Origin of the sequence: Pedobacter ginsenosidimutans, assembly GCF_001442625.1 — a bacterium.
Lineage (GTDB): Bacteria > Bacteroidota > Bacteroidia > Sphingobacteriales > Sphingobacteriaceae > Pedobacter > Pedobacter ginsenosidimutans.
The window spans coordinates 57,672-115,342 of sequence record NZ_LMZQ01000005.1; the positions used below are offsets into that span (position 1 = coordinate 57,672).

Sequence of the window (57,671 nt, forward strand, 5' to 3'; positions counted from 1 at the left end):
AAACGGATTCCCCCAACATAAACTGTTACGCAATAAGTCTGACTCCATTGCAAGGCACAAGCAAAAGCAGCCTGATCAATCCATTTCATCATCATCCCACCATGTACCTTACCTCCATAATTAACATCAGAGGGTTCGCTTAAAAATTGAAGTTCGATATGGTTTTTGGTTCTGGGCATGATAATGGTACGTTTAAATTGCTTGGTTTTAATGTCTTTGCTAAGATATTATAAAATAAGCTATTTTCCTGCAGTCAGCTGTTATGATCTGTCAAGGTGACTCGATAATACAATAATAATGGCATCTGATCAAGTGTCAGTTGGTAACAACTGACACCACCAACAAGAACTCTCTTAGCGGCCGTCATCCTGAGTTCATCTCAGAATCTGACCAGCATGATAGATATTGAAATAAATTTTTAATCCGTGTTTATCTGTGTACATCCGTGGCAAAAAAACAATAAAAAAGTCGTAGCGAGACGCTACGACTAGAAGAGAAGAGTGTCAGTTGTTACCAACTGACACCACTAGTCTAATTATTTCGCCATAATACTAATCGCGTACCCCCCACCAGGTGCACAATATTGAACTAATTTAGTTTTGTTAGTTACCTCCATTTTACGGATAGTATAGGCTTTAGGATTGGTTTCGTAATGGGCATCTTTTGCATCGGCATAAATGGTTGCAGTATATTTTTTACCAGGATCCAAAAAGCTAAAGTCGATTTTAGATGTTCGGGCCACCTCATCATTCGTACGGCCCACAAACCAGTTGTTCTTACCTTTAGCTTTACGCGCAAAAGTGATATAATCGCCTGGTTCTGCTTCTAAAACTTTGGTATCGTCCCAATCTACCGCCACATCTTTAATAAACTGAAAAGCATCCATATATTTATTATACGTTTCAGGCAAATCGGCGGCCATTTGCAAAGGACTGTACATGGTAACATAAAGTGCCAGCTGGCGGGCCAATGTACTGTGCACAAAAGAGGTATTTTCGGGGTTATAAACACTTACTTTAGTTTCGAAAATACCAGGGGTATAATCCATCGGACCACCAATTAAACGCGTAAAAGGTAAAATGGTGGTATGATCGGCATTATTGCCGCCAAAAGCTTCGTATTCTGTTCCTCTTGCCGATTCGTTTCCAATTAAATTCGGATACGTACGCGCCAAACCCGTGGGACGGACAGCTTCATGTGCATTCACCATAATTTTATATTCCGCTGCTTTTTGAATGGCATACAGGTAATGGTTATTTAACCATTGGCCATAGTGATGTTCTCCCCTCGGGATTATGTTGCCTACATAACCACTTTTAACGGCATCGTAACCATTGGCTTTCATAAATTTATAAGCGGTATCTAAATGGCGCTCATAATTACGTACAGATGAAGAAGTTTCATGGTGCATAATCATTTTAATACCTTTACTTGCGGCGTAACGGTGTAATTCTTTTACATCGAAATCGGGATAGGGCGTTACAAAATCAAATACATAATCTTTTGTTTTACCAAACCAATCCTCCCAGCCTTCGTTCCAGCCTTCAACCAAAACAGCATCTAATCCGTTTTTAGCAGCAAAATCGATATATTCTTTTACATGTGCGGTATTTGCAGCATGCTTCCCATTAGGTTTTGTTTTGGCATAATCGGTTACACCTAGTTGCACACTGGTTAAATCGTTGTAGGCCCAGGTACTTTTGCCTGTAATCATTTCCCACCAAACACCTACATACTTGGTTGGTTTTATCCACGATACATCTTTAAATTTTGTTGGTTCGTTTAAGTTATAGGTTAGCTTTGAGGTCAAAATATCACCTGCTTTATCGCTTACAATAATGGTTCTCCAGGGCGATAAACATGGTGCCTGCATATAACCTTTATCGCCAACGGCATCGGGGGTTAACCACGACTCTAACACCATGCTTTTATCGTCGAGATTTAACGACATTAGCGAATAGTTGATCAGTGCCGCTTCATGGATATTGATGTACAAACCATCTTTACTCTTCATCATCAACGGTGTTTGTAAGCCCGTTGGCGAAAAAGTAGTTTGTGAAGCATTTGGCGTTATAGCAGCCTTCATTTTACCTCTTACTTCTGATAAGTTGGAGGTTACCGTACTGTATTCCTGTGTATCATAATCACCAGGAAGCCAAAAAGCTTTATGATCGCCAACTAAAGCAAACTGGGTTTTCTCTTCTTTAATTACGAAATAGTCTAAGTTTTTTTGCTCCGGAAATTCGTATCTAAAGCCTAAACCATCGTTAAACAAGCGTAAACGCACAATTATATAGCGGTTAGTTTCCTTTTGCGCTAAAGTTACCGCCAGTTCGTTGTAATGATTTACAATTTCTTTTACTTCGCCCCAAACCGGTTTCCAGGTTTCGTTAAAAGTGCTCGTTTTGGTATCAGTAATAGTGAAACCATCCAGTAACGATTTACCATCTTTAAGTTCAAGCCCCAGCTTGCTGGTTTTAATAACGTCTTTTCCTTTGTACTTTAAGTTATAGGTAGGTACTCCCCCTTCAGCCAAAGCAAAGCTGGCCACCAGATTGCCATCCGGCGACTTCAAATCCTTTTCGGGAACGTTCCCGAAGACATTCCCAAAAAAGAGCAAAGTGCATATTAAAGTAAGGATTTTAGAGCGGTTAAGGTATTGGTTAGGTTTTTTATTCATGTTATCACTTATTTTTTGTTATTACTATTTATATACATTAGAACTTGCGGTTTCCAGTCCACACATGGCGATGAGCAATGTCGGTTCACTCAAATAGATCCTGAAACAAGTTCAGGATGACGATACGATATAAAAATCGGGATGGGATGACGTACCGCGAGTTACTCTAAAAGCAAGGTATCATCGTCATCGTCAGTCAAACTCAACTGCACACTATCGCTACCTGCAATGCCTTCTATCGAACCACGGATGTGTGTAGCATTTAACAATACTTTCTCTAACTGCTTTTCACGTGCTTTCCATAAGCGCTCCATCGCATCACGCTCTCGTTGTATAGATAGTTTCATACTCATAAAACCTTCTCTAATGGCTTTCCATTGTTCTGAAAACTCTGCTCCCATTAAGTAATCGTAAAGCATGTGCATTTTTTCGCCGCGGTTTTCCTGCGATTTTACTGCACCGGCCAAGCGCAAAATACCTTCACGCAACACGTATGCTACAGCGTTTACTTCTTCGAAAGAGCAGATCCAAACCCCATCGCGCTGCCCGAAACAATCCATGCCTTTTGGGTAACATTGACTCACGATTACCGCTACATCAATACCCATGCTCCGCATATCTTTCTTCAGTTTTTCGATCCAATCGCCCCCAAAATCTTTGGTACGCTTGCTTTCGTAGATAATTTTACCGCATTCCTGTCCAAATTGATTACGCACCACTTGTACACAATCTGCACCACGCACTCCTTTACCAACTTCTTCAATTAAATCGAAAGGATAATTGGTACGGAGTAGTTCTTCCAAGATCAATTCCTGAACTTCGCCCTGCAATTGCATACTGCCCTGCTCAGCTTTACGTTTCATTTCTTCGGCCAATTTTTTCTGGTCGTCGAGCTGTTTTTCCAATTCCTTTAAACGCAATTGGTGTTCTGTATCTTTAATACTATTTTTTTCTGCCTCTTGTTTACGGATCTGTTCTACCAACTCGTTACGCTGCTCTTGCATTTTACGTTGAAATGCAAGCTCCATTTCTTCTTCCTTTACTTTAAGGCTTTCCTCGCGACGTAAAAATTCAAGTTCCTTTTCACGGGCCAGCTTTAGTTTTTCGGCATTATCTTTCGCATTACCTTCCAGCATTTGCAGTTTGGTTTCAAAATCAGCCGAAATGCTTTTACGCAGGTTTTCCTCCAGACTATCCTTAAGTTTGGTTTTCTCTTCAGCAAGTTTAGCATCAAAAGCTTTCAATTGCTGCTGTTTTTCAGATTCGAAAATTTGCAGTTTACGTTGATATTCTTCATCTTTCTGCCTTGCATAAGCAGCCGCTTTCTCACGTAACTCTTTCTTATAATCTTCGGCCATGGCTTCTTCCATCGGAAAAACATGGGCACAGTTGGGGCATTTTATTTCGGTAGGCATTGATTATTATTTTAACCACCAAGGCGCAAAGCACACCAAGGTTTTTTTATTGGTAAAGATATTAAAGCTTTTTATCAATGTATAAATGAGTTTTACACCGTTACCATTAAAGCACTTTCGATCTGATTTCGTGACCGGAGGCCAAAATTTTACTTACCGGGCATTTTGCGGCAATTTCTTCCAATCTGATTTTTTGTTCTTCGGTAAGTATTCCGGTACATACAATTTCTTCAAAAAATATGGTTTCCCCATTTTCGGTATCAATATTTACTTCTACCTCAATTTTATCAATTGGCCATTCCTTTCTATCGGCATACATCCTTAAGGTTATGGCTACACACGATGCCAGAGATGCCATTAACAATCCTTTTGGGGCAAAACCTTTATGTGTACCACCCAATTCTAAAGGCTCGTCTACTATAATATCATGAGAACCATTTGTTACAGAACATGCATAATGCTCTTTATTTATTGTCGCTTTTACCATATAATTAGTTTTAGTATCCCAAATATTGTGCTTTAACTTTAAACTTAAGTAAAAGTCCGGTCTTTTTTTGAAAATGAATTGAGAAGTCGGAAACTTTAACAAAAAGCTATTGATTGCTTTCCAAATCAAAAAACATCAAACATTATATCAAGCGAATTGTTCATTTATAAAACCACATGATCATGAAATACAGAAAGTTAATTGGAAAATATTTAAAGCACGAATCGGATAACAGTGCAAAAATAGCACTTGCTTTAGTGGCTGGTTTAGCTGCGGGTGCAGTAATTAGTATTTTATTTGCTCCTGATAGCGGCGCAGGTACCCGTGGAAAAATTGTTGGCGGGGCTAAAAATCTACGTTACGGCTTTCAGGACAAATACAATCTTTTAAAAGAGAAGGTTTTTGGCGTAGAAGCCATCGAAGAAGATATTATCGAACATGAAGTGCCACATTTTAAACATAAGGTTGTTAAGAAACGTAAATCGGATGTGCAGGAAATTTTAGAAAATGCACATGAGAACGGTCAAGTGCAAGAAGGCCAAGGATAAAAAACTTAAATATATAAAAGAAAAGTCGTCATGTCGATCCGATAGCTATCGGATGAAGCGTAGTGGAATGGAGAGATCTGTGATAGATTTAGGCTTCGCTGTTCTCTACGTTGCACCCGATAGCTATCGGGTCCGCTCGAAATGACGGCATTGCTAAGGTAATTTCTTAGTTTTACAGGATAGTATCTACATATGATTTTTATCCTCTCGAAGATTTTGCTTTTCCTCATTAAACCTATTGTGTGGATTTTTGTGCTTTTGATTTTTGCAATTGCATCTAAAAATCCTAAAAAAAGGAAAAGGTATTTAATCTGTATTTTGATTATTTTCTTCTTTTTCTCTAATGGCTTTATTGTTGGAAAAATAATAAACAGTTATGAAGCTGACTATCCAAGGGCAGCTAAATTCGATGTTGGAATTGTACTTGGAGGCTTCTCAGGTTTAAACAAACGTAATAATGAAATTGCTTTTAATTGGGCTGGAGATAGATTGTTCCAGGCAATCGCACTTTATAAAAAAGGACAGATTAAGCAGATATTACTTAGTGGTGGAAGCGCAAATTTAATAAACCAAAAAATAAAAGAAGCTGATTTAGCCATTCAGTACTTAAAACTGATCGGGATTCCTGATTCTGCAATCCTTATTGAAAACCAAAGCAGAAATACCATCGAAAATGCCAGGTATAGCCTGGCGCTCATCGCGAAAAGCAACCCTAAAGCTAAAATTTTGGTGATTACCAGTGCATGGCACATCCCAAGGACAAAACTGATTTTTGATAAACAGGCAAAACAGAAAATTGAATATTACCCAACGAATTTTTCCGGAGATACTGAATTTGAATTAAGTGATTTCATCATTCCAAATGCCAGCGCATTAGGCGCATGGGAAATGTTATTTAAAGAATGGATTGGTCTAACTGTAGACCGTTTGAGGGCTTAAGCTGTGCAAATCGGTTGGTCGTTTGTACCATTAATTGCTGAAAATTGATAATAATGAAACCCGGCTAAGTTCTAGGTATCCATATAATTGCACAATATAAACAGTAATCAAAAACACAAATACAGATCGACTATTTGATTTATAAAGCTGTATAATCATCAGTAAACGTAAAAGATCTATAAAAGTATTTTAAAAATTACTTTTTAAGAATGTTTTTATTTACACAATTGTATATCTTTATACAATATTTATCTAGATATAAAAACATGCTCACAGAAAAACAAACACAAAAACTCTACTGGTTAAAGTACGAAATCAGTTCCATCCAGGCATTGATCCTTAACTCTCCAAGCATTGATCGTTTCTCATTTTGTTATTTTTTCCCAGAAACTGACCAGCCAACTAAACCTTTACAATTGATTGCTTATGGATACATGGCACCAAGCAACCAGTACAGCAGTTATTTCGACAGGTTGGAAATTTACAACAACAGCGCTTTAGATTTAAGCGGCCCGATTATTCTAAGCAATAATATCATTTCACTTGCCGATATCTTATTGTTGATTAACAATCCTGATGCTAACGGCGATAAACCTGACTATTTGGTATTCGTTCCGGATGTTAACCGTGGACACGTTTTTTATAATGTTAAACGGTTTAAAAGAATTGACACAGGAGATGTTGAATTAATTTACGACGATGAGACGCCAATTGTTACCAATCCATCTCCGCCAGCTACAATAAATTGATTAATTAACACGCTTATCCCAAATGCTTAAAATATTCCAATTTATTATCGATTGGTCTGAAGTCTGGGCGTTATTAATCCCTATATCTGTACTGCTAATAAAAAAACAACCGGCTAGCCTTAAGCTGGTTGTTTTTTATGTATGGGCAGGGCTGATTATTAACCTGGGAATAGATCTGATCTGGAAATTCAGGGACATGCTGCCTGCAGCATACAATTCTAATAATTTCCTCTACAACCTACACTCGGTTATCCGTTTTTATCTGTTCTGTGCATTTTTTATCCAGTTAAATCAAGCTTTTTTAGTCACCATAAAGAAAATTATCCCCATCTGCTTCACAGCTTTCATTATCATCAATTTTACTTTTTATGAAAACTTTTTTGATTATTGGAAATTAAGCAGCCGTTTGCTCTCAACCGAAGCTATTTTTCTTTTGTTCTATACGCTTCAATATTACCTATTCAAAATAAACGATAGCACAGCTACCAAAATTACGAACAGTGATTTTTGGATAACCACCGGACTTGGCATTTTTGTTACCCTAAATTTTTTCATTTTTCTATTATACAACGAACTTACATTGCGCTTTCAAAATTTTGCCATTAGCTTATGGAGTGTGCACAATATCTCTTACATCATTTTTAACCTATTTATAGCGAAAGGATTTTATGAATCAGGTAAATAATGAGATTATGCAGATATTAATGGTCGGCGTTGCTGCTATGCTTATGTTATTTATCAGTTTACTGCTCATTTTTATATTCATGCAGCGCAAAAAACTTCAATACAAACTTAACCTACAAACCTTACAGAATATACAAAAAAATCAGTTGATCGAAGCAGCAGTAAGAAGCGAGGAAATTGAGCGGCACCGTATTGCTGAAGAATTACACGATGAGGTTGGTGCAATTTTAGGATCAGCCAGCTTGTATTTCTATGGAACTGATATCAACAGCTGCGACAAAATAAGTAAAGAAATGTATCAAAAAGGTAAAAATTTGCTTGACGACGGAATCCATAAAATCCGTGGTATTTCGCACAACCTGCACTCCACCATTTTACAAGAATTAGGTTTAAAAGAGGCCATTTCACACTTCTGCAGTAAAATCAGCCATAGCAATGTTGCCGAAATCAGCTTAAGTTTAACAGACGATTACAGCATAAAGGTAAACCAGAACGACATCAGCATTTACAGGATCATTCAGGAGCTTATCCATAATATAACCAAACATGCAAAAGCCAGGCTTATCCATATTCAATCTGTGAGTGTTAATAGTAATTTGGTATTTACCATTTCGCATAACGGGAATGGGCTTACACAAAATCAATTTGAAGAACTGCGCTTTATAAAAGATGGATTAGGACTAAAAAATATTCAAAATAGAATAATCCTGTTAAAAGCAGACCTTGTTTTTTCACAGTATGGAGGTCGGTATTTTATTAAAATTACCATTCCCGTTAGTTAAACATTTTATGATGTAATATAAATTATATTAAAATGTAATAATAAAAATCTAGTATTATAAGTTTAAAAATCAAAATAAAATAAATAATAATACAAATAAGATAGTATTAATAGACAATTAATATATATTAATATAAAATATTAAGTAATTTTAGATACTCAATTTAAAATAATGCTCAAAATAAGGATAGCCATAGCAGATGATTATAGCATTTTTAGAGACGGTTTAAGGGTAGGCTTTAACCGTGATAAAAATCTGGAAGTAATATTTGAGGCATCAAACGGGGAAGAACTGATGTGCAAACTCGAAGATGTACAGCCAGACGTTATTTTAATGGACCTGAAAATGCCTGTAATGGACGGAATGGAAGCCATGAAATTAATCCGCAAAAAATATGCTGGTAATATTAAAATTCTTGTTCTAACCATGTATGATGAGGTTAAATTTATTATTCATTTAATGGAAAACGGGGCCAACGGTTATCTATTAAAAAATACAGATCCTAAAGAAATCAGGAAGGCTATTTATTCTGTACATGAAAGTGGCTACTACTTTAACGATATTGTAACCAAAGCATTATTAAAAAAATTAACAATTAAAGGTTCTACCAGGCCCTCACTCGATCAGAATATAGAATTCTCAGAACGCGAACTGGATGTTTTAAAAATGATCTGCGATGAGAAAACCGCGACTGAAATTGGCACAGAACTTTTTTTGAGTCCACGGTCAGTTGAAGGTATCAGAATGCGCATTATCGAAAAAACAGGTGTTCGTAATACTGCGGGCCTGGTAATGTTTGCCATTAAAAACGGTGTAATATAGCCGTATCAAATCCTCTTTCTTGAGTTAAATACAAGGCTAAAACATTCCTTTGCCTTTCTATCAGCATCTATCTTGTTTTAAGCATAAACTCATAGGGTCATTTTTATCCTACTAACTACGTAGAAATACTCAATATTCTAAATGAGTATTACCACTCTGGTAAAAAAATTATGGTGTACCGAACTTTATGTTGTGCAACGAAGCTTCAAAACAAGGCACACTAAACAATTTTTATTTACCTCAAAAAGAAAACAAAATGGCAAAGTCAAGTTTATCAAAATCGGAATTAGCAATTCTTGATGCATTAATCGCTGATTTAAAAGGCGACAATGAAATTGTTGAAGCGAATTCAGCAGAACCACTTTTTATTGCTGCAATAGCACGTACAGCGATTAAAGCTGTTAAGGTAACCGTTCAAGCCACTCCGGTAGTTACCCAGGTAGTTGAGGCTATCGGTGCTGCTAATGCTTTAAATGAAGCTGAAATTGGCGCGCTTTCTAAAGAAGCCAAAGATGGTTTATCTTTAGATAAGCTGATCGAACTTCGTAAAAAATTCAATTAACAATTTGAAAAGGAGGGTAAGTATACCTACCCTCCTTTTCTTCAACCAATTCGAAATTATGATGCTGAAATTAAACCCTATAGTTATTTACGAACTCGTAGTAACTATTTTTCTGGCCTTTTGGTTTTTAGCAACCATATTGTGTCAGTTTAAGGAAACAAAAATATCCTCATTTATCAGATATAAAATTGATTATTTTAACCTGATCCCGCTATGGACATTCTTTGCTCCCCACCCCGGTAAAAGGGATTATCATCTACTGTATCGGGATAAAATAACCGACATCGATTATAGCGATTGGCAGGAAATGGAAATTACCGAAGAACGTACAATATGGTCATGGCTTTGGAATCCCGAAAAACGTGATAAAAAAATATTATCAGACGTAGTACAAAGCCTGGTATCAAGCATCCCTTCCTACCGTGAAAAAGCAGGGAGCCTCAATTTACTGATGTTTTCTATGCCTTACATCATAGTATTACATGCGGTTAGCCAATACAAGAAACAATCACAAAATTGCTATCGGCAGTTTATGCTTGCAGAATCATCAGGTTATCAAAAAGAAACTGCTCCATCATTAATTCTATTATCCGTTTTTCATCAAATATAAAAAGTCATGATTCTATTAAATGATATATCACAAACTGTACTCATTATATTGAGTATAGGTTTATTAATTTCTACGCTGGAGTATCTCAAGAAAGTACAGATATTTTCTCCTAATGGTTTGTTATCCTGGAATGTAATGCAGCTAAAATGGTCCAAACAGAACGAAAAATCTTTTTTTAAACCTATTTTTAAACTGTTTAGCGCACCAGGCCTGGCTGCCCTTTTTATCATCAGGTGCCTGCTTATTATTGGATTATTGTTCTTTCCATTACAGAGTACAACAGGATGGGTACTGATCAGTTTGTTGGGAGTTAGCTTACTGACGGCATCACTGGTTACTTATTACGGAAGTGATGGTTCAGACCAGATGAGCATGCTTATTATCATCACATTGATTCTATGCAATCTTCCTGCTTTTACAACTGGTAAATTGAGAGATATCGGCATATGGTTTATCGGATTACAGGCCTGTCTTTCTTATACTGTTGCAGGTATTGCCAAACTTGTATCTGCTGAGTGGCGTTCAGGAACAGCAATAAAAGATGTATTCTCGACCAAAACATATGGTTCTAAAAAAGCAAGTCTTTTATTGCAAAAATATCCTTCTGCAAACCGTTTTCTGTGCTGGAACGTTATTGTTATGGAAACTATATTTCCATTATGCCTTATTCTGCCCTGGCAGTATGCCATAGTATTTCTGATATGGGGATTTATATTCCATTTCTTTACAGCGCTTATTATGGGTTTGAATTCGTTTTTCTGGGCTTTTATGGCTACTTATCCAGCAATTTATTTTATTAACCACCAAATGCCATGGCACCTATTTTAGACACAACAAAAGACGTCATTCTATTTGATGGTGTTTGTAATTTTTGCAATGGTTTTATCAATTATATAATCACTCATGATCAAGCAAACAGGTTTTGCTTTGCTCCGCTTGACAGTAAAATTGCATTGCAACTGGGTAAAGTCCATCAGGTTAATTTTATAAAACTAAATAGCATTATTGTGGTACGCAACAACGAGTTTCTTACCCAGTTTAATGCAGTAGCTTATATCCTGAAAAATTTAAATGCTTGGTGGGCTCCGTTAATTAACGTAGGTTATTTGATACCTGGTTTTATAAGAAACTGCCTGTATAAAGCATTCGCCAATAACCGTTATGCATTATTTGGGCAAACAGACAGTTGCATGCTACCTACAGAACATATTCGAAGTAAATTTTTGATATAGTACTTTGATTGGCGGCTTAATTTTGGTAAATGCAGAATATGGCAGCAATGTTCTGCACACCAAATTATTTATCAGGCCTTATTTATATTATCCTTCAATCGCCTTCCAAAGCATATCTTTTAGCTCTAAAATATTTTTTTCAGCTACCGACGAAATAAATATAGATGGAATATTTGGCAGATCCTGTTTCATTTCTTCTATCAGTTCTTCATCTAACATATCTGATTTGGTAATGGCTAAAACATGCGGTTTCTGCATTAATTCAGGATTGTAAGATTCCAGTTCGCTTTTAAGGATTTCGTATTCTTCTTTAATTGAACGGCTTGTATCGGCCGGTACCATGAATAACAATACAGAATTACGCTCAATATGGCGTAAGAAACGATAGCCTAAACCCTTACCTTTCGATGCACCTTCGATAATTCCTGGAATATCGGCCATTACAAAAGATTTTCCACCTCTGTAACTTACAATACCCAGATTAGGAACAATGGTAGTAAAAGGATAATCGGCAATTTCTGGCTTAGCAGCCGAAACTACTGAAAGTAAAGTAGATTTTCCTGCATTTGGGAAACCAACCAGGCCAACATCGGCCAAAACTTTTAATTCTAAAATGTTCCAAACCTCTTGTCCCTGCTCACCCGGTTGTGCAAAACGTGGTGTTTGCTGAACCGAATTTTTAAAGTGTGCATTCCCTAAACCACCACGGCCACCGGCGGTTAAGATCTTAGTTTCGCCATCTTTGGTAATTTCGAAAAGAATTTCTCCAGTTTCAGCGTCTTTAGCAATGGTACCAAGCGGAACCTCCAGGATTTCATCCTTGCCTTGTTTACCGAATTTATGGGAACTACCGCCTGCTCCACCATCTTCAGCAATAATGTGCTTACGGTATTTAAGGTGCAATAATGTCCAGATATGGATACTGCCTTTAACGATAATGTGGCCACCACGACCGCCATCACCACCATCGGGGCCACCCATTGATGTTAAAATATCACGATGCAAATGTGCCGAACCTGCCCCGCCTTTACCAGAACGGCAACAAATCTTTACATAATCTACGAAATTCGAACCCTGTGACATATTTTAATATTGAAATGTTAATACCGGAACGTCGAAACAACAATTCCTTTAAAATTAAAGAGTTATAACGTTTTAACATTATAACTCTTTTTATGTTTTTGAATATCGGATCAGGAATTAATTAAAACCGTCTCTTTTATATCCGCTACCTGAACTTTATACCTTATACTGATCAATTACAGCGCAAAGATCATTGTATACTGTTTCTATTTCACCTATTCCGTTTACTTTATTCAACTTTCCTTGCTCTTCATAATAGGGCAATACGTGGATGGTTTTATCAAAGTATTCTGAAATCCGTTTCTTTAATTTTTCAGCGTCGTCATCAGGGCGGCCGCTGGTTTTGTGACGTTCGGCAATACGTTTTGTTAACTCCTCCTGGTCAACATCTAAAGCAATAACACCAGCAATTTTACTGCCTTTACGCTCTAAAAATAAATCAAGCTCAATTGCTTGCGGAACGGTACGCGGAAATCCATCAAACACAAATCCTTTAGCATCAGGATTTTTATCTACCTCTTCTTCAAGCATGGCAATTGTAATGGCATCAGGAACCAATTCTCCATCAGCTAACAATTGACTTACTTTTTTTCCTAATTCGGTTTCTCCTTTAACGTGTGCTCTAAAAAGATCGCCTGTTGAAACGTGTACCAACTGATATTTTGTAATCAGCTTTTCAGATTGGGTGCCTTTACCCGCCCCTGGAGGGCCAAAGAGAACTAAATTAAGCATTCAAGTTGTTTAGGTTGTCTTCAAAAATTAAAAAGCCTTATTCCTATGGCTCTGTTAAAAGTAATATTCAAATCACTGATTAATAGGATTAGACATTGCTTACTTTCAAGGCTGCAAATATATAATTATTAATTTAGATGCCATTTAAAATTGATGATTTATTTAAAAATGGGCTATTTTAATGACATTTATCTTCTTCTAAGAAGAATCTTGTGCCATTTTTATATTTAACAGAATTTTCTTCAAATACTAATGGGTCTGACCAAACAATCCTTTTATATTTTTATTAAATTTCACAAAAAACTTAAGTATTTGTAACATTACCGAACTGATATCTTCCAATATACCAAGATTGTAAAAAACGAAATGCCACGATATTGCCCTCAGCAGAAAATCATCTATCGCCTAGAATAGAAGAGTCAATTTTATTGATCTCAAATTTAAAAGTCTGCAATATCAAGAGCCCTCTTGCTAAATTTCAGATAAGTAACAATAACTTTCGATCCAATTTTGTAACGGCTATAATCCTCTTGCTTAACCTCAATCCTTATTTTTTCATTTTTAAATGGGCCCGAAAAAGTCAGGTATTCTGCATGCTCTGTTTTGTCCCGGCCAATAACTACACTCATTAATCTGTTTTTTCCGTTTAGTTTATCTTTCTTCCAATTGTATTTGTTATATCTATCTGCTAACCAGGCAATGCAGTAGCAAAAACTAAACATTAATAATCCTATGGCAGTAAAAGCGATATAGTCATAATACTTCAGATTGTCTAAAGTTTCCTTTTCTACAGCTAAAGCAGCAATTATCCCAATAAAGAACATACCAGCAACAAGCGTAATTACAGCGATTCTCATGAATGGTTTTTGCGCTGTCTCCATTTGCGCTATTTCTTCTTCAGTCAAAGGAATATTTTCCTGTAACCGTATTTGCATATAGTCTATTTAATGATGACAACCTTAATAAAAACCCTCCAATTTCAACAGTTGCAGACTACTCTATCAACTCTCCGTGTATGGCTAAATTAAAAATTTTAATCAATTAATTTCTCTTTCGTTACTGCAATAATTTCCGAAATTGTGGTTTGATATTTATCCAATTAGTTATTTATGAATACCTATCACTTCCATTTTAATAACGGCCAAAAATCCTCAACTATTCTGTTTTGGTTTTTTACCACCTTGCTAACTATTGTATTAACAATTACCGTTTTACTGGTACATCCCGATCCGCTTTTCCCCACCTGGTTACTGCTGATTTCCTTACCATTAATGTTTATGGCCATTTACAAGTTGTTTAAAGTGGCCTCCGAAAGGCGGTCAGGAGAAATTGTTTCACTAAATAAAGAAGGCTTTACCAGTTCCTGTTTCGGTTCTGTTTTGTTTTCAGAAATACACTCCATTCAGGTTCCCGTAAGGCAAATAGGGCTACTGGGGGGACTACAGCGCGACTATTATAAAAATACGGACGTAGATACTCCTTACCTGGAATTTTCGATCACCACTCAGGATGGAAAAATGTTAAATTGGATATTGAATGAGTGGGGTGGGATTTATAATTCAGAAGAAGAGTTTTCAATTTTCTTTAACTTTCTTACAGCGCTAACCAATCAGCTGTATCAACTTTATCACACTAATGAGCCATATAACAGCTATCTAAAAATTCTTGGAGAGAAAGGTTCCTGGGAAAAGCGAGGTTAAGCTAAAAAAGGTCTTTCAAACTGAACTTCTCAGTATGGTTTCTTCGCATTAAAATATGGTCTTTACTTAACCATCGCTCAATACAGGCTAGGTTCGGGCTGGCATATGAAATTAATTTCTCTTGAAATTTAATCATGAGCCAAGGTTTAATACAAATATTTAAACACGATAATTAAAAAAGCAATACGTACATAAAAAATCGTCCATACAGGTTTAAGAGAAACCTACGTCCTTATAATATTTTTAAAAACATACCAAATAAATCAACTAAATAATTGAGTCTAATCCTGTCCTTTTAAATCAATCGGATCATGCTCTTATTTTAGTGTGTAGGTTTTACAGGTACAATATTTCCCTGTTCATCAAAATACATCGGGTCTATACAAACCTCACGGTTATAGCCAGCCGCATCGCCCATTTTTATTCCATCGGGATAACTAAATCTATGGTAAATAACATACCATTCATCTTTTCCCGGGATCTGCAATACAGAATTATGGCCTGTACCATAAATCCCTTTGGATGGATCTTTTTGAAGAATCAGGTTATTTTCTGAAATCTTAATAGGACCTGTAGGAGAACTTGAGGTACCATACCGTACCCGATAATTTTCACTTCTCGTATCCTCTTCAGACCATAGGAAATAATAAATTCCCTTACGGTAAAATACATAGGTACCTTCTCTAAAAGTTTTATCCGTTTGGAGAACTTTTGTTGTATTGGCTTTTAGAGATACCATGTCTTTATTAAGTTCAGCTACCGCAAGGTATCCATTTCCCCAGTACAAATAGCTTGTACCTGTTTTAGGATCGGTAAATACGGCAGGATCAATTTCCTGTCCACCTTTTACCCCTTCTGGTTTAGAATTGATCAGCGGTTTTCCAGAATCCACAAATGGACCTGTTGGAAGGTTTGATACAGCGACACCGATTTTTTGTGCTGCTGTAAAATAATAGTAATACCTGTAATCACCTTTTACCTTTTTCTCTGCAATAGTGGGTGCCCAGGCATTGCGGTTGGCCCAGGTAACATCTTTTTTCAGATCAAGAATAACGCCTTCATCTTTCCAGTTAACCAGGTCTGTAGAAGAAAAGGTTTTAAAATAATAGCCGCTCCAGCCGTCGAAACCATCACTCGTTGGATAGATATAGTATTTCTTGGTTTTATTAGAATATAACACATCCGGATCTGCATAAAAACCATCTAGCACAGGGTTCTTTTTTAGTTTCAGCTCCATTCCTTGCGGCAGGCCCCACCGGGTAGTAAGTGCAGTTAATTCTTTACGCGATATAGGAATAATTGTTCCATGCCTTGGATGAAAATCCATTTTTACATCCTGATCTATTACCTTAAATTCATCCAGATCATCACTTATACAAAACTGATATTTTCCTTTTCCGTACACATCGTACATTAATATATATTTTTCGCTGTTGTTGAGCTTAAATACTCCTGAGCCTTCAACAGCATCTCTGGTTTGCTGCTTATAGTCCTCTTGCTCAATCCATTTCCCCGAAACCAGCGAATCTGTAAGCGCCAGTTTTATTCCATTCCCATTGCCTTCTGTTTTATAAAACAGGTAAAACAGTCCGTTTTTATTAATAATGTCGCCATCAATGCAGGATTTGCCATTCTTCGGACGAAACAGTACCGTTGGTTCAGATTCAAAGTCGGTAAAATCACTGTTTACGTAGGCATAATAAATGATATCCGGACCAGTACCATGTTGCATAGACCAATATACCATGTATTTTTTCCTCGCGGGATCGTAAATGGTTTGTGGTGCCCACACCCGTTTTAAATTTTCATTTCCTTTGAAACGTTCCTGTATATTAATTATAGTATGTTTCCAGTTCAGCAGGTCATCAGATTTCATCAAAATCAATGCCCGATTAGAATCCCATCCTTTCGAGGAAGTCATATCGGTGAGCACCATATAAAACGATTTTCCATTTTCTGCCCTAAGAATGTGAGGATCACGTACTCCTCCCGTAGAACTGATTACTTTCGAATCCAGAACAGGCTGGTTATTATTCAGCGCACGGTAATTGTATCCATCGGTACTAATGGCAAAGCAAACTGCCTCATCCTTCACGGCATTCCCCTTAAAATAGGTAAACAGGTATCCTGCAAAATCCTTTTCTGATGGGCCAGATTTATATTCCTGACCAAATAAGTTTCCGATAAAAGCTATATGCAAAAAATAAAGGAGGATCGGCCGAAGATTTAGGCATCTTTTCATTGTAAAAGTTGATGTTTTTTATTGATGAGTAAAGAAGTTGATTATGAATGAGCAGATGCTCATCCATAATCAACTGTTTTTATTTTAGCGCAATTTTTTGAACTTGTGAATAAACGTATTCCCCTGCAACAGTAGCTTTCACCCCTACTCTTGCATAGATAAAATCAAGGGTTTTAAGGTTGTCGGGTATGTCTGCTGATAATGTAGTTGGTGAACCGAATACCAATGAAGAAACATTTCCATCTACACGTACATCGCGGAGTACCTGATCTGTTAAAATCGATTTCCCCAGGTAAAGGCGAACCAATTCTACATTTGCCGTTTGTACCACTTTATTCACTACAAAATTAGCACTAATGGTATTACCTGATTTTGCAAAGGTTTCGTTAGTAATGTTAAAGTATGGTGTTACTGGTACATCCAGGTTGGTATCGCCTGTTACATTAACCCTTATGGTATCTGTTGCCTGTTGCAACCATGGCGCATCGGCCATGCGGGTAAGTTTATATTGGCCGGCAAATAATTTTGCTGAAAAACTGCCATCCTGATTCATATAAACATAGATTGGGGAGCGGAGGGCATAACCATCCTGCCATAGTTCAAATCGAGGGCCATTATTGCGTACCCCTAATGGTTTATTCTGATATACCACCTTACCTGATAAAGTAAATTCAGGTGCATCGAAATTATCGTATTCTCCGCAACTGGCCAGAAATAAACTGGTTGCTGCGATAAATATTGTTAAAAATTTAATTTTCATGATAGTCTGTGTTATTGGAAAGGGTTTCTAACAATTTTTGGATTGCCGTTTAAAACATCTTGTGCAATTGATGAATAATAATTTGTCATACGGAATAACCTTGCACGACGGAAACGTGTTGGCCTTACTCTTGCATAAATATATTTTCCATTATCTTGATGACCTGGTCTTACCACTCTATAAGAATATAATCCCATTACAACTGCATTTGGATCTGTTTCTGTACCATCCCAAACGATGTGCGCAATACGCCATCTTTTTAAATCAAAGTAACGGTGATCTTCGAAAGCAAGCTCCACGCGACGCTCATTACGGATAATGTCGTTTGTTAGTACGCTTATACTGTTGGCTGGAAATCCTGCACGCGCACGAACCGAATTTACATATCCTAAGCCCTCAGGGCGACCTAATTCAAAAGCTGCTTCTGCCGCGTTTAAATAAATTTCGCCTAAGCGAAACCAGGGCCACCAGTTTACAGCTGATGTCCCACGGGTACTTGCAGCAGGCGCATCGCTTACCATTTTGCGGATATAAAAACCTGTATTGCTTACATCTACTGCATCGTCTTTAGGGCCATCGAAACCCGTCCAAACCTGTCCGTCAGTATAGTTTGCACCAAGTACAGCTGAGGTAGTTAACTGGTAAGAACCATTGTTGTAAACTGCCACACCTGCCTGCATTCTTACCGGACTGTTTTTAAACGATGTGCCCGGGTAAATGACCGTTCCAAATAACCTGGCATCCTTATTGGCAAAAATATCGGCAGGATTAGTGTAAGTAATGTAATTGCCGTTTGCATCTTTGTCTTTTAGTGTACCTTTGCTTCCATCTAAATAATTAAAACTTTCTACAAGACTTAGAGATGGTGAAATCGCAGATGATGCCTCGTTGTCTTCCGTCATACTTTTAACAATGTTATCATAAGTAAAGCGGTGTACTTTGGTACCCAGTGCGAAATCTTTTGCAAAAATCACTTCACTAACAGGTTTTTTATTCAGCATGTCGTAGAAGTTTGCCCCTTTATCTGCATTCTCGTTATACAAGGCATAGGGACCCGCAATTATTTCTTTCGAAGCTGTAAGCGATTTGTTATAGTAATCAGTAGCCATTGATGCAGGAATCCCTACTTCGCCACCAGGGGTGCTAATTGGAGCAGCCATTAAGCTGTTGTATTTGGCTATAGATGCAGCATATAACATCGCTCTGCTTTCTAAAGCAAGAGCAGTATATCGGTTTGCACGGGTTTTGATTGAATTATTTGCAGCCAGATCAGCTTTAATTTCTTCAAGTTCTTTATAAATGAAATCATAAACCTCTGATTCTTTTGCTCTTGGAACCTGTAATGGTGTAGGGTCGCCACTAAAATCATATATCAATTGTTTGGTTACTAAAGGCACACCGCCCATACGTTTTACCATTTCAAAATAAACAAAGGCACGGATAAAGCGCATTTCACCAATAAAAAGGCTTTTTTGAGCTGGTGTTAGCTTAACACCCAATGTGTTTATATTTTCTAATGAAAGATTAAGGTCGCGGATCAATCCATAATCCCAGTAGCGACCATAATCACTTCCGTACTGGAAGTCGTTTCTACCGTTTTGGTCACGTGTGCCCGACCACATGGCATCATCTATTTCAGTCATTCCTCCGGTATTAAAAACACCATGCAATGAGGGTAGGCGGTTATAGTAGTTGGCCAAAAGTGAGGTGATCAGATTTGGGTCGTTCCACAATTGTTCATCACTGATGGTGTTTTTCGATTCACGGTAAAACCAGTCATCGTGCTTGCAACTGTTCATGGTTAAACCGATAAATAGTGCAAATGCTATATAAATTTTTTTCATTTTAATCTTTGTTAAAAGGTTATATTGAAACCTGCCATAAATACTTTTTGCTGTGGATATACCACAGCTGCTGCAGCTTCGATTTCCGGATCGATCTGGAATTTTTTCACATTATCGAATGAAATCATATTCGATCCGTTTATATAGAAGCGGATTTTCTGCGCTTTGATTTTTTCGGCAATGGTTTTAGGCAAGGTGTAAGCCAGCTCCATATTTCTTACGCGAAGGTATCTTACGTTTTTTAACCAGAAGCTATTATTTCTGCTATTTGGTCCAGAGTTACCGTTACGAATGGCAGGGTAATATCCCGGAATCCATGCACTTGTCGGATCGTAAGGATCTGCCCTGTGCCATCTGTCTTCCAGCAGGTAGGCAGGTGAATTTCCACCACCGTGAAAGGCATTTCTTAATTCATAATCCTGGTTCCATGATTGCATGGCACCGCCAGCTAAATCGATATTGAAGTCTATTCCTTTCCACGATAAACCAATGCGACCACCGAAAGACATCATCGGTGCCCAGCCTGTAGGGTAACCAATAGGACGCTGATCAAGATCATTGATCACGCCGTCTCCGTTTACATCTTTGTAGATGAAATCCCCTGGCAATTGATTTCTATTGTTGTTTCCATCATTATTAATCGGGTAATTGCGGATTTCTTCTTCAGACTGGAAACGGCCTACAACTTCGTATCCCCACCATATACCGCCCCAACGGTTTTCAGTTGAACTTGTATACTCATTATACGAATTACTGAAACGGGGTTTGTATGAATCGAGCACTTTATATCTTGAAAAGGTAAAGTTTCCGCTTACCGTGTAATTAAGTTCTCCTACTTTACTAGCATAAGTGATGATACCCTCAGCTCCATAATAACCATTACTGTTCAGATTCTCATATGGCAGTGGATATCCGATTTCATTGGGTAATAGTACATCATATTTAGGAGCAGGATAACCTGTGCGGATAATCTTAAATGCATCAGCAGTTAACGTTAACTTATTATCGAACATGCCAACATCTATACCCACATTGTAGTTGGTATTTTTTACCCATGAAAGGTTGCGAACAGGTGGATTTCTAGGATCAATACCTGGATAGTATGTTCCGTTTAATACTGCATTTCCCGAATTCCAGTCGTAACCTGCCAGGTAACCATGCATTCCTACGCCTTCTTCTAAACCTGTTTGGCCTACTGAAACGCGAAGTTTCATGTCATTTACTACGCCCTTTAACGGCTTAAAAAATGGTTCATCAGAAATGCGCCATCCTAAACTTGCCCCGGGGAAAAGCCCCCACTCTTTGCCTGTATAATACAGGTAAGAACCATCATAACGGCCCAGAATTTCAACTAGGTATTTACCTTTGTAATTGTAATTTAAACGACCGATGAAACCGGCTCTGGCTTCGTACAACCATTCATCACCAATACCACTAAGTTCTGCAACTGTGTTTACTAAAGGAATATAGTTGTTGGTAGGATTAGAGCCAATTGAAGTTAATGTTCTATCCCAATCCGAGCGTTCATATCCTGCCATTACAGAGAAGTTATGGTCACCGATTTGTTTCGTGTAATCCAACTGAAATTGTGCAGATCTCGCTACCGCTACACGATCAGTTTTGTAGCGCCATCTCGAATTGGTTCCGTTGCTGCGTACGTAGTTATCGTTTTCATATCTGTACACATCATAGCTATATTGAAATCCATCGAACTTGTTATTGGTGTAATTGTAAGAAACAATTCCTTTTGCTGATAAACCAAATTTGGTTTTGTAAGCTGCGGTCATGTTTACATTCCCGCTCATGAAAGTATTGTCTTTATAACCAGCAATATCGCGACTAAAAATTGCGGGGTTATATGCAAATTCATTTGTTTGGTTAGGATATAGCGGATTGTCGTTAGCATAAGGACCAACTGTTGGCCTGTTTTTGAAAATTGCCAGGATAGAAGAAAAATAACCATCGCCACCTGGTAATCCCACATCCTGTGTTTTTTCCTGTCTGGCTGATATTTGTGTACCGATCGTAAGGCCTTCCAGCACGGTTGCTTCTAAATTTGCCTGTAGGTTTGTACGTTTATAGTTAAAGTCTTTAATCATCGCATCCTGTTGCAGGTTACCTACCGATAAGAAGTAATTGGATTTCTTGCCGCCGCCAGTGATGTTGGCATTAATGTATTGCTGCGGAATGTCTTTACGGATAACCATATCGGCATAGTTGTAGCCCCGATAACCTGGTTCGGTTCCAGCCTGCCATTTTGCAAGTTCTGCACGGGTATACACTGCGCTCGGATCGCGACCTTCATTTTGAGCGGCTTCTACCAGACCTCTTGTGTATTGCGCTGCAGTGGCCATTTCAGGAAAACGGGTAAGGTTTTGCCAACCCAAATAGCCATTAACATTTATTTTTACAGATTCATCTTTTGAACCTTTTTTCGTGGTAATTAAAACTACCCCTCTTGAAGCCCTAAAACCATATACAGCTGCGGCGGCATCTTTAAGAATAGATATGCTTTCAATATCTTCAAGGTTTAATGAATTGAAAATATCTGCGCCAGAAGCATTTTGAGTACCTACCCAGTCTGTTCCTGTCTGGCCCCCATAGGCTACACCATCGATTACAAATAATGGGTTGCCCATATTGCGGACTTCGATACTGGCTCCGCGACCAGGACGGGCATCTTTAGCACGAACAGAAACACCCTGTACCTTACCTGCAAGTGCCCCTGCGGTGGAAGTAGATGAAGTACGTACTACGTCTTCTGCTTTTAGATTACTTACTGCTCCGGTAATGTTACGTTTCGATTGCTTACCATAACCGACTACCACAACATCATCCAGTCCCTGGTTGTCGCTCTCCATTTTAATGGTAAACAGGGTTTTGTCGCCAATCGTGACGGTTTGGTTTTTGTAACCAATGTAGGTTACTAAAAAGGTGCCCTTACTTGTGCTGAGGGTAAAGCGTCCCTGACCATCAGTTGTTGTAATTTCTTTCGGGACTGCACCAGGAACGACAATGGTAACACCGGTTAGCGGTTCATTGAGTTCACTCAGTACTTGTCCGGAAATCTTACGTTGCGCAAAAGAATAGGTGGGAATTGCCCACACCACGACGCAGATAAATAAAATTTTGAGGATTCTCATTTCATATTTGGTTTTAAGTGTAATGAATAGTTGCACCAAATATTTTCCCTTTTCATAATGAGTAAATACTGCTCTGCAGAAATGAATCAAAATCATAGTTAGTGATCTAGACCCTATTTGGCTCATCTGGAAATCATCAAAATAAAATCACTCTTGAAAAAGGGTCGCCCGTGTTATTCTGAGATGGGTTTATATTTGGTTTTCGGAATCAAACTTAACAGATTCTGCTATGCACAGACATACACAGATCCGTCAATTAACATTTATTTTTTCGTCAAAAATGGCTTTTTTGAGTGCTATATCCTCTTTTTTTGATATTCGGAAGGGAGCTGACCAAATTCTTCCTTGAAGCATTGACGGAAATAAATGGAACTGTTGATGCCTACCATCAAAGACACTTCAGTGATGTTGTATTGGCCTGTGCGGAGCAGTTGAGCCGCCTTTTGAATCCTTACTTTTCGCACCAACTGGTTAATGTTTTTTCCGGTAATGCCTTTGAGTTTTCGATAAAGTGTAGACTGGCTCATGTTCATTTTTTCAGCAAGAGTGGCCGTATCAAGCACTTCGTCCTGTATGCCTTCTTCAACCAGCGCTACAAACTCTTTTACGAAGGCATTTTCCCTCCACAACTCAGTATTTACCGGCACTTCTGTGGTTCCCTGCTTTACCCGAGTGGAGAGTTGTCCGAGTAATTCGTTATAGATGGTCTTGCGTTTTGTCAACAGGTTTTCAATACGGTTGTGAAGCAGTTTCGGACTTATCGGCTTAGTTAAGTAAGAATCGACACCCAGTTCATATCCCCGCCCCATATCTAACTCATTGTCTCTGGCGGTTAAAAGTATAATTGGGATATGGCTGGTTTCCCGCTCACATTTTAAGGCTTCAAGCATAGCGAATCCGTCCATATCAGGCATCGTCAGATCGCTAAGAATAATATCTGGGATGCGGCTTTTGGCAAGTTCAAGTCCCTGCAGCCCATTTTCGGCTGTAACCAGTTCATATTTTGCACCAAGTACTGAAGAAAGGTACTCCCGAAGATCGTTATCGTCTTCCACCAGTAAGAGCAATTGACGCTGATCATCCGGCGGTAACTGTATATCAAGTGCTGCTGGTTGAAGATCTGGCCTTGTGGGAGTTACAGAGGGTAGAACTGTATTGGTGACCAGGCGAACAGAAAACTCACTTCCCTTGCCCAGTTCACTTTTGACGTAAATTTTTCCGTGATGAATTGCAGCCAGTTCCTTGGCCAAAGCCAAACCAATACCAGAGCCATGGCTTACAGATTTTGGCACCTGATAAAATTTATCAAATATCCTGCTTAAGTGCTCTGGGGCAATACCGCATCCTGTATCTTTTACCGTAATTAAAGCGCAGGTGCTTAATTTATCCTTCTCATAACTTAAAACAACATCTATATTGCCTTTTGAGGTAAACTTGCAGGCATTCGATAATAAATTATCCAGAATCAACTGCACAATCTCTGCATCAAAGGTCGTTTTGATATCCTCCTGCAAGATAGTATAGCCAATATTCACTGATTTATTATGGTTTACCTCTTTATATTTAAGTACAATTTCTGAGAGCAGTTCACCCAAATAGGCTTCTCCCAACACCAATGGCTTATACTGGGATTCGACTTTGCGGAATTCGAGTAACTGATTGACCATTGAAAATAACCTGTTTGCATTTTTCTGAATAATAAAGACCCAATCTTTATGTTTTGAAGATAACTTTTCTTCAGCAAGCAAATCTTCTAAAGGACCAAGGATTAGCGTTAGTGGTGTCCGCAGTTCATGGGTGATGTTGGTATAAAAATTCATCCTTTCCCTGTGGAGCTGTCCATCCTGTTCAAGCTGAAGCTTTTTAACGCGGAGCTGGCCTTCTGCATTTATTTTTTTGACATAGAAAAATAAAATAGTGAAAACCGTAGCGGCAATGAGCAAAAAATAAGTGACTAGCGCAAGTGTGCTTAGATAAAACGGCGGGGAGATGTTGATGAAAAGACGTTCATAATCTTCAGACCACTGATCGTTTTTCTGACGGGTGCGGATGAGAAGCTCATATTTCCCGTATGGGATATTTCGAAAATCGAGATTCTTTTCACCCCCTAAAAATATCCAGTTTTTGTCCAGCCCATTTAGTTTGTAGCTAAATTCAACGAGCTCATTTACGGCGTAATCCATCACAGCGAGCTCTATACGAAAACTATTTTCTTCATGCTTCAGGTTTATCTGCTGGGTAAGGCTTGGGTATTTTTCAGATTGTGCATGGTTTTCTCCAGTATTGAATACCATAAAGCGGCTGATCCGTATTGGGGATTCTGGCAGGCTCAATGGGATCTGGTCTGGATTAAAATAACAGATGCCTGCAGGCATTCCAAAAAATAGCCATCCCCTCCTATCCAGCGCAACACTATTATTGGTAAAGCCACCTAGCGGCAAACCAAAGGCCTGATCGTAACTTAGCATGCGTTTTTCTTCTGGCAGATACCTTAGCAAACCTAATCTGGTGGAGCACCAAATGTTGCCATTAAGATCCTGGGCTACGGCATTTACGGTTAACCAGGCATCGGATTCGGGAAAAACAATGTTTTCAAGATTTCCCATTTCCCGATTTGCACTCTGGAGTGCCAGACCTTCATTTGTAGCGATCCAGATATTATTGCTCCGGTCACGAAAGAGATAGTTGATGGTATTGCTGCCAATCCCTTGTCCTTTGGCAATTTTTTTAATCAGTTTTCTATTACGATCGAAAATGTAAAGGCCCTGACCATAAGTACCTACCCAAAGATTCCCATGGCTGTCCTCCACTAAGGTGCGGGGGGCATAATCACCAAGCATAGGTGTTCTGGTAGCTATTTTAAAGAAAGTATTGTGGCCGGGATCATGAACAAATACGCCCTCCTCTGCAGCGAAACAAATATTCCCCTGTGAATCTTCCATGATCGCTCTAACAGCAGACATCTTTTCACCGGCATTTATCTTCTTCCAGGTATTGTTTTTTGCATCAAGGAAGGATACACCTCCTTTTTGCAGGCCAAACCACTTGTTTTTTTTACTATCCTGAAAAGCAGAAAGCAGAAAATCATCTCCCAGCCCACTGTTCGCTGTAGTTGTTTTGGTAATTTTTTTCTCAGCATTTATCTGCAAAATCCCATCTCCAGCCGTAGCCAGCCACATGCTGCTGCCCGCATCATTCAATATCCCGGTTACCGTAGCTGGCCTGTTTGCCCCAGGATTAATATTTTTAGTGGGCAAAACGGAAAAAAATGGTTCCAGGTGACCCAAAAAAGCGATACCTCCACTATAAATCCCTAACCAAACATTGCCGAAACGGTCACGGTCAATGCTCTGTACTGAAGCATTATTACCCCTCTCCAGATCAGTTGCCGTAATTGCTCCGGTATGCCGGATATCCCCAGAATTACTATATTGAGGTTTCATGATAAATACTTGAGATCCAGCAGTACCGATCCAGATTACCCCATTGATTTCTTTGATAGCGTGCACAAAAGGTTCATCGCCATTTTTTGATTGGGCGGCAAGGCTGATTTTTTGTATGCTTTTTGATAAAGGGTGGTAAACTGCCAGTCCTTTTCTGGTTCCTATCCAGATATTGTTTTTACTATCACAAAACAGCGATCTGACCTCATTATCTGGCAACAGGCCTTTTGTACTTTCGCTAGTAAGCAGCTTTACGTCTTTATTTTTTGGATTTAAAATAGAAATGCCCTTATTCACATGGCCAATGTAGAGGAGGCCATTGTGATCTTCTGCAAGTGCCCAAATGCTGTTTTCGGCCAGCGCAGGTATATTTGATTTATTGAACCGTTCAAATTTCTTACTTACGGGATCGAAACGCTGTACGCCACGATGATAAGTGGCAAGCCATATTTTATCATTTTTAGCTTGGATGATATCGGTAATATCATTGGTGGCAATGGAGTTCTTGTCTTTTGGATCATGTAAATGATATGAAAACCTATTGGTTTTCATATCAAGAATATTTAAACCGCTTGCCCGCGTACCGATGTAAAGCTGGTCATTATTGTAATAAAGGGTATTGATCTCGTTACTGTTTACCGAAAATCCATCTGCTTTTTCAGATTTGTAGTATTGCTTAAAAGAATTACTGGCAAAGCGGTTTAATCCCTGTTCCGTAGCAATCCATACATAGCCATATTTATCATGCGTCAGATCAATAACCTGTTGACTAGACAAGCCTTCTTGTAGTGACAGATACCGCGTTTTTCCGCCTTGTCCGAATGCTGGTAGGATGAAACAAAAAACGACTAAAAACAGCATTAACCTCATTATCTATTTATTAATGGTAAGGGAATTAATTTCAGAAAGTTTAAGACAAATTATTTAGTTTAATCCGAACAGTCTGTTTACATGGCATTTTTTGAATGGCCAAAAATTGAATTGCAGCAACCTACCTGGAAAAAGCTCGAACTAAACACACAAAGAGAAATGATAGCAAAGGAAGCTTCAATTACAATAAACATGGTGGTAAATATTTGGTGACCTGCCTCAAATGAACAATAAAAGCCTCTAATTCATATTATCTGGTTAGTTTGAGAAACACTTGCAACAGGCTCAAATATATCAATTTTTTATAAATGTCATAACAACGTTTATCTTATCGCACAAATGAAATTGATCAAGAGATCTACCAAAGAGGCTCCTCAAATACAAAAGCAATATAGACGACTATAGCAAGGTTAAATACCAATCATAGGGAGGCCTACGAAATACTAAATAAGCAACTGGACTTATTACAGATATAAAATCTATCTTTCAGAAATTTGACACACTGGAAAAGTGAGAACTTATAGATCTGTTATTAGACTCGAATCTATACTATGACGAAGCCAATACCGCTTAACTAGCTTAAAATCAAACAATTAAGCATTACGATTATAAACAAAAAAGGGAGAATTTTTCAATTCTCCCTTCAGGTGCACTTGTAGGGATTCGAACCCCAAACCTTCTCATCCGTAGTGAGATGCTCTATCCAATTGAGCTACAAATGCGTTTCCGTATCGTTAACGGACTGCAAAGGTATAATTTGATATTTTAATTTCCAATTAAATTTTAAAAAAATCTAAAAATAATTCTTTGCAGAATAAGCCTTATGCGCTTAATGCGTCATTAATTGCTTTAAAATCAGGCAAATCATGGGCATCTTCTAAAACTTCTGCATAAGCTATTTTCCCCTCTTCATCGATCACAAAAGCCGCTCTTTTAGAAACTCCTTTCAATCCAAACACAAATTCATCATAAAAAGCACCGTAAGCTGCTGACACTTCTTTGTTAAAATCAGACAATAAAGGGAACTGGTAACTTTGTACTTCTTTAAACTTAGCCAAAGAGAACGGAGAATCAACTGAAATGCCGATTACCTGTGCATTTATTCCTTCATAATAACTAAAATTATCACGCATGGTGCATAATTGTTCGGTACACGTTCCGGTAAAAGCCATCGGGAAAAAGTGAATAATTACTTTTTTGCCTTTGAAACCAGAAAGCGAAATTTCTGTCAAATCAGAAGTATATAATTTAAAATCAGGGGCGGTATCGCCAACTTGTAATGCCATTATGTATTTTTTTATGGGTTAAATATATTAATTGGTTCAGTAGTTCATTGGCTATTAGTTTATTAGTATTGTATCCTCCCAATAAAATAATGACCGGTGAACTAATTATATTTTTTCATCTGTTGGTCTAAAATTACCAATCCCTCTTCAAAACTATGCGGACGGTAATCTAAATCTCTAATCGTCTTATCCAAAACAAAACCTGTTCTAATTGGTCGTTTAGCCGTTTGGTTTAAACTTGCAGAACTTATTTCATTAATAAAAGATTGATCAAGGCCCCAATAATCGGCAACTTTTCGCACTAAATCTGCAATACTCATGTAATCTTTACCCGATACATGGTAAATTCCTTTTGCATTTTTTTCTACAGCCAACAAGCAGGCTTCAGCTAAATCCTCGGCCAAAGTGGGCATACGCCATTGATCGTTAACTACATTAATAGGCGATGATTTTTCCAATGCCTCTTTGGCCCACAACACGATATTGCTCCGGCTCATATCACTGGTTATCCCATACACCAATATTGTTCTTAAGATTGTCCAGTTTGCCTTTGAGTTCTTCAACAGCGCTTCAGCCAGTACTTTCGATTCGCCATAATAGCTTACCGGATTAACTGCATCTTCTTCTTTATATGGCCCATCGGCACCATCAAAAACAAAATCTGTACTTAAATAAATAAGTTGAATGCTTTTTTCTTCACATATCGAGATCAGGTTTTGGACTGCATCTACATTTAATTGACGACAGAGCACTTTATTGGCTTCACAAGTATCAACATTGGTCATTGCTGCAGTGTGCACAATAGCATCAGGGCTGTACATTTCGATAACTTCCCTAACCTGAAAAGCATTTAAAATATCCATTTCTGCATATCCATACCCATCCTTTACCGGATAGCGATTTGCTCCTTTAGAAGTGGCAACAAGCTTTACCCTGCCTTCGGCGAGAATTTTTTCAGTTAATTTCTGCCCCAAAAGACCGTTGCTACCTGTTGTTAAAATGGTTTTCATAAGCCTTATTTATGGCGCTAAATTATCTATAAAAACCATGTTGAAAAAATTTATAATATATATTTAAAATTAAGTAAGAAAAACTTAACTTTGCCAACCGAATTGGAGCCCCTATAAACAGCTTTAATTCATTGACTGTAATAAATTTACTCACAACAGATATGCCTAACTTAGGAAAAATAGCACAAATTATCGGCCCTGTGGTTGACGTTAGCTTTGCTAATGATGCCCATCTACCTAAAATTTTTGATGCGTTAGAGATAACGAAAGAAAATGGACAAAAAATTGTTTTAGAAGTTCAACAGCACTTAGGTGAAGATCGTGTACGCGCAATCTCGATGGACTCTACAGACGGTTTAGTTCGTGGAATGGACGTAGTTGACACTGGTGCTGCGATTAAAATGCCAGTTGGCGACCAAATTAAAGGTCGTTTATTTAATGTAGTTGGTGAAGCGATTGACGGTATCAACACAGTTGATAAAACTGATGGTCGTCCTATCCACGCTACTCCTCCTAAGTTCGAAGATTTATCAACTGAAACCGAGGTACTTTTTACAGGTATTAAAGTTATCGATTTATTAGAGCCATATGCAAAAGGTGGTAAAATCGGTTTATTCGGTGGTGCTGGTGTAGGTAAAACCGTATTAATTATGGAGTTGGTAAATAACATCGCTAAAGCTTATGCTGGTTTATCAGTATTCGCAGGTGTTGGTGAGCGTACTCGTGAGGGTAACGATTTACTTCGTGAGTTTATCGAGTCAGGTGTAATCAACTATGGTGACGAATTCTTACACTCAATGGAAAAAGGTGGATGGGATCTGAAAGCTGTTGATACTGAAAAATTAAAAGAATCTAAAGCAACATTGGTTTTCGGTCAAATGAACGAGCCTCCTGGTGCACGTGCACGTGTAGCATTATCAGGATTAACTGTTGCAGAATATTTCCGTGATGGTGATGGCGAAGGCGCTGGAAAAGACATCCTTTTCTTCGTTGATAACATCTTCCGTTTTACGCAGGCAGGTTCTGAGGTATCGGCTTTATTAGGTCGTATGCCATCAGCTGTAGGTTACCAACCAACATTGGCAACTGAGATGGGTTTAATGCAAGAGCGTATTACTTCAACAAAACGTGGATCAATTACATCAGTACAAGCGGTATATGTACCAGCGGATGATTTAACTGACCCGGCTCCGGCAACAACTTTTGCCCACTTAGATGCTACTACAGTACTTTCGCGTAAAATTGCTGAGCTAGGTATTTATCCTGCGGTAGATCCATTAGATTCTACTTCACGTATCCTTTCTCCTGCGGTTTTAGGTGACGAGCATTATAATACTGCACAACGTGTTAAAGAAACTTTACAACGTTACAAAGAATTACAAGATATCATCGCGATCTTAGGTATGGACGAATTATCTGAAGAAGATAAATTAGTGGTATCAAGAGCTCGTCGTGTTCAACGTTTCTTATCTCAACCTTTCCACGTAGCTGAGCAATTTACTGGCTTAAAAGGTGTATTGGTTGACATTAAAGACACCATCAAAGGATTTAACATGATCATGGATGGTGAAGTTGATGAGTATCCTGAAGCTGCATTTAACTTGGTTGGTAGCATTGAAGATGCGATCGAAAAAGGTAAAAAATTATTAGCAGAAGCGAACTAAGAGACGTGAGACACTAGATATGAGATGTGAGAGAGACCTTTGTCTCATATCTCATATCTCATATCTCAAATCTATTCAAAATGAATTTAGAAATATTAACTCCAGATAAAAAAGTTTTCGAAGGTGAAGTAACAGCAGTTACGGTTCCTGGTACTTTAGGCTCTTTCCAGATTTTAAAAGACCATGCCCCTATCATCTCTACTTTAGAAGATGGAGAAGTTATTATAAAAGCAAACAAAGCTGATGAGCAACGCTTTTTTATTAAAGGCGGTGTAGTAGAAGCTATTCACAACAAAATTGTGGTTTTAGCTGAAGGCGTCGCTTAAGCAAAATAATTAACCCATTTAGAAAGCCTCCCGATTTAAAAATCAGGGAGGCTTTTTATTTTATGTTATTGTTTAACAAAATCACAAACCGCCGCAGTAAATTCCTTATTCTTTTCATAATAAAGCATGTGCGAACCATCTATCTGCATTACTTTTTGATTGGGGAATTGATAATTTTTATAATAATCCGGGCCAACCCCATGATCATCCTTACCCGTTATAATCAAGGCCGGTGTTTTAATCTCACTGGTAAGTAAAGCATAATCTTTAAAATATTCTGGATACTTCTGCACCTTTCTACTATCCATCAAAGGCATAAAAAGTGTCATTCCGAAATCTGATGTACGTTTATAGGAATCTTCGATGCTGTCCATTTTGATAATGGTATTTACATCATTAGCAATATATTTATATCCAAGATGCACTGCGCTTAACTTTTTCCTAACCAGCGTCGCTTTATTCATTAATTTTTTAAAATCTGTTTCATTTATAGTGGTATCCTTTTTTAGTAACAGGTATCCATATTCAATTTGTTGTTTCACCTGGTTTGGATTCATGAAATGGGCTATTGTATTCGCCATGATGATGCCAGATAAATGTCCGGGATATTTCAGCGCATAATTTATGGCCAGGATACCACCAAATGAATGACTAAGTAAGTACACTTTTTCTACACCCAATTTTAACCGCAGTTCTTCAACGTCTTGAACGACCCGGTCTAAACTATAATTTTTTGCATTTTGCGAATGACCAGATCCTCTTTGATCCAGATAAACCATCGTTAAACATTTCTCCAGGTTAGCCCCACCCATTTTTTCAAAGGAAAGAAAATCCTGACCAGGGCCTCCATGCAAGTAGATACAAACAGGGCCTTTGCCTGCTACCTTAACAGATAACTTTACTGTATCAGAAGTTAAAATGGTCTGGTTCCCCATTTTGAGATGGGAGGTTGAATCTAACGGGGAACAACCACTAAATAATCCGATTAAAAGAATCGAAAGGTAAATTGTTTTCATAGGAATAGTTTCTAATATTAAATTACATAACTATTTCCAATAAAAAATCAAAGGAGTTTAATAATACCTTAATATCCACAAAGAAACCATCAATAATGCTTCGCATTTTAACGTCAAAATATAGCCTGAATTTTCAATTTTACATAACCTTTAACTCATTTTAGGCAGAAAAATAGAAAATTTATAATGCAAGCATAACAAACATACCGTATACCGTTTTGATATTTGGTCTACGGCTATCGGCATTAAATAACTAATCCAACTCCGATTAAGAATAATATTCTGAATATTAATAAATTTACAGAATAATATTCTTATTTAACTTTTTTCTGATTTCTCTTGCATATTAATGAACCAAAAACTAAATTGGTTTTTATAAACAATAAGATAATAATGAGTATTCAGAACAACATATTTTCTACCTCTTCTACTGCAAAAGCAGCTGGCAATGTAGTGTTGTTACCTGTCATTTTATTTAACCTCCTACTCCTAAATATTTTATGGGGTAACAAGCGGACGCAGTTTAAATAGATTTTAAAAAACTAAATATACCTAAAGCGTCCCGATACAAACGGGACGCTTTTTTTAAATAACAAAAGACAGTATTATGAACCGCCCATGATAAATAGTCAAAATAAAAATGGAATGTTTATTTATCATGATAAGCTCCATCTGACGGTTAAAAAAACAATAAGAATAAACAGATGAAATACTATAATTCTAATACGATTATTTACCTTGATGGACAGTTCGAAAAGGCTGTAAATAGCAGCACTGACCTTTACGGGCAGTCGCTACACTACGGCTATGCTGCTTTCGAGGGTATTAGAGCCTATAAAACGCACAACGGCAACCGCATTTTCAAAGCTGCAGCCCATTTCGATCGCTTAGAGCGTTCTTGCCAGTTGGCAAACATTCCTTTTCCCTGGGATAAACAAGAACTAATTGCAGCAACCTATAAATTACTTCAGTTGAACAAACTGAAAGATGCTTATATCCGCCCCTTGGTATTTTGCCACCCAAACATGAAATTAAACGAGCCTAGTGGGGTTTCGATCTTAATCTGTGCCTGGGAATGGGATGCATATTCTGGCAACAAATTGTTAAAATTAACCGTTTCTGATTATGAAAGACCAAACCCAAAATCGATTCCAATGGAGGCGAAATTGAGTGGAAACTATGTTAATTCTATTTTAGCTACTACAGCGGCAAATATTAAAGGTTATGACGAAGCTTTACTTTTAGATATGCACGGTTTTGTTGCCGAGGCATCTGGAGCGAACATCTTTCTTGAAAAAGACGGAAAACTGTTTACACCATCTTTAGGAAATATTTTACCAGGTATTACACGTGCAACCGTAAAAGAACTTTGCACCGTCCTGGATATAGAATGCATTGAGAAAAAATTAACCACAGAAGATCTTAAAAATGCCGACAGCGCTTTCTTATGCGGAACAGCAACTGAAATAGCAGGTATAGCATCAATTGATGATATTGTATATCGCCCATTGTGGAGAGAATCTCTTGGTTATACCATACAACGGGCTTATAAAAACCTGGTACTGGAAAAAGTGAATTATGAGGTGATTATATAGTCCGAAGTAAGGAAAAACGAATTAAAGAGAAAAGCAAAGTAAAAGCAAAACAGATGACTGAAGAAATCAATCAACAGTTCCCGAAAGCCTACCCGCAGATTAATGGTGCAACAAAAGCATCAGGATTTGACATGGCTTCTGATGTGTTGACCTGCTCTTTGCTCAGAACACTTGCTGCTACCAAACCTTCAGGTAAATTTCTGGAGCTTGGAACTGGTACAGGCTTGTCTACTTCATGGATTTTAGATGGTTTAGATCAAGAAAGTACACTAACTTCGATAGATAACGACGCTAAATTTTTAGCCATTGCCCAAACGTTTCTTGGCGGTGACAATCGTTTAACATTGATTGATACCGATGGCGCCGAATGGATTGAAAAGAATAAAGACAAAAAGTTCGATTATATTTTTGCTGATACATGGCATGGGAAATACCTGCTTTTAGATGAAGCTTTATCTATGCTTAATAGCGGCGGACTTTACATCATTGATGATATGCTGCCACAATCGAATTGGCCTGATGGTCACCAGGATAAAGCTATAAAATTGATCAAAGATTTAGAATCCCGTGATGATCTGCACTTAACCAAGCAGGTTTGGGCAACAGGAATCGTAATCGGAGTAAAAAAATAAATAATATTAAAATAGTTCTTTTCTTTTTTTAAATAGTTAGTATGTTTGTGATTCATCAAAGACATGAATATAAACACAAACATTATTAGCAACCTAATTATTGTCATTTCTCAAAAGAGAGGTGGAAATCGTTGCGTATAATATAAAAAATATACCATATCGAAACCGCCTCCCACAAGAGGCGGTTTTTTTTTGCCTCAAAAAGAAATAATTGAAATACAACAGAATACATACAATTTAAACAATGAGCGAATTAAACAAGTACAGTAAAACATTTACACAAGACCCTACACAACCGGCAGCGCAAGCTATGCTTTACGGAATCGGATTAACTGATGCTGATATGGCTAAAGCACAGGTCGGTATTGCAAGTATGGGTTACGATGGTAACACCTGCAATATGCACCTTAACGATCTTGCAAAAGATGTGAAAAAAGGGGTCTGGAATAATGATTTAGTGGGCTTGGTTTTTAATACCATTGGCGTAAGTGATGGGATGAGCAACGGTACAGATGGTATGCGTTACTCATTGGTAAGCCGCGATGTAATTGCCGATAGTATTGAAACCATTTGCGGTGGTCAATATTATGATGGAATTATCTCTATCCCTGGCTGCGATAAAAACATGCCTGGTGCGATTATGGCCATGGCACGCTTAGATCGCCCTTCAATTATGGTTTATGGTGGTACGATTGCTCCTGGCCATTACAAAGGCGAAGAATTGAACATCGTTTCAGCTTTCGAGGCTTTGGGGCAGAAAATATGTGGCAACCTTTCTGAGGAGGACTATCAGGGCATCATAAAACATACCTGCCCTGGTGCAGGTGCTTGCGGAGGGATGTATACTGCAAACACAATGGCATCAGCAATTGAGGCTTTAGGTATGAGTTTGCCTTATTCATCTTCAAACCCAGCAATCAGCGAGGAGAAAAAACAAGAATGTTTAGATGCGGGTAAATACATCAAAATTTTATTAGAGAAAGATATCAAACCATCTGATATCATGACGAGAAAAGCATTCGAAAATGCCATTCGTTCTATTATCATTTTAGGTGGCAGTACGAATGCAGTATTACATTTTATTGCAATGGGTAAAGCTATCGGTATCGAAATCACCCAGGATGATTTCCAACGCATGAGCGATGTAACACCAGTACTTGCCGATTTCAAACCTAGTGGAAAATACTTAATGCAGGATTTACATCAATATGGAGGTATCCCGGCAGTATTGAAATATTTATTGAATGAGGGTTTATTACATGGCGATTGCCTAACCGTAACCGGAAAAACTGTAGCTGAGAATTTGGCTGACGTAAAATCGATCATGGATTATGATCAAAAAATCATTCAGAAACTAAGTGAGCCAATTAAAGCAACAGGTCACTTACAGATTCTTTACGGAAACCTGGCAGAAAAAGGTTCTGTTGCAAAAATAAGCGGTAAAGAAGGTGAGAAATTTGAGGGGCCTGCACGTGTATTCGACGGCGAACACGATTTAATCGCCGGAATTTCAAGCGGGCGTGTTCAACCTGGTGATGTAATCGTAATTAAAAATTCTGGTCCGGTAGGCGCGCCAGGTATGCCAGAAATGTTAAAACCAACCTCAGCAATTATTGGTGCTGGTTTAGGCAAATCAGTGGCTTTGATTACCGACGGACGTTTCTCTGGCGGTACACATGGTTTTGTGGTTGGTCACATTACACCTGAATCTTACAAGGGTGGCTTAATCGGCTTGGTAGAAGATGAAGACCGGATTCTGATTGATGCGGTAAACAACATCATTAGCTTACAAGTAAGTGATGAAGTGATTGCCGAGCGTAGAAAAAACTATGTACAACCAGCATTAAAAGTAACAAAAGGTGTTTTATATAAATATGCTAAAACAGTTTCAGACGCAGCGAGTGGTTGTGTAACTGACGAATATTAAAATCAAAAAATCATCCCCAGATTAATTGATTACTAAGAAAATAGATTATGCAAATAATTAAAAGTATTCAGAATAGGATTTATGAAATCCGGGGAGAAAGAGTAATGTTAGATTTCGATTTGGCATCGCTTTATGAAGTTGAAACGAAGGCACTGAATCAGGCAGTAAAACGTAACATAAAGCGTTTTCCAGATGATTTTATGTTTCAGTTAACTTCTGCTGAGTTTGAAGAGATAAGACTTCATATTGATGCAAGTAATCAAGGTACATCATCACAAATAGTGATGACAGGCCTCCCCAACTTGAAGTCACAAATTGTGACTTCAAGTTGGGGAGGCACCCGAAAAATGCCTTATGCCTTTACAGAGCAAGGTGTAGCCATGTTGAGTGGTGTTTTAAAGAGCGATAAGGCGATTAATATGAACATTGCCATTATGAGGGCCTTTGTTGACGTTCGGAAAATTTTGCTGAAGCAAAGCAACCTTAACGAACAATTAACAGAAATTAAAGAACGGATTGGCGAACATGATGTTCAGCTCAACGAGCTTTATGATGCAATGGAAAATTTAATAGACGATAAAATTGCTCAATTAAAATGGAACGACAGACAAAGAATTGGGTTTAAAATTAAAGAATAGTAGAACCGCAAAAACATAACTATGGAAACTGCACAAGATACAATACAACAAAACGAGGCAAAAGCAGAAACCTCAAAAACCTTATTCAAAGGAACAGGCTCGCAAGTTTTGTTGAATGGATTAATTGAAGAAGGTGTAACCACCATTTTTGGTTATCCGGGAGGAGCAATCATGCCTATTTATGATGCTCTTTATGATTATGCCGATAAATTAGAACACATCTTGGTTCGCCATGAGCAAGGTGGTATCCACGCTGCTCAGGGCTTTGCAAGAGCAAGCGGCGAAGTTGGTGTTGTTTTCGCAACCAGCGGGCCAGGTGCAACCAATTTGGTTACAGGTTTGGCCGATGCGCAAATCGACAGTACGCCATTGGTTTGTATCACCGGACAGGTTTTCGCTCACCTATTGGGAACGGATGCTTTTCAGGAAACCGATGTGATTAACATTACCACTCCGGTTACAAAATGGAATTATCAGGTTACTGATGCCAAAGAAATTCAGGAAGTATTGGCTAAAGCTTTTTACATTGCGAAAAGCGGCAGACCAGGCCCTGTATTGATTGATATTACCAAAAATGCACAATTACAGTTGGAGGAATTCCCTGAATATGTAAAATGCAATCACATCCGCAGTTATCGCCCGAAACCAAAAGTTAGGGTAGAATATATCGAACAGGCAGCCGAATTAATCAACTCAGCAAAAAAACCTTTCATTCTATTTGGACAAGGTGTTATTTTGGGTAAAGCTGAAGAAGAATTCAAAGCTTTTATCAATAAATCAGGAATCCCTGCTGCATGGACCATTATGGGCGAAGGTGCGATCCCAACTTCACACCCGCTAAATGTAGGTATGTTAGGGATGCACGGTAATTACGGGCCAAACGTATTAACCAACGAAGCTGATGTAATTATTGCCATCGGTATGCGTTTTGATGACCGTGTAACCGGTCGTTTAGATAAATATGCGAAACAAGCTAAAGTGGTACATTTAGATATCGACCCTGCTGAAATTGATAAAAATGTTAAAGCAGAAGTTGGTGTTTGGGGCGACTGTAAAGAAACTTTACCCCTATTAACCAATTTAGTTAACGAAAACAAACACGAAGATTGGTTAGCTAAGTTCAGACAATATAATCAGGAGGAAATAGATCAAGTCATTACTCCCGAACTTTATCCAACTGGTGATGAAATGACCATGGGCGAAGTATTGCGCAACATCAACGAAATCTGTGGTGGCGATGCCGTAATCGTTACCGATGTTGGTCAACACCAAATGGTGGCCTGTCGTTATGCTAAATTCAACAATACCCGAAGCAACATTACTTCTGGTGGTTTAGGTACAATGGGTTTTGGTTTACCAGCAGCAATTGGCGCTAAATATGGTGCACCTGATAAAACCGTTATCGCCATTATCGGTGATGGTGGTTTCCAGATGACGCCTCAGGAATTGGGTACCATTATGCAATTCGGTGCGGCAGTAAAAATTCTGATCTTGAACAACCGCTTTTTAGGTATGGTTCGTCAATGGCAACAGCTTTTTCATGATAAACGTTATTCTTTCGTGAATATCACCAGCCCTGACTTTGTTGCTTTAGCAAAATCGTATTATATCGAAGCGAGCAAAGTTGATGAGCGTGCAAACTTAAGAACTGCACTAGAAACCATGATCAACCATGAAGGTTCTTATTTATTAGAAGTTATGGTTGGCAGAGAAAATAATGTTTTCCCTATGGTTCCTCAAGGAATGAGTGTAAGCGAAATCAGGTTAAAATAAGTTGAAAGGTAAAAGCTAGCGTAATCGTCATCTCGACTGTAGCGCAGCGAAACGGAGAGATCTTTCTTAACAACATTTAAAGATTTCTCCACAAGGTCGAAATGACGAATAGGTAAATAAGAAACTATCATGAGTACTGAAGATAAAATAAAATACACAGAAGACACCGTTGACCTAGAAGGAAAACAGGAATATACCATTACGGTGTATGCCGAAAACCGCATTGGTTTACTCAACAGGATTGCGATTATTTTCTCGAAAAGAAAAATCAATATCGAAAGTTTAAACAGTTCCGCATCAGAAATTGAAGGAATACACCGTTTCAACATCGTCATCCACGAAGGTTACGAAGTAGTGAGAAAGCTGGCCCGTCAGATAGAAAAACAGATTGAGGTATTGAAAGTTTATTTCAACACCAACGAAGAAATTATCTGGCAGGAACTGGCGCTTTACAAAGTTTCTACAGATGAAATTGCAGAAAAAGTAACCGTAGAGCGTTTATTAAGGCAATACGGTGCAAGTGCGGTGGTGATCCGTAAAGATTATACTGTTTTTGCGGTAACTGGTCACCGCGAAGAAACTGATGCATTGGTAAAAGCTTTAGAACCTTACGAACTAATTGAATTTGTCCGCTCTGCAAGAGTAGCCATTATCAAAGATAGCGCTGGTTTCCACGAAAAACTAAAGGAATTCGAAGCTTTCGAACCGGGTGAAGAATTGGTAGAAAACGAATTTTTAGAAAAAGGACAGAAGATTTTTACGATGTAAGGTAAAAGGTAGAGCGTATAAAGTTGAAGGCAAAAACACAATGCTTAGCGACCTTTGCGTAAAGCTTGGCGCCCTTTGCGGTTAAAACAACATTAATATGAAATGCAATAAAGCCATACCAATTTTAAGAATATTCGATTACGATAAAGCAGTTGAATTTTATGTAAACTGGCTGGGCTTTAAAATAGACTGGGAACATACTTTTGAAGAAAATACCCCTGTTTATATGCAGATTTCGTTAGATGGCATTGAATTACATTTGAGCGAACATCACGGAGATAGTTCTCCGGGTGCACATATACATATTGACTGTACAGGTTTAAAAGCATTTCATAAAGAAATTATAGACAAAAAGTACAAATACAACAGGCCAGGTTTGGAGAAAACTTTTTACGGAACCTGGGCTGTAACAGTAAACGATCCGTTCTTTAACAAGATTACATTTAACGAAGAATTAACCGAAGCAGAAAAACAAAACAATAATTAGATAGATACGAATTATAATATGATGAACGAGGTATTTGATTTTATAATAAACTCACGCAAGGCATTTATTAAGTTAATAGATGATTTAACAATCGAAGAATTGAATAAAATTCCAGATGGTTATAACAATAACATCATCTGGAACTTTGGCCATATTGTAGTGAGCACGCAAACGCTTTGTTATGTTCGTACAGGTGTATTACAAGATGCTGCTTCGGTAAAATTTAACGAGTATTATAAAAAAGATACGAAGCCAACTTACACCGTAACAGAAGAAGAAGTAGCAGAATTGAAAGCCATAGCATTAGAGAGCATTGAAAAAATAAAAGAAGATTATGCAAATGGAAAATTTTCGAGCATCACTCCTTTTACAACAGCTACCTATGGCGTACAGATGAACAGCATTGAAGAAATTCTGATCACAACTATTGGCCACGATAATGTACACCAAGGTTATGCATGGGCACTGAAGAAACTGGTATAAAATGGGAGATGTAAAACAGATGAGATATGAACCGATAATAAAAAAATCAGTGAATCACCTCATCTTTGTAACCAACCCGAAGGAAAAAAGAATATATAACGATAATTAAATAGAAATTAACCAATAAAAAACAATGGCAAATTATTTTAACACATTACCTCTTAGAGAAAAATTAAACCAATTAGGTGTTTGCGACTTCATGGACAGTTCTGAATTTTTAGATGGCGTTAGCGCATTAAAAGGTAAAAAACTGGTAATTGTAGGTTGTGGCGCACAAGGCTTAAACCAAGGTTTAAATTTAAGAGATAGTGGTTTAGATGTAAGCTACACTTTACGTAAGGAAGCAATTGAAGGCAAACGCGATTCGTGGAAAAACGCAACCGAAAACAATTTTACAGTTGGCACTTACGAAGAACTGATTCCAAATGCAGATGTAGTAATTAACCTTACTCCAGATAAACAACATACCGCTGTTGTAAATGCAATTATGCCTTTAATGAAAGAAGGTGCTACTTTGTTATATTCTCACGGTTTTAATATCGTTGAAGAAGGTATGCAGATCCGTAAAGATTTAACCGTTATTATGGTTGCGCCTAAATGCCCAGGTAGCGAAGTTAGAGCAGAATATGTTCGTGGTTTTGGTGTTCCTACCCTAATTGCAGTTCACCCTGAAAACGATCCTCAAGGTAAAGGATTGGCACAGGCAAAAGCATATTGTGCTGGTACAGGTGGTCACAGAGCTGGTGTATTAAAATCATCTTTCGTAGCTGAGGTAAAATCAGATTTAATGGGCGAGCAAACCATCCTTTGTGGTTTATTGCAAACAGGTTCTATCCTGTCTTTCGATAAAATGGTAGAAAAAGGAATCGATGCAGGTTATGCTTCTAAATTGGTTCAATATGGTGTTGAGGTAATTACCGAAGCCTTAAAACAAGGTGGTATTACGGCCATGATGGACAGATTAAGTAATGTAGCTAAAATCAAAGCTTTCGAAATTTCGGAAGAATTGAAAGATATTATGCGTCCATTATTCCAAAAACACCAGGATGACATTATGAGTGGCGAATTTAGCCGTATCATGATGGAAGATTGGGCAAATGGTGATAAAAACCTATTGGCTTGGAGAGCTGAAACTGGCGAAACCGCTTTCGAAAAAACGCCTGCTGGTGACGTTAAAATCGGTGAGCAAGAATATTTCGATAACTATACTTTAATGGTTGCTTTTGTTCGCGCTGGTGTTGAATTGGCTTTCGAAACCATGGTACAAGCTGGTATTAAACCAGAGTCGGCTTACTACGAATCGTTACACGAAACACCACTTATTGCCAACACCATTGCGCGTAAGAAATTGTTCGAAATGAACCGTGTTATTTCTGATACTGCTGAATACGGTTGTTATTTGTTCGATCAGGCTTGTAAACCACTTTTGGGTGATTTCATGAAAAAAGTAGATACTGATTTAGTTGGTAAAAACTTCAACGAAGGTAAAGATGGCGCTGTTGATAACAGACAATTAATTGATATCAACGAGGCTATCCGCTCTCACCAGGTAGAACAAATTGGAGCAACCTTGCGTAAAGCAATGACTGCAATGAAAGCAATTAAAACAGCATAGAAACAAAAAGAATGTCATCCTGAGCCTGTCGAAGGAATTCTTTTTGTTTCTATAAAGAAAAAGTCTTCGACAAGCTCAGACTGACAAACATTAAATAATAACGAAATGTCAAAAACATTAGTAGAAAAAATTTGGGATGCTCACGTTGTAAAAAGTGAAGAAGGATTTCCTGATATTTTATACATTGATACACACTTAATACACGAGGTAACCTCTCCGCAGGCATTTGATGGTTTGCGTAAAAGAGGATTACCTGTTTTTCGTCCGAAGCAAACTGTAGCAACAGCCGATCATAATGTACCTACGTTAAATCAATTGTTGCCAATTAAAGAGGAGCTTTCGCGCTATCAGGTAGATATGTTAACGAAAAACTGTGCAGAATTCGGTGTAGAACTGTACGGTTTAGGGCATCCTTTTCAAGGCATTGTACATGTTATCGGCCCTGAATTGGGTATCACCTTACCTGGTAAAACAATGGTTTGCGGCGATAGCCATACCTCTACCCATGGTGCTTTTGGTGCCATTGCATTTGGTATCGGTACTTCGCAGGTAGAGCAGGTTTTTGCAACGCAATGTTTATTGCAGTCGAAACCTAAAACCATGAAAATTGAGGTAAATGGCGAACTTGGAAAAGGTGTTGGTGCTAAAGACATTATCTTATACATTATTGCCAAAATCTCTGCTGCTGGCGGTACAGGTTATTTTATAGAATATGCAGGTTCGGCAATCGAAGCTTTAAGTATGGAAGCCCGCATGACGATCTGTAATATGAGTATCGAAATGGGTGCACGCGGTGGATTAATTGCACCAGATCAAACTACTTTCGATTACATTAAAGGAAGAGAATTTGCTCCAGCAGGCGAAGAGTGGGATAAAGCTTTAGCTTATTGGAAAACATTATATAGCGATGCTGATGCGAAATTCGATAGTGTTTTAACTTTCGATGCGGCAGATATTGCACCTATGATTACCTATGGTACCAACCCTGGAATGGGCATGGGTATTCAGGAACATATTCCGGCAACTGGTGCACAACCCGAAAAAGAAAAACTTTCGTACCAGAAAGCGTTAGATTATATGGGCTTTGATGACGATTCTTCATTAATTGGGAAACCGGTTGATTATGTGTTCATCGGAAGCTGCACCAACTCACGTATTGAAGATTTGCGCGAAGTTGCCGATTTTGTTAAAGACAAACGCAAAGCTGATAACGTTACCGTTTGGATTGTTCCAGGTTCGAAACAGGTTGAGCAACAAGCTAAAAATGAAGGTTTGGATAAAATTTTCGAAGCTGCTGGTTTCCAATTACGCGAACCTGGCTGTAGTGCCTGTTTAGGAATGAACGAAGATAAAATCCCTGCAGGTAAATATTGTGTATCTACATCAAACAGAAACTTTGAAGGCAGACAAGGACAAAATGCACGTACCTTATTGGCCAGTCCACTTACAGCAGCAGCAGCAGCCGTAACCGGAAAAATTACCGATGTAAGGGATTTGCTGGATAAGGTAGAAGGTTAACCCCTAAATCCCCTGAAGGGGACTTTAGCACTATGAATAATAATACTACCAGTACTCAATCAAAAGCCCCCTCAAGGGGGTTGGGGGTTTTAGAAGTTGCCATATTAAATGTAAAAGCCGGGTTATCGGCTGATTTTGAAAAAGCTTTTAGCGAGGCACAAAAAATTATTTCTTCTATAGAAGGTTACATTTCACATCAGCTTCAAAAATGCGTAGAGGTAGAAAATAAATATATCCTGCTGGTAAACTGGAAAACACTGGAGGCACATACCGAAGGTTTCAGAGGATCCGCAGAATACCAGGATTGGAAAAAGTTATTACATCACTTTTATGATCCTTTCCCAACAGTTGAACACTTTGAGATAGTAGAGGGTTGTAAGGCTTAAAGAATAAAGATAAAAAGTGGAATACAAGTCTTGCTACTTGGTACTCCTTACTTGATACTAATTGACATGAAAAAATTCACAAAATTAACATCGGCAGTAGTGCCTTTAAATATAGAGAACATCGATACCGACCAGATTATCCCGGCGAGGTTTCTAAAAGCGACTACCCGCGAGGGTTTTGGTGAAAACTTGTTCCGCGATTGGCGTTATGAAAACGATAACCAGCCTAAAGCTGATTTCGTGATGAACAACCCAACCTACAGCGGCCAGGTTTTAGTGGCAGGGAAAAACTTTGGTTGTGGCAGTAGTCGCGAGCACGCTGCATGGGCTATTCAAGATGCTGGTTTTGACGCGGTTATCAGCAGTTTCTTTGCCGATATCTTTAAGGGAAATGCCTTGAACAATGGTTTATTACCCATTCAGGTAAGTGACGAATTTTTGGCGCAGATTTTCAAAGCGGTTGACAACAATCCAAAATCGGCCTTAGAAGTTGATTTAGAAAATCAAACGGTTACCATTGTAGAAACTGGTGCTCAAGAATCATTTGAGATCAATCCTTACAAAAAATCGTGTTTGATAAACGGTTATGATGATATCGATTTCATCTTGGCACAAAAAGAGTTAATCGCAGAATTTGAACAGACAAAATAATGCTTAAACCATTTGTCTACATACAAAACCTAAACTTAAGTTACCGCAATAAAGCGGTACTAAAGGATTTGTATTGGGAAGTAAATGTGTGCCAAAACTGGGTTTTATGGGGCGAAAGTGGCAGCGGAAAAACTTCTTTGACTAAAGCGATTGCGGGTTTAATTCCTTCTCAGGGTAGTATTGAAATCAATTACAACGCCCAAAGTAAATTACCGGCCGAAGTTTTATTTGTAGAAAGCTGGTATCAGTTTAAAAACCTCGAAGGTGTTGCAAACTTTTATTATCAGCAACGCTACACCAGCTTACAGGCCAATGATACTTTAACTGTACATGCAGAACTGGTAGCTTACGGCAAAGAAAAAGGACTTCATTTCGATTTGGTTGAACCCATTTTAGAAGCACTGGGCTTTGCTACTTTTGCGAGTTCACAACTAATCGAATTATCAAGCGGCGAGCATAAAAAACTGCAATTGGTTAAAGCCTTATGGTTAAAACCCCAATTGTTAATTATCGATCAGCCTTATACCGGTTTAGATGCAGCATCGCGCAAAAACCTGAATACGCTTTTGGAGCAGATTACAGCAGAAGGTGTACAATTAATTTTAATCTGTAACGATTTAGAATTTCCAGAAAGCATTGATTCTTTTGCGGAGATTATAGACGGGCAGATTGTAAGCTCATTTTCAAGAGAAATTGGAGACCTTTCACCTGAAATACACAAAAAGAAAATACCCGCTTTTTTAAAGGAGTCGCCAATTTACTCATCAAATGATATGGTAAAAATGGTTGATGTAAACATCAGCTATGGCGAAAAACAGGTGCTAAAAAACATCAACTGGGAAGTTAAAGCTGGCGAAAAATGGTTATTGCAAGGCCCTAATGGCTCAGGAAAATCTACTTTATTGAGTTTAATAAACGGCGATCACCCCCAATCTTATGCCAACGAGCTTTATTTGTTTGGCAACCGGCGAGGAAGTGGCGAAAGCATTTGGGATATTAAGCAGCATATTGGTTTAATATCACCAGAGTTTCATTGGTACTTCGATGCCACCTCAACTGTTTGGAAGTGCATTGCTTCGGGCTTTTACGATACCGTAGGCCTGTTTCAGCAATTGCCTTATAGCAAAAGAGCACAAGTTGATGAGCTGATTGAATATTTTGGATTAACCGAAAACAAAAATGAATTATTAACCGCACTTCCACTCGGTAAACAGCGATTGGTATTATTAGCGCGGACGATTATAAAAAATCCGGAACTATTAATTCTGGATGAGCCTTGCCAGGGTTTAGACCAACAGCAAACAAAACATTTTAACCAATTGGTTGATGAACTGTGCAGCAACGGGATGACCTTAATTTACGTTGGCCATTTTGAATCGCAGCTGCCAACCTGCATAGAAAAAAGAATATTGTTAGAAAAAGGCGAGGTAAAAGTCGTCGAAAGTTTAAACACAGAAATATTAAGCTGATGCAAAATTAACCACGGATAAAAAGGATGGACACAGATAAAAATCTAATGGCCCGTAAAGACACGAACCATGGCAAAAATCAATCTATGTTTATCTGTGAAAATCTCTGGTAAAAACTGTAGCGGCAAAAGAGGAGTCAACAATGAAGAAGAACATTTTAGTAATACCTGGAGACGGTATTGGACCCGAAGTTACCACTTGGGGAAAAGCAGCATTAGAGAAAATTGCCGAAATTTTTGGCCATGAATTTGTGTTCGAAGAAGCTTTAATGGGCCATGCGGCTATTGAAGTTACCGGCGAGCCTTTGCCAGATGAAACTTTAGAAAAAGCAAGACAAAGTGATGCTATCCTTTTTGGAGCCATTGGCCACGCCAAATATGATAACGACCCAAGTTTAAAAGTTAGACCAGAACAAGGTCTGTTAAAAATCCGTAAGGAACTGGGTTTATTCGCTAATCTCCGCCCCATATTACTATTTGATGAACTTCTTCAGGCATCGAGCATCAAACCGGAAATTTTAAGAGGAACCGATATTTTGTTCTTCCGCGAATTAACGGGTGATGTTTACTTTGGTGAAAAAATTCGCTCTGAGGACCGTAATACTGCTTCAGACTTAATGATTTACCACCGTTATGAAGTAGAACGCATTGCGCATAAAGCTTACCAGGCCGCACAGCAACGTAATAAAAGATTATGTTCGGTAGATAAGGCAAATGTTTTAGAAAGTTCTCGCTTATGGCGCGAAACCGTTCAGGAAATTGCAAAACAATATCCTGATGTAGAAACAGAGCACATGTTTATCGATAATGCAGCCATGCAGTTGATCAAAAACCCTAAAAAATTCGATGTGGTTTTAACGGCCAATTTATTTGGAGATATTTTGACAGATGAGGCTTCACAGATTGCAGGTTCGATGGGTATGCTGGCTTCGGCATCTGTTGGCGAAAGCACAGGTTTCTTCGAGCCGATCCACGGTTCTGCACATGATATTGCAGGTAAAGATTTAGCTAACCCATTAGCCTCTATCCTATCGGCTGCATTAATGTTAGAAATTGGCTTCGGACTAAAAGAAGAAGCTAAATTATTGGTTGACACCATCGACCAGGTATTGAAAGAAGGTTTTAGAACACATGACATTGCCGACCAAAATACAAACCGGTTTAAAGTTTTAGGCACAGCCGAAATGGGCAAATTGGTTCTTAAATTCTTATCACAAAAATTAATCACTTCCTAAACTTAAGATTATGATTCACGACCCAAACAAAGTTTATATTTTCGACACGACATTGCGTGACGGGGAGCAGGTTCCAGGCTGCCAGTTAGATACAAACCAAAAAGTAGAAATCGCTAAATCACTTGAGCTTTTAGGTGTTGATGTGATTGAAGCTGGTTTCCCGGTATCTAGTCCTGGAGATTTTAATAGCGTAATTGAGTTATCAAAAGCAGTTACCAACCCGATTATCTGCGCGTTAACCCGTGCAAATAAAAACGATATCGATGTTGCTGCAGATGCTTTACGTTATGCGAAAAGGCCACGTATCCACACCGGGATTGGTTCATCTGATTTCCACATTAAACATAAATTTAACAGCACCCGCGAAGAAATTTTAGAACGTGCTGTTGAAGCCGTAAGGTACTCGAAAAAATTTGTGGAAGATGTTGAATTCTACGCAGAGGATGCCGGCCGTGCAGATATCGAGTTTTTAGCCAAAATGGTTGAAGCGGTAATTGCTGCTGGTGCAACTGTAGTAAATATTCCAGATACCAACGGTTATTGCTTACCAGACCAATACGGCTCGAAAATTCTTTTCTTAAAAGAGAATGTAAAAAATATCGATAAAGCCATTATCTCTGTGCATTGCCACAACGATTTAGGCTTGGCTACAGCGAATTCTATCGCAGGCTTACAGAATGGTGCCCGCCAGGTAGAATGTACGATAAACGGCATCGGAGAGCGCGCAGGCAATACATCCATGGAAGAAGTCGTCATGATTTTGAAAACACACAAGATTTTAGGCTTAAACACTCAAATTGATGCTACCCGTTTCTATGAAATGAGCCATATGGTGCGTAACCAGATGAATATGCCTGTTCAACCTAATAAAGCAATTGTTGGTGGAAATGCATTTTCGCATAGTTCAGGCATTCATCAGGATGGTTTCTTGAAAAACCGTGAAAACTATGAAATTATTAAACCAGAAGATGTTGGTTTCCCTGACGCAACGATTGTATTAACGGCAAGAAGCGGACGCCATGCTTTAAAACACCATTTAGACCGTTTAGGCCATAAATTGGAAAAAGATCATTTAGATATTGTTTACAAACAATTTTTGGTTTTAGCCGATAGCAAACAAGGCATTAACGATTACGATTTAAACCAATTGGTTGCTTTGCATTTGGCGTAAAAGCTGAAAGGTTAAAGACTAAAACTAAAAGCAAGTGGCGAATTGCCTTAAAAACTTTGAGGGGTGTCCCCTTTTGGAGGGGGCAGGGGGAGGATTTAAGTTTGAAACACAAACCTTGCTCCCTAAACCTGATCCGATAGCTATCGGATGGAATGAGCGCAGCGAAATAAAATGTAAAGCAGGAGAGCTGCCTCCGATGGAATGCCAAACCCTGCTTTACAAAAAAATATATAAGAGAATATCAGTCTTGATACTTGATTCTCTCTACTTGATACTACAACAATGAATACTACAACACCGAATACATTAGATTTTTTATCTGCATCGCAACGGTTAAAAGGCGTAGTAAAACGTACGCCTTTAGAGTTTAATGCCGGACTTTCTGCTCATTACAATGCCAACATTTATTTGAAAAGAGAAGACCTGCAGATTGTACGCTCATACAAATTACGTGGTGCCTACAATAAAATTAGCACATTGCCACAAGATGCATTAATTAACGGTGTAGTTTGTGCAAGTGCAGGTAACCACGCGCAAGGTGTGGCCTATTCATGCAAGAAACTTGGCATTAAAGGGGTGATTTTTATGCCGGAAATTACGCCGAAACAAAAGGTTAAACAGACTTACATGTTTGGTGGCGACAATGTTGAAGTGGTTTTAGTTGGCGATACTTTTGATGATTGTTTAAAAGAAGCCCTGGCCTATAGTGCCGAAAAATCAGCCACTTTTATTCCTCCTTTTGATGATGAAAAAGTAATTGAAGGGCAAGCAACTGTTGGTGTAGAGATTTATGAAGACCTACCTGATTTAGATATTATTGTAATGCCTGTAGGTGGTGGCGGTTTGGCATCAGGCGTGAGTGCTTACATGAAAACCGTTAAACCCGAAGTGAAATTGGTTGGTGTTGAGCCGCTAGGTGCACCATCAATGGTTACAGCGATGGAATATGGTGGTCCGTTTACCTTAGATGAAATAGACCGCTTTGTGGATGGTGCAGCTGTAAAAAGAATTGGCCATATCACTTACGAATATTGTAAGGAACTGTTAGATCAGATGCATTTAATCCCTGAAGGAAAAATCTGTACGACCATTTTAAAATTGTATAACGAAGATGCCATTGTTGTTGAACCTGCAGGAGCACTCTCTGTTGCAGCATTAGATCAGCTTAAAGACCAGATTGCCGGCAAAACGGTAGTTTGTATCGTAAGCGGTGGAAACAACGATATTGAGCGCATGCAGGAGATTAAAGAGAAATCTTTGCTTTTCGAAGGTTTAAAACATTATTTCATTGTACGTTTCCCGCAAAGACCAGGGGCTTTAAAGTTATTCGTGAATGAGGTTTTAGGTCCACAGGATGATATTACCCGTTTTGAGTTTATTAAAAAAACAAATAAAGAAAATGGTCCTGCATTGGTTGGTATAGAACTTTCTAATAAAAACGATTATGCAAGTTTATTACAACGCATGAAAGATTTTAAATTCGAAATTATTGAACTAAACCAGGACCAGACTTTGTTTGAGTATTTGGTTTAATGGTTTAACCGCAAAGGGCGGAAAGTTTTTCACAAAGCACACAAAGTATAATTTAATTCCTTTGTCATCCTGAGCCTGTCGAAGGACAATCACAGTGTTTCGACAAGCTCAACATGACACATCTTTAATAAAGAAAAATGAATTTCAAAGACCTAAGCAACAAAGCATTAATTTCTGACAGCGATATTGATTGGGAAGATTTAGGAGCAGGCGTTAAACGCAAAATTATGGCTTATGATAACCCGTTGATGCTGGTTAAGGTAGAATTTGAAAAAGACGCTATTGGTACCATTCACAATCATCCTCATTTGCAAATGAGTTATGTAGCAAAAGGAAGTTTTGAGGTTAGCATGGGTGATGATAAGAAAATCTTAAACGAAGGCGATGTTTTCTTTGCCCCATCAAATGTATTTCATGGCGTTGTTTGTTTAGAAGCTGGATTATTGATCGATATTTTTAATCCGCATCGGGAAGATTTTTTGAAATAAAACCGATGGCCGTCATTTCGAGCGGACCCGATAGCTATCGGGTGCAACGCAGTCGAGAACCCGCAGGCTCAGCAAAGCTAAATCTGTCTCGAGGCAGATCTCTCCGTTCCACTGCGTTCCGGTCGGGATGACGGGATCTAGTGTGTCGATCGCTAGGAACCTTCCGCCTTAAACCTTTTACCTTCCACCTCATTCAAAGGTAAACCTCACATTCTTATAGCCCAATCCTTCGATAATCGGTTTAAGTACTGTTGTAGCATTGGTTTTAGTCTGTGCTAAAATACTCGATTTTTTAACCTCAGCAGTTACCTGTCTTTCGGCTGCTTTATACGCTTCATCTACCAAACCGGCTTCTCGGAAGAAAGCCATTTTTGTATCATAAACCCGGGAGTTTTTATGATCGATTTTTACATAACATATTTCGGGCTGTGGTAAATTTACTACAGCGGTGTCCGCATCAATATCAATATCTTCACGTGTAATTTTGGTTAAATCGATACAGCCTACTGCTTCGGCTTTAACAATCAATAAAACACTGGCTTCGGGTAAAAAGTCTGTTTTATTTTTGTGTTCTAAAACATCGCTGATCTGGTACCTTACCAGCTCCAATTTACCAATGGCCTCAATTTTTTCGACCAGAAGCTGATGTTTGCTCTCTACAGAGGTATTGATGCTAAACTTTTTGGAGATAAATAAGTAACCCGCAACGATTAAAATTAACCAGGGTAAGAGACGAAAAAAGAGCTTCATATTTTAAAAAAATAGGGTACCAACATTTGTGTATTTAATCTGTTGCACAATAATTAATCCATAAATCTCCAATTATATTTTTTTGGCAACAGATTTGTAATAGCAATATCACACACACAAATAAAAACTAATCAACATGAAAAAATTTACCATCTTAATGCTTTGCATCGCCACACTAGGTCTGGCTTCCTGCAAAAAAGAAACTGTCTATCAAGAGTTAAGGGCCAAAACGTATAACTTTACGATTAATTCTAATGAATGGCTACGCAATGCCAATGGGAGCTATTCTGTAAGTAAGCCGCTAGCTGCCATTGATGGGGTAACGTTGGATGATGAAGGTGTTCTAGTCTATTTTGAGCACCCTAGTGATCCAAATGGTGATATCCAATTACCTTATACATTCAATTACAATGCTTTTAGCTATAAAGTTTCTAATGGAGGTTTAAGGTTTGATGTTCAGGATACTAATAATTTAACAGCTACAGTTCCACCTAACTATAATACTTTGGTAAAAGTTGTTATTATTCCTTCTGATTATGCTGGAAATTAAATTTTAAAAATCTTTAAAACTCCAAAAAACGACTGATGTTCAATTGAACGTGGTCGTTTTTTTTATGCTCTCCCCTGTTTAGTTGTATTGCACGGATGTTCACTCCATTTCTTTCTAAAAGCAGTTCATCATAAAAGCCTTTGTAATACACATCTTTTACCTCATAGCGCCTGCTGCTCCAACTATTGCTTATTTCGGCCCATTCGGGATAAAACACAACGAATTCTTTTTCCGTTTTTAAACCAATTTTTTCGGCATCGGCTTTCGATAAAACCACAGCATTGCCTAAAATCTGAGCAGTATAAATATGTTTTGGATGCTGGTAAATTTCTGCCGGTTTTCCTGTTTGCAGCAATTCGCCATTTTTTAGGATAAGTAATTGGTCGGCAAGGAATAAACCATCGGCCGGATCGTGAGAAACCAAAATTACAGTAACGCCAGTTTCGGAAGCTACTCGTTTGATATCAGCACGCAGTTGATTCTTAAGTAGCGCATCAACCTGACTAAAAGGTTCGTCTAAAAGTAAAACCTGTGTATCGGCAACCATTGCTTTTGCTATGGCCACCCGCTGCTGCTCTCCCCCACTCAGCTCGATAATTTTTTTGTTCTGGAGTGGCGAAATCCGAAGATGTTCCATAATCTGGAGCGTTTTATCGGCTTTGGTTTTAAGGTCGGTATTTGAGAGTTGTGAGGCAATATTATCGTAAACCTTTGCATAAATATTTAACGAAAAATCCTGCGTAACCATTTTCATCTGTTTGTGGCCTGGGATGAGTTGTTCATCAGGGCCTTTAACCCTTTTATCTTCGAAAAAGATTTCACCCTCATCAGTTTTCAGCAATCCGTAAATGGATTTAAGTAAGGTCGATTTTCCACTTCCACTCTCTCCGATTATGGCCACTACATCGCCTCTTTTGATCTCGAAACTTACATTTTTAATTCCACCGGCCTGTTCTGCCTGATATTGCTTGGTTAAATTTTTAACGCTGATTAGGGTATTGCTCACACGGTAAAGATAAGAAAAAGGTAGAGCGATTAAAATTACACGTGTATTATATTTTATTTTTGCACGTATCAAGACATCTATGTATCTTTACATCAGCAATTATAAGGCCATGAACACTAAACTAACCTTAACTATAGATAAGTCTGTTATTAAACAGGCAAAAGCTTATGCAGAACAGCAAGGCAGAAGCCTGTCTGCAGTGGTAGAGAATTATTTAAAAGCTGTTATCAAAAAAGAAGAGATTGTAAAAGACGATGATGAACTTTCTCCAATCATAAAATCTTTGATGCTCCGCCCGAAAGTAGAACTACCTGATGATTATGATTATAAAAAAGAACTGGAGAAAGTCAGGGATGAGAAATATCAAAAATATTTAAATAATAATGAAAGATAACATTCTCATTGATTCTGATGTTTTACTTGATTTTTTTCTGAAACGAGAACCATTTTTTATTGATTCATCAAAAATTCTGAATTTATGTGTCAACCAAAAAATCAATGGTTTTGTTTCGGGTTTAATAATAGCCAACACGTATTATTTGTTGAGAAAACACTTTAGTCATAAAGATATTTTGGCCGACTTTAAGATATTATTTACTTTTTTAGATATTTTAATAATTGACAAAAACGTTATTTTGACTTCAATCGATTCTGAATTCATAGATTTTGAAGATGCACTCCAAAATTTTTCGGCTGAAAACCATGGATCGATTAACGCTATAATTACTCGAAATATTAAAGACTACAAAAGGAGTAAGCTAAGTGTATTAACGCCTACAATGTTTCTAAAAACATTATAAAATAAAAAATCCTGTCTCGCCTAACCGAAACAGGATCTGTTTTATTTGTGTGTTGCTGTGTTTTAATTTAATCCGAAGGTAACCCCGAAACTCATATTTTTTAAACCAGCTTGTTGAGCGGTAGTAAACATATCGTTAAAGTAATATTTGGTAAATAATCCTATACCACCATAGCCAAATCTAACTGTACCTCCATAACGAACCGATTGAAAGTGGTAGCTATCGTATTGTTTTTCTTTACCACGTTCTTCGCTTACCTGTTTAATTTTTCCGTTTAGCAAAAAGCTAACCTCCGGACCTAAAACCAGGTAAAATCTTTTGCTGTTTTTGTTTTCGCTGGTACGGAATTCGAAGTTTAAGGGAATATGTACATAACTGCTCGAGAAACGGTTTTTTGAAAAATGTATAGGTGCCTGATCGGTATATACAAATTCGTTAGAATTTTTAGCAATAGTAATGTCTTTTCGCAGGCGGATCAATGTCCAGTCGAACCCACCGGCTACATAAACCTTAAAGTTAGAGTTGAAACGATAGCCAAATTGCAGAACATCGAAAGAGAAAGTACTGGTTTTGCCGCCTTTATAATCCAAAAAATCGTTGTTTGGAGATAAGTTGAAACTGCCATTGTCGATTAACCTGGAGAAACCTAAATCAACTCTGGTAAAAGTAATTCCGCCCACGAAACGGCCTTTTTTAACTGAATCTGTAGATTTGGTTTTAATGATGATACCATGTCCTTCACTATAATCCATTTTCTTTTTGGTACTATCTTGTTGTGCAAAAGCACCTGGAGCCATAACACCGGCAAGCCCGCTTACCAAAAGTGTTGTATAAATTAGACGTTTCATATGTGTGTGTTGTTGAGTTATTGAATGAGTGAATTATTGAATGAGTGAATGGTTTGAATTTCGTATCCTAAAATCTGTTAACCCTGATCAATCCTAGCTTATTTCTTATTCCGTTTACCTATTTTAAATGGACCAATATTGATTGATGCCAAAGAAGAGTCATCATCATCTGTACGGAACTGGATCAGCTTATCTTTTCTTTTGTCCATTTTATTAACGATGAGGTTTACCACATCGCCAACATTACGGATACCTTTATTTTGTTCGTTATCGTTAACAGGTTCATCTGTTTTAACTGGCGTTGCAACAACCGCAGTTACAACCCCTTCTTTTGGCTCTAAAATCGCCTCTTCGATTTTTGTTTTGATATCTTTTTTAGGCTCCTCAATTTTCGCTATGTAAGTTTCCTGTTTTTGCATTTCAGGGGCCGTAACTATGCGCGGTTGCTCTATAACAGGCTTAACTTCTCGTTTCACCTTTGTTTTGGCAATAGCACTTACCGCTTTAGGTTGAACTGGCACAACTGGTGCGATATTTTCAACTGGTGCAACAATTGCGGCTGAAGAATCTTTAACAACGGGCTCTTGTACCACTGGTTTCGTTTTTTCAATCGTATTATTGGCCAAATGTTTGCCTCCACTGCCGGTATTTTGCTGTTGATAAACCAAAACCCCAATCGTAGCAATTAATAGTACAGCGGCCGCCGATAACCAATAAATCGGTATGATTCTTTTTTTCTTAGGTGCTATTTCGCTTTCAATGTTGCTCCATAAATCCCTAGAAGGTGTTACTTCTGCATCAGCAAAAGCATCCTTAAATAACTGATCAAAATCCTTATCCCGTATAGGTTGCATAACCAAATCCCTCCATTTTAATAATTTCTTCTTTTAATATTGCCCTTGCTCTCGATAGTTGCGATTTACTTGCACCCTCTGAGATCCCAAGCGTTTCTCCAATTTCTTTGTGCGAATAACCTTCAATTACATACATGTTAAAAACCATGCGGTAACCATCTGCCAATTTTTGTATCACCTTCATTAAATCCTGCATCCCTAAAGTGCCAAAATCAAATCCGGTTGATGGTTGTTCGTAAGCTTCATCTATTTCTACAACATTTAAGCTACGTAAATTTTTACGGTAACTTTCAATTGCAGTATTCACCATAACCCTTCTAATCCAGCCTTCAAAAGAACCATCGCCCCTATACTCTTTTATTTTCTGGAAAATTTTAATATATCCCATTTGCAGCACATCTTCTGCCTCCATTCTATCTTTGGCATAGCGCATACAAACAGCCAACATCTTCGATGCCGTTTGCTTGTAAAGCAGCTCTTGCATCTTCCGGTCGCCAGCTTTGCAGCCTTCCATCAAATCGTTTATCGTATAGCTTCGCGTCAATTTCATTGTGTGTTTGTATATAGAAGATGGCAGATTACAAACAATGGTTGCATGAGGATAGAAAAAAAGTTAAATAAAGTTAAAAACAGCTAAAACCCTATTGATTATCAACAAGATATAGTTAAAATATTTTTCAAGAAAGATATAGATTTTTTATTTGAAAATGAACATTCAGCATTTCATCGGGAGCAGCAGTCCCGTGCCAAAGGCACTCCTTTGGAGCTATTCGCTTCAAAGCCTCGGTTCGTCCCTCACCTTCGTGTTTTTCGCTGCTATCGGGTTTAGGAACACAGGACAGGCTTAAAACAATAAACCCCGCAGGTTTTAGATACCTACAGGGCTTGAAATCTTATGAGAATAATTACCCTCAACCTTCCTACCTTCTACCTTCCATCCTTTTTCACTTTAAACAATTTAAAATCCTGTTTGTAGGTCAAAAAGAATGAATGGTTAAACTGAAGTTGTTTATCGGTATTGTCTAAATCGATATGCGGTTCGAAACGTACATCAAGATATAAATGTGGGATTAATTCTTTTTGGTAAGCATAACGCAAAGAAACAATGTTTCTAGCACTTTGCTTCAAACCTGGACTGTACAGGTTATCTGAAACCGATTCATAAAGCGGCATACCTTTAATTGAAATAAAGTTATTGCCTTTCCAATAAGAAGCCACCAAACTGCCCCATTTACTTTCTACACCTGCATTTAACCATAAACCAAAACCACCTTCGTAAGCTTTTCTTTTATCAGGTGAAAAATCTTTATACACCGCAATATAATTGTCGGTATACACCTGTTTAATGTTGGTATTAATTGCTTTGTGCAGTTTTAACCCAGTCGCACCGTTAAACATGGTGGTAATGGGAATTTCTTTAAGCACATCAATCTGTCCACCTTGATGGAAAGCCAAAAATTGGGCAGGCAAACTAAATTTCCATCCATTACCTTCTGCAATGGTACTTTCGGTAGATAAACCACCAATAATTTCTTCTTTGGCAGGATCACCCTTATAAATCATTTTCTGCCAGGCAATCCAGGCATCTAAAGTAAACTTCTTACGCTCAACCAATAACTGTGTTCCATATTCAATTGGTGTGGTTAGGGTTCTTTCGAAATCGTATAATGGTTCGATGTACTTATGCTGAATATTACCTTCTAAACTTCCAAAAATTAAAGTAAGATTTCTTTTATGGTATTTTACGCTAAACAAAGGTTTAGCATCCGAAATTCCGTTTCTACCAAAATCCTTTCTGATAAAAGCACCTGCGATAATCGCCAGATTAGGATGCGCGTAATAAACAATTTGAGGCTGCAACTGTGT

General features: G+C 38.2%; 54 protein-coding genes and 1 tRNA gene (2 of these 55 cut by a window edge). 33 read left to right on the plus strand and 22 right to left on the minus strand.

What is annotated here, in order from left to right:
- The 4 genes from ASU31_RS08645 to ASU31_RS08660 all read right to left on the minus strand — a co-directional run.
- Positions 1 to 179 carry the start of an acyl-CoA thioesterase gene (locus ASU31_RS08645; protein ID WP_029280108.1) on the minus strand. The gene continues 298 nt to the left of window position 1, outside the view, so 179 of the gene's 477 nt are visible here — the first part of the coding sequence; its start codon is at positions 177 to 179; the stop codon falls past the left edge of the window.
- 356 nt (positions 180 to 535) lie between these two features.
- A complete protein-coding gene (locus ASU31_RS08650; protein WP_245224510.1) occupies positions 536 to 2,680 on the minus strand; it encodes a glycoside hydrolase family 97 protein in 2,145 nt (714 codons plus the stop codon).
- A gap of 161 nt (positions 2,681 to 2,841) precedes the next feature.
- Complete coding sequence (locus tag ASU31_RS08655) at positions 2,842 to 4,095, minus strand: DUF2130 domain-containing protein (protein WP_057931961.1); 1,254 nt, start codon at positions 4,093 to 4,095, stop codon at positions 2,842 to 2,844.
- A 106-nt stretch (positions 4,096 to 4,201) separates the two neighbouring features.
- Positions 4,202 to 4,582: an OsmC family protein gene (locus ASU31_RS08660; RefSeq protein ID WP_057932237.1), complete on the minus strand. Its 381-nt coding sequence runs from the start codon at positions 4,580 to 4,582 to the stop codon at positions 4,202 to 4,204.
- Between the two features lie 182 nt (positions 4,583 to 4,764).
- On the opposite strand from ASU31_RS08660, the gene ASU31_RS08665 reads away from it, so the two are divergent.
- The 10 genes from ASU31_RS08665 (at position 4,765) to ASU31_RS08710 (ending at position 11,510) form a co-directional block, all read left to right on the plus strand.
- Positions 4,765 to 5,130, plus strand: coding sequence for a YtxH domain-containing protein (locus tag ASU31_RS08665; protein ID WP_051691869.1), 366 nt, complete (start codon positions 4,765 to 4,767; stop codon positions 5,128 to 5,130).
- A 192-nt stretch (positions 5,131 to 5,322) separates the two neighbouring features.
- Positions 5,323 to 6,069, plus strand: a complete 747-nt coding sequence (locus ASU31_RS08670; RefSeq protein WP_057931962.1) for a YdcF family protein — start codon at positions 5,323 to 5,325, stop codon at positions 6,067 to 6,069.
- 266 nt (positions 6,070 to 6,335) lie between these two features.
- Positions 6,336 to 6,818, plus strand: coding sequence for a hypothetical protein (locus ASU31_RS08675; protein WP_057931963.1), 483 nt, complete (start codon positions 6,336 to 6,338; stop codon positions 6,816 to 6,818).
- 22 nt (positions 6,819 to 6,840) lie between these two features.
- On the plus strand, positions 6,841 to 7,503 hold the full coding sequence (locus ASU31_RS08680; protein ID WP_057931964.1) for a hypothetical protein: 663 nt from the start codon (positions 6,841 to 6,843) through the stop codon (positions 7,501 to 7,503).
- Positions 7,487 to 8,284, plus strand: coding sequence for a sensor histidine kinase (locus ASU31_RS08685; RefSeq protein WP_057931965.1), 798 nt, complete (start codon positions 7,487 to 7,489; stop codon positions 8,282 to 8,284). Before ASU31_RS08680 ends, ASU31_RS08685 begins: the two co-directional genes overlap by 17 nt.
- 171 nt (positions 8,285 to 8,455) lie before the next feature.
- Positions 8,456 to 9,106, plus strand: a complete 651-nt coding sequence (locus tag ASU31_RS08690; protein WP_057931966.1) for a response regulator transcription factor — start codon at positions 8,456 to 8,458, stop codon at positions 9,104 to 9,106.
- Positions 9,107 to 9,362: 256 nt separating this feature from the next.
- Complete coding sequence (locus ASU31_RS08695; protein WP_131031728.1) at positions 9,363 to 9,668, plus strand: hypothetical protein; 306 nt, start codon at positions 9,363 to 9,365, stop codon at positions 9,666 to 9,668.
- 58 nt (positions 9,669 to 9,726) lie between these two features.
- On the plus strand, positions 9,727 to 10,278 hold the full coding sequence (locus ASU31_RS08700) for a hypothetical protein (protein WP_057931968.1): 552 nt from the start codon (positions 9,727 to 9,729) through the stop codon (positions 10,276 to 10,278).
- A 6-nt stretch (positions 10,279 to 10,284) separates the two neighbouring features.
- Complete coding sequence (locus tag ASU31_RS08705; RefSeq protein WP_157257949.1) at positions 10,285 to 11,106, plus strand: hypothetical protein; 822 nt, start codon at positions 10,285 to 10,287, stop codon at positions 11,104 to 11,106.
- Positions 11,091 to 11,510, plus strand: coding sequence for a thiol-disulfide oxidoreductase DCC family protein (locus ASU31_RS08710; RefSeq protein WP_057931970.1), 420 nt, complete (start codon positions 11,091 to 11,093; stop codon positions 11,508 to 11,510). Before ASU31_RS08705 ends, ASU31_RS08710 begins: the two co-directional genes overlap by 16 nt.
- 87 nt (positions 11,511 to 11,597) lie before the next feature.
- Here the strand turns inward: ASU31_RS08710 and obgE are convergent, their stop codons facing one another.
- From obgE to ASU31_RS08725, 3 genes are all read right to left on the minus strand, one after another.
- Complete coding sequence (gene obgE / locus ASU31_RS08715) at positions 11,598 to 12,593, minus strand: GTPase ObgE (protein ID WP_057931971.1); 996 nt, start codon at positions 12,591 to 12,593, stop codon at positions 11,598 to 11,600.
- Positions 12,594 to 12,749: 156 nt separating this feature from the next.
- Complete coding sequence (locus ASU31_RS08720) at positions 12,750 to 13,325, minus strand: adenylate kinase (RefSeq protein ID WP_057931972.1); 576 nt, start codon at positions 13,323 to 13,325, stop codon at positions 12,750 to 12,752.
- Positions 13,326 to 13,765: 440 nt separating this feature from the next.
- Positions 13,766 to 14,260: a hypothetical protein gene (locus ASU31_RS08725; protein ID WP_057931973.1), complete on the minus strand. Its 495-nt coding sequence runs from the start codon at positions 14,258 to 14,260 to the stop codon at positions 13,766 to 13,768.
- 174 nt (positions 14,261 to 14,434) lie between these two features.
- Here ASU31_RS08725 and ASU31_RS08730 point away from each other — a divergent pair, with 174 nt between their 5' ends.
- Complete coding sequence (locus tag ASU31_RS08730; RefSeq protein ID WP_057931974.1) at positions 14,435 to 15,025, plus strand: hypothetical protein; 591 nt, start codon at positions 14,435 to 14,437, stop codon at positions 15,023 to 15,025.
- A gap of 322 nt (positions 15,026 to 15,347) precedes the next feature.
- Here the strand turns inward: ASU31_RS08730 and ASU31_RS08735 are convergent, their stop codons facing one another.
- The 8 genes from ASU31_RS08735 to ASU31_RS08770 all read right to left on the minus strand — a co-directional run bounded on the left by ASU31_RS08735 (position 15,348) and on the right by ASU31_RS08770 (position 29,623).
- Positions 15,348 to 17,267 carry a glycoside hydrolase family 43 protein gene (locus tag ASU31_RS08735; protein WP_057931975.1) on the minus strand — a complete coding sequence of 640 codons (1,920 nt, stop codon included), beginning with the start codon at positions 17,265 to 17,267 and terminating at the stop codon, positions 15,348 to 15,350.
- Positions 17,268 to 17,346: 79 nt separating this feature from the next.
- Positions 17,347 to 18,027 carry a DUF3823 domain-containing protein gene (locus tag ASU31_RS08740; protein WP_057931976.1) on the minus strand — a complete coding sequence of 227 codons (681 nt, stop codon included), beginning with the start codon at positions 18,025 to 18,027 and terminating at the stop codon, positions 17,347 to 17,349.
- A gap of 11 nt (positions 18,028 to 18,038) precedes the next feature.
- Complete coding sequence (locus tag ASU31_RS08745; RefSeq protein WP_057931977.1) at positions 18,039 to 19,871, minus strand: RagB/SusD family nutrient uptake outer membrane protein; 1,833 nt, start codon at positions 19,869 to 19,871, stop codon at positions 18,039 to 18,041.
- 11 nt (positions 19,872 to 19,882) lie between these two features.
- On the minus strand, positions 19,883 to 23,014 hold the full coding sequence (locus ASU31_RS08750; protein WP_057932238.1) for a SusC/RagA family TonB-linked outer membrane protein: 3,132 nt from the start codon (positions 23,012 to 23,014) through the stop codon (positions 19,883 to 19,885).
- A gap of 296 nt (positions 23,015 to 23,310) precedes the next feature.
- A complete protein-coding gene (locus tag ASU31_RS08755; RefSeq protein WP_167346168.1) occupies positions 23,311 to 27,318 on the minus strand; it encodes a hybrid sensor histidine kinase/response regulator transcription factor in 4,008 nt (1,335 codons plus the stop codon).
- Positions 27,319 to 27,975: 657 nt separating this feature from the next.
- Positions 27,976 to 28,049, minus strand: a tRNA-Arg gene (locus ASU31_RS08760).
- Between the two features lie 99 nt (positions 28,050 to 28,148).
- The gene (locus tag ASU31_RS08765) at positions 28,149 to 28,613 is read right to left on the minus strand and encodes a redoxin domain-containing protein (RefSeq protein ID WP_057931979.1); all 465 of its coding nucleotides are present in this window, start codon (positions 28,611 to 28,613) and stop codon (positions 28,149 to 28,151) included.
- 101 nt (positions 28,614 to 28,714) lie between these two features.
- Positions 28,715 to 29,623 (minus strand): SDR family oxidoreductase, encoded by a 909-nt coding sequence (locus tag ASU31_RS08770; RefSeq protein WP_057931980.1) that lies wholly within the window; start codon positions 29,621 to 29,623, stop codon positions 28,715 to 28,717.
- 161 nt (positions 29,624 to 29,784) lie between these two features.
- Between ASU31_RS08770 and atpD the strand changes: the two genes are divergently transcribed.
- Both atpD and atpC read left to right on the plus strand, forming a co-directional pair.
- On the plus strand, positions 29,785 to 31,287 hold the full coding sequence (gene atpD / locus ASU31_RS08775) for a F0F1 ATP synthase subunit beta (RefSeq protein WP_029276465.1): 1,503 nt from the start codon (positions 29,785 to 29,787) through the stop codon (positions 31,285 to 31,287).
- 80 nt (positions 31,288 to 31,367) lie between these two features.
- Positions 31,368 to 31,613, plus strand: coding sequence for an ATP synthase F1 subunit epsilon (gene atpC / locus ASU31_RS08780; protein WP_029276466.1), 246 nt, complete (start codon positions 31,368 to 31,370; stop codon positions 31,611 to 31,613).
- A 65-nt stretch (positions 31,614 to 31,678) separates the two neighbouring features.
- Here atpC and ASU31_RS08785 read toward each other — a convergent pair whose 3' ends face one another.
- Entirely contained in the window at positions 31,679 to 32,629 is a 951-nt protein-coding gene (locus tag ASU31_RS08785; protein ID WP_057931981.1) for an alpha/beta fold hydrolase, read from the minus strand.
- Between the two features lie 704 nt (positions 32,630 to 33,333).
- On the opposite strand from ASU31_RS08785, the gene ilvE reads away from it, so the two are divergent.
- From ilvE to ASU31_RS08875, 17 genes are all read left to right on the plus strand, one after another.
- Positions 33,334 to 34,224: a branched-chain-amino-acid transaminase gene (ilvE, locus tag ASU31_RS08790; RefSeq protein WP_057931982.1), complete on the plus strand. Its 891-nt coding sequence runs from the start codon at positions 33,334 to 33,336 to the stop codon at positions 34,222 to 34,224.
- A 53-nt stretch (positions 34,225 to 34,277) separates the two neighbouring features.
- Complete coding sequence (locus ASU31_RS08795) at positions 34,278 to 34,856, plus strand: O-methyltransferase (protein WP_057931983.1); 579 nt, start codon at positions 34,278 to 34,280, stop codon at positions 34,854 to 34,856.
- Positions 34,857 to 35,100: 244 nt separating this feature from the next.
- Positions 35,101 to 36,783, plus strand: a complete 1,683-nt coding sequence (ilvD, locus tag ASU31_RS08800) for a dihydroxy-acid dehydratase (RefSeq protein ID WP_057931984.1) — start codon at positions 35,101 to 35,103, stop codon at positions 36,781 to 36,783.
- A gap of 47 nt (positions 36,784 to 36,830) precedes the next feature.
- Entirely contained in the window at positions 36,831 to 37,421 is a 591-nt protein-coding gene (locus ASU31_RS08805; protein ID WP_057931985.1) for an ORF6N domain-containing protein, read from the plus strand.
- Between the two features lie 21 nt (positions 37,422 to 37,442).
- Positions 37,443 to 39,194: a biosynthetic-type acetolactate synthase large subunit gene (gene ilvB / locus ASU31_RS08810; RefSeq protein ID WP_057931986.1), complete on the plus strand. Its 1,752-nt coding sequence runs from the start codon at positions 37,443 to 37,445 to the stop codon at positions 39,192 to 39,194.
- Between the two features lie 129 nt (positions 39,195 to 39,323).
- Positions 39,324 to 39,962 carry an acetolactate synthase small subunit gene (gene ilvN / locus ASU31_RS08815; RefSeq protein WP_057931987.1) on the plus strand — a complete coding sequence of 213 codons (639 nt, stop codon included), beginning with the start codon at positions 39,324 to 39,326 and terminating at the stop codon, positions 39,960 to 39,962.
- Between the two features lie 97 nt (positions 39,963 to 40,059).
- On the plus strand, positions 40,060 to 40,449 hold the full coding sequence (locus ASU31_RS08820) for a glyoxalase superfamily protein (RefSeq protein ID WP_057931988.1): 390 nt from the start codon (positions 40,060 to 40,062) through the stop codon (positions 40,447 to 40,449).
- 18 nt (positions 40,450 to 40,467) lie between these two features.
- Positions 40,468 to 40,932: a DinB family protein gene (locus ASU31_RS08825; protein ID WP_057931989.1), complete on the plus strand. Its 465-nt coding sequence runs from the start codon at positions 40,468 to 40,470 to the stop codon at positions 40,930 to 40,932.
- Between the two features lie 133 nt (positions 40,933 to 41,065).
- The gene (ilvC, locus tag ASU31_RS08830) at positions 41,066 to 42,547 is read left to right on the plus strand and encodes a ketol-acid reductoisomerase (RefSeq protein WP_029276477.1); all 1,482 of its coding nucleotides are present in this window, start codon (positions 41,066 to 41,068) and stop codon (positions 42,545 to 42,547) included.
- A gap of 105 nt (positions 42,548 to 42,652) precedes the next feature.
- Positions 42,653 to 44,065, plus strand: coding sequence for a 3-isopropylmalate dehydratase large subunit (gene leuC, locus ASU31_RS08835; protein ID WP_057931990.1), 1,413 nt, complete (start codon positions 42,653 to 42,655; stop codon positions 44,063 to 44,065).
- Positions 44,066 to 44,097: 32 nt separating this feature from the next.
- A complete protein-coding gene (locus ASU31_RS08840) occupies positions 44,098 to 44,451 on the plus strand; it encodes an antibiotic biosynthesis monooxygenase family protein (protein ID WP_057931991.1) in 354 nt (117 codons plus the stop codon).
- Between the two features lie 66 nt (positions 44,452 to 44,517).
- Entirely contained in the window at positions 44,518 to 45,102 is a 585-nt protein-coding gene (leuD, locus tag ASU31_RS08845; protein ID WP_057931992.1) for a 3-isopropylmalate dehydratase small subunit, read from the plus strand.
- On the plus strand, positions 45,102 to 46,571 hold the full coding sequence (locus ASU31_RS08850; RefSeq protein WP_209434976.1) for an ATP-binding cassette domain-containing protein: 1,470 nt from the start codon (positions 45,102 to 45,104) through the stop codon (positions 46,569 to 46,571). Before leuD ends, ASU31_RS08850 begins: the two co-directional genes overlap by 1 nt.
- 142 nt (positions 46,572 to 46,713) lie before the next feature.
- A complete protein-coding gene (gene leuB, locus ASU31_RS08855) occupies positions 46,714 to 47,805 on the plus strand; it encodes a 3-isopropylmalate dehydrogenase (RefSeq protein ID WP_057931994.1) in 1,092 nt (363 codons plus the stop codon).
- Positions 47,806 to 47,815: 10 nt separating this feature from the next.
- Positions 47,816 to 48,976 (plus strand): 2-isopropylmalate synthase, encoded by a 1,161-nt coding sequence (locus ASU31_RS08860; protein WP_083488690.1) that lies wholly within the window; start codon positions 47,816 to 47,818, stop codon positions 48,974 to 48,976.
- Between the two features lie 282 nt (positions 48,977 to 49,258).
- The gene (gene ilvA / locus ASU31_RS08870; RefSeq protein WP_057931996.1) at positions 49,259 to 50,509 is read left to right on the plus strand and encodes a threonine ammonia-lyase IlvA; all 1,251 of its coding nucleotides are present in this window, start codon (positions 49,259 to 49,261) and stop codon (positions 50,507 to 50,509) included.
- 137 nt (positions 50,510 to 50,646) lie between these two features.
- Positions 50,647 to 50,997 carry a cupin domain-containing protein gene (locus ASU31_RS08875; protein ID WP_057931997.1) on the plus strand — a complete coding sequence of 117 codons (351 nt, stop codon included), beginning with the start codon at positions 50,647 to 50,649 and terminating at the stop codon, positions 50,995 to 50,997.
- 189 nt (positions 50,998 to 51,186) lie between these two features.
- On the opposite strand, the gene ASU31_RS08880 is transcribed toward ASU31_RS08875, so the two are convergent.
- Positions 51,187 to 51,747 carry a DUF4230 domain-containing protein gene (locus ASU31_RS08880; protein ID WP_057931998.1) on the minus strand — a complete coding sequence of 187 codons (561 nt, stop codon included), beginning with the start codon at positions 51,745 to 51,747 and terminating at the stop codon, positions 51,187 to 51,189.
- Between the two features lie 136 nt (positions 51,748 to 51,883).
- Here ASU31_RS08880 and ASU31_RS08885 point away from each other — a divergent pair, with 136 nt between their 5' ends.
- Complete coding sequence (locus ASU31_RS08885) at positions 51,884 to 52,297, plus strand: hypothetical protein (RefSeq protein WP_057931999.1); 414 nt, start codon at positions 51,884 to 51,886, stop codon at positions 52,295 to 52,297.
- 13 nt (positions 52,298 to 52,310) lie between these two features.
- On the opposite strand, the gene ASU31_RS08890 is transcribed toward ASU31_RS08885, so the two are convergent.
- On the minus strand, positions 52,311 to 53,303 hold the full coding sequence (locus ASU31_RS08890) for an ABC transporter ATP-binding protein (protein ID WP_057932239.1): 993 nt from the start codon (positions 53,301 to 53,303) through the stop codon (positions 52,311 to 52,313).
- 109 nt (positions 53,304 to 53,412) lie between these two features.
- Between ASU31_RS08890 and ASU31_RS08895 the strand changes: the two genes are divergently transcribed.
- Together ASU31_RS08895 and ASU31_RS08900 are read left to right on the plus strand one after the other, a co-directional pair.
- Complete coding sequence (locus ASU31_RS08895; RefSeq protein WP_029276498.1) at positions 53,413 to 53,697, plus strand: DUF6364 family protein; 285 nt, start codon at positions 53,413 to 53,415, stop codon at positions 53,695 to 53,697.
- Positions 53,687 to 54,103, plus strand: a complete 417-nt coding sequence (locus ASU31_RS08900) for a PIN domain-containing protein (protein WP_029276499.1) — start codon at positions 53,687 to 53,689, stop codon at positions 54,101 to 54,103. Before ASU31_RS08895 ends, ASU31_RS08900 begins: the two co-directional genes overlap by 11 nt.
- 62 nt (positions 54,104 to 54,165) lie before the next feature.
- Here the strand turns inward: ASU31_RS08900 and ASU31_RS08905 are convergent, their stop codons facing one another.
- The 4 genes from ASU31_RS08905 to ASU31_RS08920 all read right to left on the minus strand — a co-directional run.
- On the minus strand, positions 54,166 to 54,951 hold the full coding sequence (locus ASU31_RS08905; protein WP_057932000.1) for an outer membrane beta-barrel protein: 786 nt from the start codon (positions 54,949 to 54,951) through the stop codon (positions 54,166 to 54,168).
- A 98-nt stretch (positions 54,952 to 55,049) separates the two neighbouring features.
- Complete coding sequence (locus tag ASU31_RS08910) at positions 55,050 to 55,805, minus strand: hypothetical protein (protein WP_057932001.1); 756 nt, start codon at positions 55,803 to 55,805, stop codon at positions 55,050 to 55,052.
- Complete coding sequence (locus ASU31_RS08915; RefSeq protein ID WP_025146912.1) at positions 55,786 to 56,355, minus strand: RNA polymerase sigma factor; 570 nt, start codon at positions 56,353 to 56,355, stop codon at positions 55,786 to 55,788. Before ASU31_RS08915 ends, ASU31_RS08910 begins: the two co-directional genes overlap by 20 nt.
- Positions 56,356 to 56,732: 377 nt before the next feature.
- A protein-coding gene (locus ASU31_RS08920; RefSeq protein WP_057932002.1) for a hypothetical protein crosses the window boundary here: on the minus strand, positions 56,733 to 57,671 show its 3' portion. The gene runs 219 nt beyond the window's last position; 939 of the gene's 1,158 nt are visible here — the last part of the coding sequence; its start codon lies off the right edge, out of view; its stop codon occupies positions 56,733 to 56,735.

Coding starts and splice junctions, on each gene's coding strand:
- ASU31_RS08905 (WP_057932000.1), bottom strand. CDS start 54,951: ATGAAACGTCTAATTTATACAACACTTTTGGTAAGCGGGCTTGCCGGT.
- ilvA (WP_057931996.1), top strand. CDS start 49,259: ATGAATACTACAACACCGAATACATTAGATTTTTTATCTGCATCGCAA.
- ilvD (WP_057931984.1), top strand. CDS start 35,101: ATGAGCGAATTAAACAAGTACAGTAAAACATTTACACAAGACCCTACA.
- ASU31_RS08755 (WP_167346168.1), bottom strand. CDS start 27,318: ATGCTGTTTTTAGTCGTTTTTTGTTTCATCCTACCAGCATTCGGACAA.
- ilvB (WP_057931986.1), top strand. CDS start 37,443: ATGGAAACTGCACAAGATACAATACAACAAAACGAGGCAAAAGCAGAA.
- ilvN (WP_057931987.1), top strand. CDS start 39,324: ATGAGTACTGAAGATAAAATAAAATACACAGAAGACACCGTTGACCTA.
- ASU31_RS08705 (WP_157257949.1), top strand. CDS start 10,285: ATGATTCTATTAAATGATATATCACAAACTGTACTCATTATATTGAGT.
- ASU31_RS08735 (WP_057931975.1), bottom strand. CDS start 17,267: ATGAAAAGATGCCTAAATCTTCGGCCGATCCTCCTTTATTTTTTGCAT.
- ASU31_RS08785 (WP_057931981.1), bottom strand. CDS start 32,629: ATGAAAACAATTTACCTTTCGATTCTTTTAATCGGATTATTTAGTGGT.
- ASU31_RS08670 (WP_057931962.1), top strand. CDS start 5,323: ATGATTTTTATCCTCTCGAAGATTTTGCTTTTCCTCATTAAACCTATT.
- leuD (WP_057931992.1), top strand. CDS start 44,518: ATGAAAAAATTCACAAAATTAACATCGGCAGTAGTGCCTTTAAATATA.
- ilvE (WP_057931982.1), top strand. CDS start 33,334: ATGAAATACTATAATTCTAATACGATTATTTACCTTGATGGACAGTTC.
- ASU31_RS08805 (WP_057931985.1), top strand. CDS start 36,831: ATGCAAATAATTAAAAGTATTCAGAATAGGATTTATGAAATCCGGGGA.
- ASU31_RS08680 (WP_057931964.1), top strand. CDS start 6,841: ATGCTTAAAATATTCCAATTTATTATCGATTGGTCTGAAGTCTGGGCG.
- ASU31_RS08840 (WP_057931991.1), top strand. CDS start 44,098: ATGAATAATAATACTACCAGTACTCAATCAAAAGCCCCCTCAAGGGGG.
- ASU31_RS08765 (WP_057931979.1), bottom strand. CDS start 28,613: ATGGCATTACAAGTTGGCGATACCGCCCCTGATTTTAAATTATATACT.
- ASU31_RS08895 (WP_029276498.1), top strand. CDS start 53,413: ATGAACACTAAACTAACCTTAACTATAGATAAGTCTGTTATTAAACAG.
- ASU31_RS08685 (WP_057931965.1), top strand. CDS start 7,487: ATGAATCAGGTAAATAATGAGATTATGCAGATATTAATGGTCGGCGTT.
- ASU31_RS08745 (WP_057931977.1), bottom strand. CDS start 19,871: ATGAAAAAAATTTATATAGCATTTGCACTATTTATCGGTTTAACCATG.
- ASU31_RS08655 (WP_057931961.1), bottom strand. CDS start 4,095: ATGCCTACCGAAATAAAATGCCCCAACTGTGCCCATGTTTTTCCGATG.
- ASU31_RS08750 (WP_057932238.1), bottom strand. CDS start 23,014: ATGAGAATCCTCAAAATTTTATTTATCTGCGTCGTGGTGTGGGCAATT.
- ASU31_RS08825 (WP_057931989.1), top strand. CDS start 40,468: ATGATGAACGAGGTATTTGATTTTATAATAAACTCACGCAAGGCATTT.
- ASU31_RS08875 (WP_057931997.1), top strand. CDS start 50,647: ATGAATTTCAAAGACCTAAGCAACAAAGCATTAATTTCTGACAGCGAT.
- ASU31_RS08885 (WP_057931999.1), top strand. CDS start 51,884: ATGAAAAAATTTACCATCTTAATGCTTTGCATCGCCACACTAGGTCTG.
- leuC (WP_057931990.1), top strand. CDS start 42,653: ATGTCAAAAACATTAGTAGAAAAAATTTGGGATGCTCACGTTGTAAAA.
- ASU31_RS08770 (WP_057931980.1), bottom strand. CDS start 29,623: ATGAAAACCATTTTAACAACAGGTAGCAACGGTCTTTTGGGGCAGAAA.
- ASU31_RS08795 (WP_057931983.1), top strand. CDS start 34,278: ATGACTGAAGAAATCAATCAACAGTTCCCGAAAGCCTACCCGCAGATT.
- ASU31_RS08860 (WP_083488690.1), top strand. CDS start 47,816: ATGATTCACGACCCAAACAAAGTTTATATTTTCGACACGACATTGCGT.
- ASU31_RS08690 (WP_057931966.1), top strand. CDS start 8,456: ATGCTCAAAATAAGGATAGCCATAGCAGATGATTATAGCATTTTTAGA.
- atpC (WP_029276466.1), top strand. CDS start 31,368: ATGAATTTAGAAATATTAACTCCAGATAAAAAAGTTTTCGAAGGTGAA.
- atpD (WP_029276465.1), top strand. CDS start 29,785: ATGCCTAACTTAGGAAAAATAGCACAAATTATCGGCCCTGTGGTTGAC.
- ASU31_RS08695 (WP_131031728.1), top strand. CDS start 9,363: ATGGCAAAGTCAAGTTTATCAAAATCGGAATTAGCAATTCTTGATGCA.
- ASU31_RS08880 (WP_057931998.1), bottom strand. CDS start 51,747: ATGAAGCTCTTTTTTCGTCTCTTACCCTGGTTAATTTTAATCGTTGCG.
- obgE (WP_057931971.1), bottom strand. CDS start 12,593: ATGTCACAGGGTTCGAATTTCGTAGATTATGTAAAGATTTGTTGCCGT.
- ASU31_RS08675 (WP_057931963.1), top strand. CDS start 6,336: ATGCTCACAGAAAAACAAACACAAAAACTCTACTGGTTAAAGTACGAA.
- ASU31_RS08820 (WP_057931988.1), top strand. CDS start 40,060: ATGAAATGCAATAAAGCCATACCAATTTTAAGAATATTCGATTACGAT.
- leuB (WP_057931994.1), top strand. CDS start 46,714: ATGAAGAAGAACATTTTAGTAATACCTGGAGACGGTATTGGACCCGAA.
- ASU31_RS08700 (WP_057931968.1), top strand. CDS start 9,727: ATGATGCTGAAATTAAACCCTATAGTTATTTACGAACTCGTAGTAACT.
- ASU31_RS08660 (WP_057932237.1), bottom strand. CDS start 4,582: ATGGTAAAAGCGACAATAAATAAAGAGCATTATGCATGTTCTGTAACA.
- ASU31_RS08740 (WP_057931976.1), bottom strand. CDS start 18,027: ATGAAAATTAAATTTTTAACAATATTTATCGCAGCAACCAGTTTATTT.
- ilvC (WP_029276477.1), top strand. CDS start 41,066: ATGGCAAATTATTTTAACACATTACCTCTTAGAGAAAAATTAAACCAA.
- ASU31_RS08850 (WP_209434976.1), top strand. CDS start 45,102: ATGCTTAAACCATTTGTCTACATACAAAACCTAAACTTAAGTTACCGC.
- ASU31_RS08900 (WP_029276499.1), top strand. CDS start 53,687: ATGAAAGATAACATTCTCATTGATTCTGATGTTTTACTTGATTTTTTT.
- ASU31_RS08910 (WP_057932001.1), bottom strand. CDS start 55,805: ATGCAACCTATACGGGATAAGGATTTTGATCAGTTATTTAAGGATGCT.
- ASU31_RS08665 (WP_051691869.1), top strand. CDS start 4,765: ATGAAATACAGAAAGTTAATTGGAAAATATTTAAAGCACGAATCGGAT.
- ASU31_RS08915 (WP_025146912.1), bottom strand. CDS start 56,355: ATGAAATTGACGCGAAGCTATACGATAAACGATTTGATGGAAGGCTGC.
- ASU31_RS08650 (WP_245224510.1), bottom strand. CDS start 2,680: ATGAATAAAAAACCTAACCAATACCTTAACCGCTCTAAAATCCTTACT.
- ASU31_RS08720 (WP_057931972.1), bottom strand. CDS start 13,325: ATGCTTAATTTAGTTCTCTTTGGCCCTCCAGGGGCGGGTAAAGGCACC.
- ASU31_RS08725 (WP_057931973.1), bottom strand. CDS start 14,260: ATGCAAATACGGTTACAGGAAAATATTCCTTTGACTGAAGAAGAAATA.
- ASU31_RS08710 (WP_057931970.1), top strand. CDS start 11,091: ATGGCACCTATTTTAGACACAACAAAAGACGTCATTCTATTTGATGGT.
- ASU31_RS08730 (WP_057931974.1), top strand. CDS start 14,435: ATGAATACCTATCACTTCCATTTTAATAACGGCCAAAAATCCTCAACT.